41 protein-coding genes (2 of these 41 cut by a window edge) are annotated in these 57671 nt (G+C 41.6%); 21 read left to right on the top strand and 20 right to left on the bottom strand.

The features are described from left to right. From DMB45_RS11145 to DMB45_RS11115, 6 genes are all read left to right on the top strand, one after another. On the top strand, positions 1-319 hold the 3' portion of the coding sequence (locus DMB45_RS11145; protein ID WP_160289620.1) for an RNA polymerase sigma-70 factor. The gene continues 263 nt to the left of window position 1, outside the view; the window shows 319 of its 582 coding nt (coding positions 264-582); its start codon lies off the left edge, out of view; it ends in the stop codon at positions 317-319. 113 nt (positions 320-432) lie between these two features. Continuing rightward, the gene (locus DMB45_RS11140) at positions 433-1758 is read left to right on the top strand and encodes an MATE family efflux transporter (RefSeq protein ID WP_041505051.1); all 1326 of its coding nucleotides are present in this window, start codon (positions 433-435) and stop codon (positions 1756-1758) included. A gap of 231 nt (positions 1759-1989) precedes the next feature. Continuing rightward, complete coding sequence (locus DMB45_RS11135) at positions 1990-2301, top strand: RNA recognition motif domain-containing protein (protein WP_041502706.1); 312 nt, start codon at positions 1990-1992, stop codon at positions 2299-2301. Positions 2302-2941: 640 nt separating this feature from the next. Beyond that, positions 2942-3442, top strand: coding sequence for a hypothetical protein (locus tag DMB45_RS11125; RefSeq protein ID WP_041505053.1), 501 nt, complete (start codon positions 2942-2944; stop codon positions 3440-3442). Then, positions 3367-5940 (top strand): hypothetical protein, encoded by a 2574-nt coding sequence (locus DMB45_RS11120; protein WP_181416514.1) that lies wholly within the window; start codon positions 3367-3369, stop codon positions 5938-5940. The genes DMB45_RS11125 and DMB45_RS11120 overlap by 76 nt, the downstream gene beginning before the upstream one ends. A 105-nt stretch (positions 5941-6045) precedes the next feature. Continuing rightward, positions 6046-6411, top strand: a complete 366-nt coding sequence (locus DMB45_RS11115; protein ID WP_041505055.1) for a fibronectin type III domain-containing protein — start codon at positions 6046-6048, stop codon at positions 6409-6411. Between the two features lie 1215 nt (positions 6412-7626). Here the strand turns inward: DMB45_RS11115 and DMB45_RS11105 are convergent. From DMB45_RS11105 to DMB45_RS11080, 6 genes are all read right to left on the bottom strand, one after another. Continuing rightward, the gene (locus DMB45_RS11105; RefSeq protein ID WP_041504116.1) at positions 7627-9987 is read right to left on the bottom strand and encodes a S9 family peptidase; all 2361 of its coding nucleotides are present in this window, start codon (positions 9985-9987) and stop codon (positions 7627-7629) included. A 108-nt stretch (positions 9988-10095) separates the two neighbouring features. Continuing rightward, positions 10096-11211, bottom strand: a complete 1116-nt coding sequence (locus DMB45_RS11100) for a TlpA disulfide reductase family protein (RefSeq protein ID WP_052634766.1) — start codon at positions 11209-11211, stop codon at positions 10096-10098. Positions 11212-11272: 61 nt separating this feature from the next. Beyond that, on the bottom strand, positions 11273-12376 hold the full coding sequence (locus DMB45_RS11095) for a hypothetical protein (RefSeq protein ID WP_110688773.1): 1104 nt from the start codon (positions 12374-12376) through the stop codon (positions 11273-11275). Between the two features lie 26 nt (positions 12377-12402). After that, entirely contained in the window at positions 12403-13941 is a 1539-nt protein-coding gene (locus tag DMB45_RS11090; protein ID WP_041504119.1) for a RagB/SusD family nutrient uptake outer membrane protein, read from the bottom strand. A gap of 12 nt (positions 13942-13953) precedes the next feature. Beyond that, entirely contained in the window at positions 13954-17589 is a 3636-nt protein-coding gene (locus tag DMB45_RS11085; protein WP_110688772.1) for a SusC/RagA family TonB-linked outer membrane protein, read from the bottom strand. A gap of 36 nt (positions 17590-17625) precedes the next feature. Continuing rightward, on the bottom strand, positions 17626-18813 hold the full coding sequence (locus DMB45_RS11080; RefSeq protein ID WP_041505058.1) for a FecR family protein: 1188 nt from the start codon (positions 18811-18813) through the stop codon (positions 17626-17628). Positions 18814-19038: 225 nt separating this feature from the next. Here DMB45_RS11080 and DMB45_RS11075 point away from each other — a divergent pair, with 225 nt between their 5' ends. Next, positions 19039-19593, top strand: a complete 555-nt coding sequence (locus DMB45_RS11075) for an RNA polymerase sigma-70 factor (RefSeq protein ID WP_041504122.1) — start codon at positions 19039-19041, stop codon at positions 19591-19593. Between the two features lie 146 nt (positions 19594-19739). Here the strand turns inward: DMB45_RS11075 and DMB45_RS11070 are convergent, their stop codons facing one another. The 7 genes from DMB45_RS11070 to DMB45_RS11040 form a co-directional block, all read right to left on the bottom strand. Further along, complete coding sequence (locus tag DMB45_RS11070) at positions 19740-22397, bottom strand: zinc-dependent metalloprotease (protein WP_041505059.1); 2658 nt, start codon at positions 22395-22397, stop codon at positions 19740-19742. 86 nt (positions 22398-22483) lie between these two features. Beyond that, the gene (locus tag DMB45_RS11065) at positions 22484-23572 is read right to left on the bottom strand and encodes a thioredoxin family protein (protein WP_052649382.1); all 1089 of its coding nucleotides are present in this window, start codon (positions 23570-23572) and stop codon (positions 22484-22486) included. 23 nt (positions 23573-23595) lie between these two features. Then, positions 23596-24534, bottom strand: coding sequence for a hypothetical protein (locus DMB45_RS11060; RefSeq protein WP_041505060.1), 939 nt, complete (start codon positions 24532-24534; stop codon positions 23596-23598). Positions 24535-24563: 29 nt separating this feature from the next. Further along, complete coding sequence (locus tag DMB45_RS11055; RefSeq protein ID WP_041504125.1) at positions 24564-26153, bottom strand: RagB/SusD family nutrient uptake outer membrane protein; 1590 nt, start codon at positions 26151-26153, stop codon at positions 24564-24566. A gap of 15 nt (positions 26154-26168) precedes the next feature. Further along, on the bottom strand, positions 26169-29780 hold the full coding sequence (locus tag DMB45_RS11050) for a SusC/RagA family TonB-linked outer membrane protein (RefSeq protein ID WP_236684964.1): 3612 nt from the start codon (positions 29778-29780) through the stop codon (positions 26169-26171). A 144-nt stretch (positions 29781-29924) separates the two neighbouring features. Further along, positions 29925-31091 (bottom strand): FecR family protein, encoded by a 1167-nt coding sequence (locus tag DMB45_RS11045; RefSeq protein ID WP_181416513.1) that lies wholly within the window; start codon positions 31089-31091, stop codon positions 29925-29927. A 116-nt stretch (positions 31092-31207) separates the two neighbouring features. Next, complete coding sequence (locus tag DMB45_RS11040) at positions 31208-31819, bottom strand: RNA polymerase sigma factor (RefSeq protein WP_236684965.1); 612 nt, start codon at positions 31817-31819, stop codon at positions 31208-31210. Positions 31820-32034: 215 nt separating this feature from the next. On the opposite strand from DMB45_RS11040, the gene DMB45_RS11035 reads away from it, so the two are divergent. The 5 genes from DMB45_RS11035 (at position 32035) to DMB45_RS11015 (ending at position 40135) form a co-directional block, all read left to right on the top strand. Further along, positions 32035-33198, top strand: coding sequence for a FecR domain-containing protein (locus tag DMB45_RS11035; protein ID WP_181416512.1), 1164 nt, complete (start codon positions 32035-32037; stop codon positions 33196-33198). A 78-nt stretch (positions 33199-33276) separates the two neighbouring features. Further along, positions 33277-36570 carry a SusC/RagA family TonB-linked outer membrane protein gene (locus DMB45_RS11030; RefSeq protein ID WP_236684966.1) on the top strand — a complete coding sequence of 1098 codons (3294 nt, stop codon included), beginning with the start codon at positions 33277-33279 and terminating at the stop codon, positions 36568-36570. A 23-nt stretch (positions 36571-36593) separates the two neighbouring features. Further along, on the top strand, positions 36594-38048 hold the full coding sequence (locus DMB45_RS11025; protein WP_041504127.1) for a RagB/SusD family nutrient uptake outer membrane protein: 1455 nt from the start codon (positions 36594-36596) through the stop codon (positions 38046-38048). A 12-nt stretch (positions 38049-38060) separates the two neighbouring features. After that, positions 38061-38753: a DUF4843 domain-containing protein gene (locus tag DMB45_RS11020; RefSeq protein WP_041505063.1), complete on the top strand. Its 693-nt coding sequence runs from the start codon at positions 38061-38063 to the stop codon at positions 38751-38753. 26 nt (positions 38754-38779) lie between these two features. Next, positions 38780-40135: a hypothetical protein gene (locus tag DMB45_RS11015; protein WP_041505064.1), complete on the top strand. Its 1356-nt coding sequence runs from the start codon at positions 38780-38782 to the stop codon at positions 40133-40135. A gap of 91 nt (positions 40136-40226) precedes the next feature. Here DMB45_RS11015 and DMB45_RS11010 read toward each other — a convergent pair whose 3' ends face one another. The 5 genes from DMB45_RS11010 to DMB45_RS10990 all read right to left on the bottom strand — a co-directional run bounded on the left by DMB45_RS11010 (position 40227) and on the right by DMB45_RS10990 (position 44457). Then, a complete protein-coding gene (locus DMB45_RS11010) occupies positions 40227-40778 on the bottom strand; it encodes a 2-oxoacid:acceptor oxidoreductase family protein (protein ID WP_041504130.1) in 552 nt (183 codons plus the stop codon). An 82-nt stretch (positions 40779-40860) separates the two neighbouring features. Beyond that, complete coding sequence (locus DMB45_RS11005; RefSeq protein WP_041504131.1) at positions 40861-41628, bottom strand: thiamine pyrophosphate-dependent enzyme; 768 nt, start codon at positions 41626-41628, stop codon at positions 40861-40863. A gap of 3 nt (positions 41629-41631) precedes the next feature. Next, positions 41632-42717 carry a 3-methyl-2-oxobutanoate dehydrogenase subunit VorB gene (locus DMB45_RS11000; RefSeq protein ID WP_041504132.1) on the bottom strand — a complete coding sequence of 362 codons (1086 nt, stop codon included), beginning with the start codon at positions 42715-42717 and terminating at the stop codon, positions 41632-41634. A 19-nt stretch (positions 42718-42736) separates the two neighbouring features. Next, complete coding sequence (locus DMB45_RS10995; RefSeq protein WP_041504133.1) at positions 42737-42964, bottom strand: 4Fe-4S binding protein; 228 nt, start codon at positions 42962-42964, stop codon at positions 42737-42739. 173 nt (positions 42965-43137) lie between these two features. Next, positions 43138-44457 carry an aminotransferase class I/II-fold pyridoxal phosphate-dependent enzyme gene (locus DMB45_RS10990; RefSeq protein ID WP_041505065.1) on the bottom strand — a complete coding sequence of 440 codons (1320 nt, stop codon included), beginning with the start codon at positions 44455-44457 and terminating at the stop codon, positions 43138-43140. 253 nt (positions 44458-44710) lie between these two features. Between DMB45_RS10990 and DMB45_RS10985 the strand changes: the two genes are divergently transcribed. The 9 genes from DMB45_RS10985 (at position 44711) to DMB45_RS10945 (ending at position 56389) form a co-directional block, all read left to right on the top strand. Beyond that, the gene (locus DMB45_RS10985; RefSeq protein ID WP_041505066.1) at positions 44711-45928 is read left to right on the top strand and encodes an ABC transporter permease; all 1218 of its coding nucleotides are present in this window, start codon (positions 44711-44713) and stop codon (positions 45926-45928) included. Beyond that, on the top strand, positions 45925-46689 hold the full coding sequence (locus DMB45_RS10980; RefSeq protein ID WP_041505067.1) for an energy transducer TonB: 765 nt from the start codon (positions 45925-45927) through the stop codon (positions 46687-46689). Before DMB45_RS10985 ends, DMB45_RS10980 begins: the two co-directional genes overlap by 4 nt. 64 nt (positions 46690-46753) lie before the next feature. Next, positions 46754-47434 carry a ComF family protein gene (locus tag DMB45_RS10975; protein WP_041505068.1) on the top strand — a complete coding sequence of 227 codons (681 nt, stop codon included), beginning with the start codon at positions 46754-46756 and terminating at the stop codon, positions 47432-47434. 316 nt (positions 47435-47750) lie between these two features. Further along, entirely contained in the window at positions 47751-48155 is a 405-nt protein-coding gene (locus tag DMB45_RS10970; protein WP_160289621.1) for a SpaA isopeptide-forming pilin-related protein, read from the top strand. A 182-nt stretch (positions 48156-48337) separates the two neighbouring features. After that, complete coding sequence (locus DMB45_RS10965; RefSeq protein WP_041504140.1) at positions 48338-50263, top strand: Ig-like domain-containing protein; 1926 nt, start codon at positions 48338-48340, stop codon at positions 50261-50263. Continuing rightward, positions 50264-51025, top strand: a complete 762-nt coding sequence (locus DMB45_RS10960; protein ID WP_041504141.1) for a DUF3108 domain-containing protein — start codon at positions 50264-50266, stop codon at positions 51023-51025. 46 nt (positions 51026-51071) lie between these two features. Beyond that, positions 51072-52073: a DUF4837 family protein gene (locus DMB45_RS10955; RefSeq protein WP_110688768.1), complete on the top strand. Its 1002-nt coding sequence runs from the start codon at positions 51072-51074 to the stop codon at positions 52071-52073. Between the two features lie 19 nt (positions 52074-52092). Further along, the gene (locus DMB45_RS10950; protein WP_236684967.1) at positions 52093-53235 is read left to right on the top strand and encodes an exo-beta-N-acetylmuramidase NamZ family protein; all 1143 of its coding nucleotides are present in this window, start codon (positions 52093-52095) and stop codon (positions 53233-53235) included. 46 nt (positions 53236-53281) lie between these two features. Next, positions 53282-56389 carry an AsmA family protein gene (locus DMB45_RS10945; RefSeq protein WP_041505073.1) on the top strand — a complete coding sequence of 1036 codons (3108 nt, stop codon included), beginning with the start codon at positions 53282-53284 and terminating at the stop codon, positions 56387-56389. Between the two features lie 7 nt (positions 56390-56396). Here the strand turns inward: DMB45_RS10945 and DMB45_RS10940 are convergent, their stop codons facing one another. Together DMB45_RS10940 and DMB45_RS10935 are read right to left on the bottom strand one after the other, a co-directional pair. Then, complete coding sequence (locus DMB45_RS10940; protein WP_052634775.1) at positions 56397-57239, bottom strand: hypothetical protein; 843 nt, start codon at positions 57237-57239, stop codon at positions 56397-56399. Continuing rightward, positions 57229-57671 carry the 3' portion of a hypothetical protein gene (locus DMB45_RS10935; RefSeq protein WP_041504145.1) on the bottom strand. Its footprint extends 292 nt past the window's final position, so the window shows 443 of its 735 coding nt (coding positions 293-735); its start codon lies off the right edge, out of view; the stop codon is at positions 57229-57231. Before DMB45_RS10935 ends, DMB45_RS10940 begins: the two co-directional genes overlap by 11 nt.

Below are 57671 nucleotides of genomic sequence, written 5' to 3'. Positions count from 1 at the left end.
TCTCCGGGATCGGGAAATTCAGGAACGGAATTATAAAAAATTAGGTCGGCAAGAGTGCGATGAAGATTATATCCTTTGTCAACAGATCCGGGCCGATGTCGTGGCTGAAATTTTCGATGCCATTAACGAATTACCGGAAAAATGCAGGGAGATCTTTACCTTGTCTTATATTAAAGAGTTGCCGGATAAGGAGATTGCCGAGTTGTTGCAAATCAGCCCGAATACGATTAAGACCCAAAAACAACGGGCCAAAACTTTTCTGCGTACCCGACTGGGAGATGTTTTTGTATACGTTACGATGTTTTTTCCGGGTTTTTAACGTTATATTTTAGGTACGGTATCTAAAAGAAATGCTTTCTTCTCGGTAAACAAAACGGGAACATTTGATTTTTAGATTATCTTTGTCGCCCTGACTTCAAATTTAAACCGATTATGCGATTTACCAACCGACAGATTTTACATATAGCAGGCCCGATACTGATCAGTGTGTTAATGGAACACTTGATCGGAATGACGGATACGGCCTTTTTGGGGCGTGTCGGTGAAATCGAGTTAGGGGCTTCCGCGTTGGCAGGAGTCTATTACTTAGCGATCTTCATGCTCGGGTTCGGATTTAGTACGGGGGTTCAGATTCTGATCGGACGTCGAAACGGAGAGGGTAATTATGCTTCGATCGGGTCTATTTTTAATCAGGGTTTGGTATTTCAGTTATTTTGGGCGACGTTGATATTTTCTGTTTCCAGAATTTGTTCGGCTCCGGTGCTCGATGCCATCATCGATTCTCCAAAAGTATATGAAGCTACGCTTAGTTATTTGAATTGGAGGGTTTATGGCTTTTTTTTCTCGTTTGCGGCACTCATCTTTAGAGCTTTTTATATCGGGATAGCGGACACGCGTACGCTTACGGCTAACTCTTTGGTGATGGTCGGGACCAATATTATGCTGAATTATGTTCTGATCTTCGGTAAATTCGGTTTTCCGGCATTGGGTATTGCAGGGGCAGCGATCGCTTCCGTGATAGCCGAATTGGTCTCTTTACTTTTCTTTATTATTTATACAGGGTTTAGAGTTGATAGGAATAAATATAATCTGTTTCATTTCCGGCACGTTGAAAAGAAATTGCTGGGCCGAATTCTTAATATCTCGGTTTGGACTATGATACAGGCTTTTATCTCTCTCAGTACTTGGTTTTTATTTTTTATTGCCGTCGAGCATTTGGGGGAACGTCCTTTGGCTATTACGAATGTATTACGCAATATTTCCGCTTTGTTTTTTATTATTGTTAGTGCCTTTGCCACGACAGCTTCCTCGTTGGTCAGTAATTTATTAGGATCGGGGGAACAACACCGGGTGATGGAGACTTTTAAAAAGGTGAGCCGACTTTGTTATATGTTTATTCTTCCTCTGGTCTTGTTAATGGCTTTGTTTCCGACACCGATCATGAGGATATACACGGATAATTCCTCTCTGATCGAAGCGGCGGTTCCTTCTTTTTACGTGATGATATTCGTTTATCTGATCAGTGTTCCGGCCAATATCCTTTTCAATATGGTCTCTGGGACCGGCAATACCCGTCCGGCGTTGTACATGGAACTGATTTCTCTTCTCTTTTACGTATCGTCGGTCGTTTATATTGTTATCTATTGGAAAGCGGATATTGCCGTCTGTTGGACAACAGAATACATATACCTGCTGTCGATGGGAAGTTTAGCCTACTGGTATATGAAGAAAGGAAGTTGGAAGAATAAAGAGATTTGAATATTGTTCTTCCTAAAGCGGAACGTATTTTAAGATATTGAAAAATAAATAGAAATAAAACGATATTTATAGTGTCCGTTTCATTTATTGTGTTACCTTTGGCACGTATTTGAGAAGAAATAGTTTTTGTATTCGAATTCCTGCCCGGCAGTAAATGTTATTGTTAAGTAGACTTCCTTTCAATTTTTTTTCGTCCTCATTTATTTATTATTAATCTTAAGTTTATTTATAATGAACATTTACATTTCAAATTTGAGTTACGGTATAAATGATACCGATTTAAATCAGCTATTCGCAGAGTACGGAGGCATTTCGTCCGCAAAAGTAATTATGGACCGGGAAACCGGTCGTTCAAGAGGTTTCGGTTTCGTAGAAATGAATGACGATGCTGAAGGTCAAAAAGCTATTGATGCATTGAATCAGGCTGAATACGACGGCAAAGTAATCAACGTGGCTGTTGCAAAGCCTCGTGTTGAAAGAGGTAATAACGGTGGCGGATATAATTCCAATCGCGGCGGTTATAACTCGAACAGGAGATATTGATCCGTATTTCGGAAAGTAGAAAAACTTTCCGAGTCCGATTTTAAAATAATGTAAATGGACTGTCTAACAAGTTTTAGGCAGTCCTTTTTTTGATTAGAAAAAAAGACATTCTTGTTGAATTAGAGGCAATTATCCATAGACGAAAGAAATAAACGTTTATTCTCTTCGGATTTGCCAATCCATTCCCAATATCGTTATCTGCTCCGGAGTTACTTTTCCGGTAATAAACACCACGATGGTATCCGCTATTTTTAAACTCTTCTCCATGTTTCTCCTTGTTTTTGTATCTTATAAACACATGGGCGAATAAAAAGGGGTAAAGGAATTTCTGGGGAAATAAAAAAAAGTTGAGTTTTTTCTTCATTACTATGATTTGTTGTAAAAAAATAATTATATATATTTGTAAATGTAAACAAAACAAATGTCTTTGCAAAAGATACGTCTAATATTGATATTTGAATTAAGAAAACTATGAAAAAGATTAGAAAAAACGTTTTGAAATCATTCTTGTTCATCAGTTTAGGCTTCTGTCACGACAATCACATTTTAAAAAGTAATTCTAATTGAAATAAAATATCAAGAAATAAAAAAATCCCGAATAACTTAATATTTTGATTATTCAGGATTTAAATTTACAATTATGGAAATGACAACCCTAAAAACCGCTATCGCTTACGAGATCAAGTTAGTAAAAAGAAGCTGGTTATTTAACCTATTTGTCTTCGGGGCATTGGGATATATAGTAGGTGACAGTTTTCTGGATAACTTTGTGATGAAGTATATTTCATGGGATAAATTTATATTCGCGTCTTCCTTTCCTCTACACGGGTTTTACTTTTTAAACCTGTTTCAATCGGTAATTGTTGTCTTTATCGCCTGCGATATCCAAAGGAAGCGGAAAAAAGCCGAAACCCGGGAGGTTCTTTACGCCTGGCCTATCGGTAACGGGCAGGCTTTTGTCGGGGAATTTTTAGGTATTTTTATCCCGTTTGCGGTAATAGACATGCTGTTCCTGTGTGTCTCCATGTCGATCAATCTATTTATTCCAAATTCCCCTGTTAATTTGTGGGTAAATCTTTTTATCTACTTACTTACGTGCTGCCCACGTTTGTTTTTATCACCGGGCTATCCTTGCTTTTGAACAAGTTGATAAAACACCCTTTTATTAGTTGGCTTATCCTCGTGGCCTTTCTCTATTTCGCGTACGCTTATTTGGAAACACCTTTTCACGGGATACTGGATTTCCGGGGCAGTCAGCTTCCGAACGCTTTTTCCAGTATAGCCGGATTCATGAATCTTTCGGATTACTTGCTCCAGCGAATCGCTTTCTTGTTGGTGGGAGTAAGTTTTCTTTATTTTAGCGTTTTGTCTACGAAGAGGTATCCCGGCGTCCCCGGTCGAAAACGCTATTTACTCGTTCCGGCCTCCCTGTTTTCGGTACTTGCCATAGGGCTCGGGATCATCTACGTTGAAAAGTTCCAAACCCGCCTGAAAAACAGGATCGGGTATCGCGAAACTTTCGTGAAATGCCATGAATACCCCAAGGCACGCGTACTCGCTCACGATATCACGTACCGCCCCGGGGAAGATAAATTCTCGGCAACAAGCCGGATGAAGATCCAAAACCGGAAAAAAGCAACAATGGAGCAGCTTCTGCTCTTTTTAAACCCGGGATTAAAAATCAACAAGCTTGAATCTGACGGGCAGAGTCTTCCCTTTCACAGGGATCACCAGGTAATTGTCGTCGAACATCCCTTGGCTCCCGGGGAGAATACCGAACTGAAGATAGAATACGAGGGGATGATCGACGAGGATATTTACCAGGTAAATATCGATAACGATGCATTCTTTTCTCCCCGTACCGAATCAGGAGGAGAAAATTACGGTAAACGCACGGCTTTTGTCTCTAATCAATACACTTTACTCGTGCCGCAATTGATGTGGTACCCGATGGCGGTAGCCCCGGTCGAGTTACAGGCATCCCGAGAGACTGATTTCACGGACTATACCCTTCGTGTCAAAAAACCGGGTGAAATGACGGTTATATCTCAAGGTGTACCCACGAGAGAAGGGGATGAGGTCTCGTTCAGCAATTTACAATACCTGACGGGTTTAACCCTTTGTATCGGGAAATACGAGAAAAGGGCGATCACCGTAGATTCCCTTACCGTCGAGTTTTATACTTACCCGGGGAATGATTTTTACCTGAGCTATTTCGATGAATGGGAAGCCCTGAAAAAAGATAACCCGAACCGGGAAAAAAAGTTAATGGAAATAGTCAATCAATGTAAAAATAAAATTGAGGAGGGGAAGCCTAACCCTTATCCCTTTAACTATTTCAAGCTGATCGAGGTTCCATCATCTTTCTATTTTCTAAGTTCGACTTCGTTTAGTGATAACATTCAACCGGAAATAGCACTTTTTCAGGAACGATTATACTGGGTAGAGAATACACATCCCGGTACTTATTCCAAGTTTGCTAACCAAGACAGGAGTGTACAGGAATTTATGCTGAGCTACAAGATTCCTTTTTTATTGGACAGGATGAATATGGGGCACATTTTCTCGGATTACAACAGTAGTATCACGTCCGATAGGTATCAGGGTATAGACTTGATATTCGATAAAATGAAAAGCCTGAAAGAACTTAGGGATGAGGTGAGCCCGAAAATCTTGAATCGTATTGCGGAAAAAGGATTAAAAGGAGTCATGGCGGAAGGATACAGCAAAGAACAAAGCATTGCCATTCATTTAAAAGTTTCTCATTTATTGGGTTATCTCACTACGATTACCACCTGGGATTCTTTAAGCCGTTTTATGCTGGATTTTAACGCCCGTACTCGTTTCAGGGAGGTTGACTTCGACTTGTTTATCGAGGAGTTCGAGCAGCGTTTCGGGCAGGATATTAAGCCCTATATGGACGAGTGGTACGTGAGCCACCAGATTCCCCTGTTAACGATAAAAGATATCTCCTATAAAACAACAGAAGAGACGCAAATTATTGATTTCAAGGTAGGTAATTTCAGCGAAACGGATGGTATCGTTTCGATTGTTACGCCTGGTGAAGGTCGCATTGGGGGTAGTGCGATCAGGTATTGCCGGAGTTACGTGATCAAGCCCGGGGAGTGCAAACGAATCATCGTACATGAAGGCATAGAGTATTCCCTGCAATTGACCACTAACTTTTCGGGCAATTTGCCGAAAGATATTTCATTCGATAATGAAGATTCTTCCTTATCGGGTCCCGTACCTAAAGAAGGAGTCAATTTGATAGAGAAAAGTCAATTCTATCCCCCGGGGGAGATTATCGTTGACAACGAGGACGAGAACTTCCACTTGATTGATTCGTCAAACAATCGAAAGCGGTTGGTCGATCTGGTCAAAAAAGCAGAGGGCAAGCAGGAATACGTTCCTTTGTACCGTATTAAAGCTAACGCATGGAGTCTTTCTTTATCGCAGGGACTATTCGGCGAGCGTATTCGTAGCGCTTTTATAAAAAAATCCGGCACGGGAAAGTTTAAGGCCGAATGGACGGCAAACCTGCCGAAGGCAGGGATGTACGAGATATTTATCCATCGACCTCATCTTATTGTATATGGCGAGAGTAAAATAGTCATTAATTGCTTGTTTTATTTATAAATATTATTTATTCGTTTAAATAATAAAAAATACTTATAATTATAAATAAAATAATTCATTTTGTAAATGATGTATTAAATTATTTACTTTGAAAATAATAAGACTATGAAAAAGATTAGAAAAAACATCTTAAAGTTATTTTTATTTATCTGTTTAGGTTTAACCATTACGACAATTGCGATTGCTGCGGCTTTGGATCCTCCTGGTCGCCCTGGGCAGCCTCTAATTATTGATTATTGGAAAACTGGATGCACGATAGAATACACGGCACCCAATTATAATGGAGGGTCACCGATCACGGGTTATACTACTGAAAGTCGATATAAGGACGAAGATAAATGGGTAGACAGGGGAACGGTTAAGCAACTTAGGCGTAACATTGATGACATGCGGGAAGGAGCTGTTGCAGTATTTCGCGTTTTTGCTAGAAATAAAGCAGGAGTTAGTGCACCGTCAGAAGAAAGCCCGTAGATGACCTTTAAAAGTCGAATTCCTGGGCAATAGAATACCATGAAATAAAAAATCCCGAATGACCATAACATTGAGTTCTTCGGGATTTTTTTAAAAGTTAAAATTTATTTAAAGATGACATATTCTTTTACAATTGTCGTTTAACAGAACGAGTTTGCGTTTTAAACATTGTCAAATATTCATTCTAATCTTTTGGGGTCGTTATATGAATTGGAATATCCCATCCGACCAATTTTCCGATAAGTAATCACTTGTAAATTCGACAGCACAAAATTAAACAGATCAAAATTAATAGATAGCTTCTTTTCATAATTTTGATTATTAGGTTAATCGGAATCGTGTGGTGATGTGTTAATATGGTATGCCTGTGGTGATGTATTATTTATAATTTAATCTTAGGATTCCGATGAGGGTTGGACTATCGTTTTTGTAAACACGAATCTTATTGGAACGGCCTATGATTAATTTATAACGGAAGGGAATCATTCCTTCCGGGTATTTTGTGCGGTCGTAAATGGAAATATCTTGTCCTGAATAATCTATGTAGAACCAAAAATTGATTTCAGTATGCTTCCGTCTCTTTTTTGTTCGTTTATAGTCAAAAATTTTGTACTTTATGCTTTGCATGTTGTCTGCATAATTTTTTGGAGGAAAATCTTCTTTATAGGGGTTATCATAGTCCATACAAGAGATTAAAGTATCTCCCTGAATGTGAAATCACGAATATACGGTAGAAGAATGTTTCCATAATCTACATAGTTACTTAATCCTATGTCAATGATGTAGTCCCGGCTGTCTATTTTTGTTTGGACTGCTTTTTTAGTGGCCTCTTTCGAAGGAGAATGATTTAACGAGGCACACGATGATAAAAAGATAAGTATGCTTATTGAAAAGAGTACCGGTGAATTTATTTTCATAGTCATACTATTTGTATTATTATTGGAATGAATATGTCTTGTGACATGTAAATATATGGATATGTTAACGAATATGCAATATATAATCAACTATTATGTCAATACCGTACTATGGTGGCATCGATTAACATGAAAAATTATTTGTGGAGAGCCTATTTATATAGAGAAAATAAATAAAACCAGTTGAAAATGATATGAACCCTAAAAGTTAGACAAAATACTTTTAGGATTCATATCAAATCTTTCCTTCTCCATTTTTCTGTGTCGGAACGATTGAAAAAACAATAAATGGTAAGAACTATTTTAATCTATAATTTTGATCGATCTCGACATCGTAAAAACAGGGAGTGGTAAAATCTCCCAATAAGTATTTGGCGAAATGAGATCGTAATTTGTGTTGGAAGTACCAATCGGATATACCGTCGTAAGTGTGTCCTGCCGTGGGTAAAAAGACCAGTTCAAAGTCTTTTCCGTGATTGATAAAGGCATTGACCATGCGTATGGTATTGGCTGGATGTACATTTCCGTCTTGTCCTCCTACAACCAGCATCAAATGGCCTTTCAAGTTTTTAGCCAGTTCCATGTTGGTTGGTAGATTCGTGGTATAGAGAATTTTTTTGCGGCTGACGATCGTGTCTCGCCCGTCGGCTGTTTTGATTTTTTCCTGCACGTTTCGCATTTCTTCATGAATCTCGTAATGTCCTTCCACGAAAGACTGAGAATAGATGTTGTTGTCGTGATTCCCTGCCGAGGAGACACAGGCCTTGTAGAAATCCGGGTAAGTACAAATTGCCGCTGTCGACATCATACCCCCGCCGGAGTGTCCGTATATTCCAATCCGTTCCCCGTCAATAAAAGAATAGCGTTCGACTAACTGTTCCAACCCTCGTTTATCGTCTGCCAAAGCATGGTCGCGAATGTTTTTGTAACCGTGGGAATGGTAATCTCTTCCTCGATACGGGAGTCCGCCCCGGTGATTGAAAGCCACCACAATAAATCCTACTTGTGCTAATTTCTCATTCATGGAGTTAATGGCAAAAGTCAAAGGTACGTTATCGGTTTGAGGACCGGGATAGACGCAGGAGATAACGGGGTATTTTTTATTCGGATCAAAGTCAAAAGGTTTCCACATCACCCCGTAAAGATCGGTTTTTTCATCCGCTGCTTTTACCGAAAAGGTTTCCGGTAGTTTCCAGCCTGCATGATAGAGCGTATTTAGATTCGTTTCCGCCAATTTCATGACGAGGCGACCTTGTAAGTCTCTTAAGGTAAATTGGTACGGAAGATCCGGTCGAGAGTAGGTGTCGATAATATATCGGCCGCTGGGAGAAAATTGAATGGAATGGGTCGCCTCTTCCGGCGTGAGAATTACAATTTTTCCTTTCCCGTCGATATTGGCTTTGCAAATTTTGGCGTAACTGGGATTTTCACCGGGGGTAATACCGTAGGCCTGGAAGTAGATATCTCGTTTTTTCTCGTCTATTTTCACGATATGTCCTGCACTCCACGGACCTGAGGTGATCTTGTTTTTTAAATTGCCTTTTCCGTCATATAGATAAAAATGTCCATGTCCGTCACGTTCTGACCACCATATGATATCGTTACAATTGTTCAAAAAATGAATGGAGGCCAGTTCTGTACCAATGTAAGGGTCACCCTCTTCACGGATAATAACTTTTATCTCTCCGGATTTCAGATTAACTTCACATACTTCCAGTATATTCGATCTTCGTGTCTTGCGCTCTATGTAAAGTTTATTTAATTTTGTGTCGGAATGAAGAATTCTGGACATTTGATCTTGCCATTTTCCGATTTTGACCTTCTTTTGCTGTTTGGTTTCCGTGTCGAACAACGAAATTTCCGTGTGCAATAGGGTGGAATCTCCGGCTAAAACGATTTTCGATCCATAGGCGGACGGACGGTCGTACAGGTAATTCAGCTGAAAAACTTCACCGATTTTTCGGGTATCGTGTCGATAGTGGTAAAAATGCTTGGAATCGTCGAACCACACGGGTACTATATTGACTACTTCGTTATTGTCTTTTTCTCCAGCATAAGAGAACCCGGGTTCTCCGTCGAAAGTCAACTGTACTTCAGTCGAATCTTCCATATTCCGAAGATAAGCGTTACAACCTTTTCCGAACACTTGCCATTTTTCATCCGGAGAAAACCCTTGTTGCTGTAAAATCATTTTTTGCATTTCGGCAGGCATTTCTCTCGTGTCGTTTTTAGCTTTCGTTTTGTCCGGTAGGGTATGCGTGAGTTTTTGGGTTACCCGGTTGTATTCGAACCGGAATTTTCCGTCATCCCAGCTTAGGGTTGTGCCCGTTTTATCAAAAGGTAGTCCCCAGAATCCTAATTTTTTAGGATTATATGTTTTTCCCGTGACTTTTGTCATTTCGTCGGCAATATATTCCGAGTCGAACAGTTTTTCTATCTTTTTTGCTTTCACGTTTACGAAATAGTATTGCTCTTCTTCCCCGTTTTCCTGTTTGAACCAAAAATTGTCACTTCCCGTTACAAAAAAAGGGATTAAACGTTCATATCCCCACGGCAAAGTATAAGAATCGCATTTTTCGGCTAATTTATAATTGGCCTGTTGTGCCATGACTCCCTGGAACAGGCTGATGAAGAATAGACCCGTCAGTAATTTTTTCATAGATTTATTTTCTGATTAATATGGAGCAGTTGATTCGCTTATTTATGAATCTTTTGAGAGAACCGTTCTTGTGGGCTGTTTTGAACCCACAAGAATCGTCCTCGTGGGTTATTTCCCGAGTAGGATCGTTATTAGGGCTTCTTTGATTTTGTGCAGTTCATTTGCTCCGGTCGCATGTGCGACGATGTTGTTGTCCTCATCAACTAGTACCAAATAGGGAACACCCCAAAAAGCGTAGGCTTTCATCAATGGAACTTTCATATCGTCATTGCCCTTGAAGTCGCATCCGTGAATCCACGGCATCTCTTCTTCTTCGATAGCTTTGACCCAAGCCTCTTTCTTTTTATCCATGGAGATACTCACGATTTCAAATCCTTTATCGTGAAATTCGTTGTATAGTTTTTTTAGTTCCGGTACCATGGCACGACAAGGTGAACACCAAGAGGCCCAAAAATCAATCAATTTGACCTTGGCTTTTATCGAATAGAAATGAAACGAACGGCCTTCCGGATCTTCTACGGTAAAGTCCGGGGCCGGTTTTCCTATTCCTGCTTTTTCCAGTTTATCGATCCATGCAGCTATGCTCCTGCCGGAGAAACTATTTTGTAGTTCCGGGCTAAATTGGTTTAGTCCTTCTTGTAGTTCTGTCAGGGTGCTTTTTTGTATGGTACTGGCCAAGTATTCAAGTGCAAGATAGCTATTCGCGTGTTGTTTCATAAAAGCTTCCTGATTGTCTCGGGTCTTTTGAGCGATGGAGTCAAAAAGTTCCAGTAGTTCGTTGAAACGCTTGTCTTCAGGGGTTAGTGTAAGAAATTCTTTTTGGTATTTTGCCGTCTCTTTCCTGCTTTTTACTTCAAAATTCCGATAAATATCGGCAATTCGCTGTGCTTCGCCTCCTCCTTTCACCTTACTAAGGTAGATAAAAGCGGTGTCTATTTCGATTTTATAATTTTTATTTTCCAGGTAAATAGGAAGTCCACCTAAAGAGTGACCGGATAGTACTAATAGGGTTGGGATAACTTCCGGGGTACTTCCTCTGAATTCAAATTTTCCATCGGTGATTTCAGCTTGGTCAATGGTGTCGGCCACGTTATTTGCATGTGTTATTAAATAAGCCATGGCTTTTTTAACTCCTTGTACATGACCTTTTATTCTGTATTCGTTTGAAGTACATTCCGTAAGAATGATTCCTATAAAGGCAATAAATAGTAACTGTTTTTTCATAAAATTGATTTTGTTATGTTTGCGTGATTTCGGGGGAGATATTTAATTCTCCCCTGAAAGATTATCGAGTTAAGATTTCGGCATATTTTTGTAAATTGATCCCGTAGGTCGTTTGCATGTATTTAACCACCAAATCGTATTTGTCGTTGATAAGTTGATTCCCGTATTGTTCCATGGGATCTTCGACATCCGTGGGATACGTTCCGCGAATCTGAGTTTCCGGGTATCTCATGGCTGTCCTGATCAGGTTCAGAAAATCCAATAAAGGTCGTTCCTCCGGGGAGGGTAAAATAAGGGGGCTATATTCGTAATCGTATTCGATTAACGGCATCCAAAGCGGAGCCCCGTATGTAGGTCCAAAAAAATCATTGAAATCATCTATCCGGAAATCGTCTCTCAATTGGGGAACAAATCCTCTCTTCTGGTAGACATTGTAAGCATCTCGTTCCCAAGGGGCAACCATATACTCGTAGTCATCTTTCTGAAACCATGGATTATCCTGTAACCAGTCTTCCAGAGAATAATAGCGTATCCCGATGGGAGAATCATAGTCCGACATATAAGCAAAATCGTCTGCTATCTTGTATTCTCCGGAGAGGAAACGGGCTTTTAACCCGGGATAACTAAAGCTGCAAGCGATGTTATGGATCATTTCCGGGGTTAATCCGGCTGCCAGTTCTTCGCTCATAAAACTTAGACACCAAAAATCCATTCCGTCTTTTTTTAATGAGATGTGTCCCCTCTTGTAAGTCGGAGAATGCGGATTTCCGTCAAGCAGATTATTCACGAGGTAGAGATAGACTGGTAGTTGGCTTCTGTCGGAAGCCTTGTTTTTGTCTAAATTTCCCAATAACCACTCTTTAACCAAATTTAGGTATACCTGAATATCTTCGGAGCTGGGGGTGGAACATACGTATATGGGCTCATTGTATTGCGGGATGGTCCATCTCCGGTTTAAATGGGTACTGTCAACTCCTTTGTAGATGATATACATTCCCCAATCTTTAGCAATCTGTTCGATTTCTCTGTCCCAAGGATCGTTGCCTTGTGGAAAATCAAAGCGAAGCAGATCGACTTTTTCCACGGTGACTATTTTGTCGTCGTCTCCGCATGATGCCAGACCTAATAAGGTTAGCAATACTATCGAATATATGAATTTTAACATCGTGTTTCGGATTAATATTAGACCATTTATTTCCTTGTTTCATTTTGAACTAAAGCGGGGTTTAGTTCAAAGGCTTCGTTCGGTATCTGTAAGGTGTATCCCGGATCGTTCTTTTCCAAGTAGAATTCGGTTGGCCGTTGTTCTTTATCATACCATACGTGTCTTAGTTTTTCCATCCCGTAACGACGCAGGTCAAACCATCGATGGTGTTCGAAACATAGCTCCCGGCGCCGTTCGCTTCGGACGAGCGTAATCAAATCATCGGCTATAGTCGTGGTAGTGTTTTGGAAATCACCATCACGAATGCGTTTTATCCTTAATTTGTCAATCATATCTTTAGCCTGAGTCAAGTATTCCCCTTTTCCTGTCTCTTTGTAGAGCAAGGCAGCTGCTTCTGCCGCGTTCAAATAGGCTTCGGTCACTTTAAAAGCCACTCCCCATTTGCCGTTTGACGTCCCCCAGTTTATGTTATAGTTAAACCCGACTTCGTACTTGCTGACAGGGACCCGGTAAACCGGAATTTCTCCGGAGAAGATAGACTCCCAGGTCAGATAATGGCTTTTTCTTAGATCAGAAGGGGCATAACTGTTAATCAGGTCGGTCGATGCGACACAGACAACTCTTCTTCTTCCCCATCCTGTGGCTTCTTTCACGTTAATATGTTTCATAGGCAAGGAGAGTACGTCCCCCTGATTACCGAATAAGAAGATAACTTCCGGATTCTCGTGGGTATAACATTCGGGATAGCCGCTGTAACGGTTTGGTAGTGGTAAGGAGTTTAAATCTCGAATCTCGTAAGGATGATCTTTAATAACTTTTTTACCGTAAGCCAAAGCCTGTTGCCAGTTTTCCATGTACAGGTAAGCACGAGATAAGATCAATTGGATACAGGGTAAATTGATTCTGTTATTCTGTAAATCCCTCTCTTCTTCCGGTAGGGTCGAGAACAGGTGTTCTGCTTCCAATAAATCTTTTATGATCTGTTCATAAACTTCTCCGACCGTATTTCTTGCCATTCCGGTTGCGGATAGCCCCGAATTTAATTTTAATGGTACGCCAGGAGCGTTCCGGTCAAAAGAATAGGGTTTCCCGTAAAGATTCACCAGATGGAAATAGAAATATCCCCGAAAAGCAAGGGCTTGTGCCTTTACCTTGTTTTTGTCATTCTCGCTACCCTGTACATCGTCGACATAATCTAAAACGGCATTACATCCGACAATTTTTTTGTATACTTCCCCATAGGTGTTGTATCCGCTAAACTCGTTTTTCATGTTTTTTGACCACGTGAATGCAAGTTTAATATGTGCCATATCTGCTTCGTAAAGATCGTCATAATCTCCCAAGTCGGGACGTGTGGCTACATCATCGTCAAATATACCCAGTACGCTGTAAAATGAACCGTCACTATGTCCGGGACCCATGTAAACCTCACCCAAGAGTAATTCATCCAAAGATTTCACCAGTTTAGGCACGTATTCGCTTTGTGATTTCGGTTCCAGAAAATCCTGACAGGAGATCAGGAAAAGTAGAGCAACCCACAAACTGTATTTTATTATTTTATTCATAAGGCATCATTTTTATAAACCAATACTCACGCTTAAAGAATAGGTTTTAGGTTGGACGCTATTACCTAATTCGGGGTCGAATCCGTTAAACTTTTTATCGGCAATCACGAACACGTTGTTTACGATCGCGTTCAGAGATAAATGTTTTATTCCTAATCTCTTACACCAACTTTCATTGATGTTCCAGGTCAGGGACATCTGCTGGCATCGTAAAAACGAAGCATTCACGACCCTGATATCCGATAAACCCCACATGTTGTAAGGATTATAGGTGTTTCCGTCCTGAAGAAGTATATATCTGTCTACTCTGCCCGAATATACTCCGGGGATATTGGTAAAATCTTCATCACCCGTTTTTTTCCAGCGTTTGGTTAACTCCTTGCTTAGATTGGTATTTGAGAGAGGAATATTTCCGTCTGCCGGGTAAGGATTTGGTAATCGTTTTTTGGCTCCTAACAGTAAAGAAAAGTTAGCCCCGAAGGTAAGCCCTTTCCATCTTAAACGAGTGGTCAACCCTCCCGTAAAATCCGGTTCTGTTTTGCCGCAATAGACAAGCATATCCGTATATTCCTGAATCTCTTTTAATTCGTATGAACCGTTCTTGTCTTTTATGAAATTTCCGTTTTCATCTTCTTTGAAAAGCAGGTTGAATTCGGGTATACCATCTTGCGAGTTTAATTTCCGGTACTTGAATGCCCAAAAACTGGAGATTGCATAACCTTTTTTCAATACTCTGTCTGAAGCCCCGTTGAGGTAGTCCGGTAATTTGATTTCACTGATCGATTGTGTTTGAGCTTTGTTCCAGTTTTTGGCAGAATTCAATCCGATAGTCCATCCCCAATCTTTGGTATGAATAGGAGTGATATTGAGGGTGTATTCAATACCCGAATTCGTAATTTTACCCCCGTTGATTTCCATCCCTTCCCGGCCGTATTCCAGGGCAATTTTTTGATTGACGATATTGTTGGAGGATTTTCGGTAGTATTCCAGGTTCATGGTAATCCAGTCTAACATCTGAATATCCACCCCAAAGTTCCAGGTCTTTGTTCGTTCCCAGCTTAAATGGGGGTTGGGGAGTCTGGATATTTTGGACATATATTCGCCATAGTACTGTTTTATTTGCCCCATAGTTAAGATCAATTCCGGACTGATACTGTTTACCGTGTTCCCTTGTATACCGAAAGAGGCCCGCAAATTGAATTGATTTAAAACGGGCGAGATCGATTGTAACCAAGGCTCTTGAGCAATATTCCAAGATAATCCGAAAGAATAAGTCGGATCGAATCGTTTATTTTGGTCTTGTCCGAATCGATTGGAGGCATCATTCCGAATACTGGCATTTAAAACGTAACGGTTTTTTAAAGCATAAGCTAAAGTGGCGAATAACGAAAATTGATGGGCTGTCATCGTACTACGGGTCCAACCTTCCCCGTTATACAGTTTATCCAATATACCCCAGTTTGTTACCTCGTTACCGATGGGTACGATCTCTTTTATCGGGGTCGGGGGAATGACTTGCTCTCCTCTTTCGGCGACGTACCCGAATATGGTTTGGGAACGATTTAAAGTGCTGGTAGAGGCCGCTTCCGTTCCAATCAGAATATTGATGCGGTGTATTTCGTTAACTGTTTTCGAAAAGGTGATTTTATTCTGAACGTTCCAGGCAAGTACCTCCGAAGCTCCGTTGTATAATTCTCCCCCGAAAGGTAGCAGGGCGGCTTTGTACCTGTCCGAACCGTATTTTTCCGAGCCGAAATCGTATCCTCGATAGAGATTGGCGATGTAATAGGTCTGTTCTCCGGCGTAAGATTCCGAATTGATGTTGTTGGTATTGATACCGCCCACGAATTCGTAACTCAGGTAAGGAAATATGTCCCATTTGAAATTTAGCGTGCTGTTTATCCTGGCAGCTTTCGATTTGGAGTAACTATGATCGACTTCATTCAGGATATGGTAATTTAAAAATATTTCATTCTTATTATATGTATAAAAACTTCTTTTTTGTTGAAATATGCGGTTTCCGTGTTCATCATATGCCAATACGGAACGACTGGTCTCCGTGGCGTATTTCATCGGGTCGACATTGGCCGCGTATCCCCAGGTGCGATCGATGGCTCCGACTATGTTAATGTCCAGGTGAATTTTCGGGTGAATATTTATACCTAAATTAATTCTTCCGCTTAAATTTTTTGCCTTGTTGTTTAGTTCGATTCCTGCTTGATCGCTATACCCAAGAGAAGCATTATAGACTATTTTATTATTTCCTCCCGATATACTTAAGTTGTGATTGTGACTAAATGAATTTCGGGTTAATAGTTTAAACCAATCCGTATTGGTGGATTCTAATTTCTGGATGGCTGTTTCTGCCTCTGTTTTGGTAATTTGTTTGTCATTGTATAGCCGCATGATTCCCTCGTATGTACTCATTGTTTTTGCCGGGACATCGGTGTAAACCGCTCCCGCGTCAAAAGCTTCCCGGCTAAACTGAATTCGCTCTTGTGAATTCATCAGATTAAACTGGTTGTAATTGGGTCTTCTCCTGAAGGAGAATGTGCCACTGTAATTAACGGTCATCTGGTCTTGTTGTCCCCGTTTGGTAGTAATTACGATAACTCCGTTGGCTGCTTTCGAACCGTAAATTGCCGTGGCGGAAGCATCTTTAAGGACGGTAATGGTTTCTATGTCCGCGGGGTTTAACCAGGAAATCTGATTCCCCAATATGTTTTTCAGATCGTCTACCATGATATCGTTTTGATTGATCGGTAGAGGATCGGGTTGAATTACTCCGTCGACCACCCATAAAGGATCTTGATTCCCCAGAATGGTAGAGGTCCCCCGTATTCGTATTTTGGGTGTCGTTCCTACCCGGGAACTGGTATTCATCACCAACATACCCGCAACACGTCCCTGTAACATCTGATCAATAGAAGTATAGGCCGGCATCATGATGTCGGAGGCTTTGACCGTTGTTACCGAACCGACTACATCACTTTTTCGTAAGGTTTGATATCCGGTAACGACTACTTCGTCCACGGTGGTAGCTTCTTCTTCCATCGTGATATTGATGATATTTTTGTCTTTGACAGGTATTTCTTTTGTTTTCATCCCGACAAAGGAAAACACGAGTACGACATCCTTCTGTTTCGGAATACGAATCGTATAATATCCTTTTCTATCGGTTGTGACTCCTATCGTGGTCCCTTTCAATATGATTGTTACTCCTGGTAACACGATACTATCCTTACCGATCACCTGGCCTCTGATACTTTGGATTTCATCCGATCCCGCAACTTTATGAATTCTGCTGATGATGATGTGTTTGTCCTGAATTTCATATTTCAAATCGGTTCCTTGCAGACAATAATCCAATATTTCCTGGATGGTTGCATTTTCGAATTTATAATCTTTTAAACCGATTCGCTGAATCTCCCGCGTGTTGTACACGAACGAATAGTCGCTGTTTTTTTCAATATGCAGGTATACCGTACTTACCGGAACATGTTTCAATTCAAACGTAAATCTTTTTTCTTGGGAAACCCCTTTTATGGGTATACTTACCAGAAAAACTACAAATGAAATTTCCAGAAACTTTCTCAGTAGTCTCAATTTTTCACGGGGGAAATGCCCGTCTGCGTCATTTTTTTTCATAAGTTTGCATGTTTATTAGCGTTAATTGATAAATATTTACGGGGAATTTGGGTGGAGCCGATTCCCCGTTGTTTTTTGTTCTTTTTTGTTTTCTATCGTGATAAAACGTTCTCTTTGAGAAAAACCGATAGCTCCCGTTCGGGACAAAATGTCCAAAATAAGGTTGATGTCGTCGTATTTTTTCAGTCTGGCCGTTAGTCTTATTTCTGTAGTACCTGTATCTGCAAAACCGTAATCGAAGTCGTACCATTTGGATAATTCTTTCATGATTTCACCTAAGGTTGCCTCGTTGAATATAAAATAACCGTCTTTCCAGGAAGTGAAATAGATCGTTTCTACGTCCGCTACCTTTCCTTCGTCTTTATCGATGCAGACTTGTTGTCCCGGTCTGATCAGGTAGGTTTCGCCGCTTCGGTTTTTTACCGCTACTTTTCCTCTTACCAGAGTGGTACGATTTGTTTCTCCTGTATAATCTCTTATGCAAACCTCCGTTCCCATGACGATTACATCAGAACGGGAAGTTTTCACGATAAAAGGAGTTTCGTTGTGTTGTACATCAAAGTAAGCCTCTCCGGTTAATTCCACTCGTCTCTCTGCTTGAGAGAAATGGACGGGGTAGCGTAATTTTGTCTCGGCGTTTAGCCATACCTTTGTGCCGTCGGCTAATACCAGTTGAAATTCAGCTCCCCGGGGAGTTTCCATCGTGTTGTATTCTATTTCTTGTGAGGTCGTATTGTCGATCGTTTCATAAGATACTTCCCCTTTTTCCAACACCCGAATGTTCGCGTGATCTCCTTGTAGTAGCGTATCTTGTTTTTCGAGTAAAAGTTTTTTCCCGGAAGCTAACGTCAGGAAGGCTTTACTCTTCCCGGTGGAGATATATTCCTGCCGTGCGATCATTTCTTTTTCTTCTGTTGTACCCAATAACCAAAGCCCGGTAAAGCTCAGAATCATAGCGATGGAGGCTACCATGGCCATGATTCGCTGCTGTTTCCGTTTGTGAAGCATGTGTCTTCTTGTTACAACCCGTTGAAAAGCTATATCGGTGTTGACGATTTCATGAATGTGTTTTTCGAAAGCCGATTCGTCCATAAGCGAAAGAAATAAACGTTTATTCTCTTCGGATTCGTTCATCCATTCATCCAGTATTGTTATCTGTTCCCATGTCGCTTTTCCGGTAATAAACGTTACGATGATATCTGCTATATTTAAACTTTTCTCCATTCTTATTCTAATTTTTATATATTATAAACACATGACCGAATAAAAAGGGGTAAAAGATTTTATAAAAAAATGTGCTTTAATACAATAAAGTAACTCTAATGGATATTATAAATGGAATATTGGTGTAAAATATATTTGATAAAATGCAATAAGAATGTAAAAAGCATTAAATTTGGAGATCGTTTAATGATGTTTCGGATGTAAAGAAAAAGAGGTGTTTTCATAATGGATCGTAGTTATAATATGTATGAAGAAGATCGGTATAAAATTTTGTTCAAAGAATTTTATCACCCTCTTGTGTGCTTTGTATTGCAATATCTTAATGATCATGAGGTAGCTGAAGATCTTGTTCAGGATTTATTTGTTCACTTGTGGACAAAAGAATTAAAATTCAAAGATGAAAATATGCTTCGTGCTTATTTGTATCGTTCGGCCCGGCATAAGTGTTTTAATTATCTGAGGAATTTGAAAATTCAACAACATCATGAAAGAAAGATTATAAAAGAACAGGAGTTACATGAATCTTTTTCTGTATTGCATAATATGATTCGGGAAGAGGTATATCGTCAATTGTTTGATTCCATAGATCGGCTTCCTCCCCAGTGTAAAAAGATTTGTTTGATGACCTTGGACGGAAAGAAACCATCGGAAATTGCTGCAGAACTCCATCTTGCCGTGGAGACCGTGAAAAAACAGAAAAAGATAGCCCAAAAACGAATTCAGGACGAATGGGGAATTTCATCTTCTGTTTCTTTATTATTTTCTTTTTGGATTTTATAGAGATAGGATGAGATACTGTTCTTTTTACCGTTTAAATCGGTTGTTTTGTAGAATGAAATAAGTAAAACCGCCCGAAAACTTTAGTTTCCGGACGGTTTTTTAACACACACAAAAAAATTGAAACATTAAATATAAGACTTGTCTTATCAGTTTTTGGCTTCTTTGGTCAAACGTGTCAATTCGAATAACATGGCTTGATAATGTTCTCTGGAATCCCGATTCGGGGCCGTGTTTATGGCTTGTTTCAATAGCTTTTCGATCTTTATCGCCGTTGCCCACAAAGTGGTATTTGTCTCTTCGATGGTTTTCAGTTCGACTTTTCTTTGCCATCTGTAGCCTCCTGTTCCGAATTCGTCGGTAATCAATTTTTTGGCTACAGTACCGGCTCCCTGTTCTGCCTCTATCGAGCGGAATTCGTCGATATAGCGTTCGGTCAATCCCGTTTTGTCCAGTCCATAGAGATAAATTTCTTCGAGTGAAGGTAAAAATGCCTCGTCGGAGGTGAGACCCATGGTAAGTTTTTGTTTGTTTTTATCTGCCAGAGTGCTTGCCATGGAAGTAATCATCATTTTTTGCATGATTCTATCCCCGGAAGTAACTTTTCGACCTTTAATAGCGCTCTCCCAAATACCACTATATAAGTCATCGAAATACTCTTTTATCGTGTAAGGGTCTTTGGAAACGTGAGCGGACAATAACACGTTATTCCGGGATTTCCATAAAAGTTCGGCGGTTAAATCCTGAATTTTAGTGGAGATGGCCACTCCTAAGCCGATTTTATTGGTAATCTCTTTATTATCTAACCAATCGCAGTTTTTAGTCTGGTTCAATACCCATTTCAACGCGGCGCGTTGTGTATTTTTGGGGACCGACTGGAAGCGTTTACCCGGTGTTCCGTCTTTTACTTCGTTGAGGTAGATACCACCCACGTTATACATAACGTTATTTATATAGCGGAAATATTGATTGCTAATTGAATTATATAGTTTTGTCCGTTGTTCGACATCCGGATCATCCGTGATCCATTGGTTCAGGTGAGACAGTACGTATTTCAGGTTTTTGATCCCGTAATCTCCCGCTTTCATGGCATTATCTCCCAAATCTTCTTCTATGGATGTCGGGTCGAATCTGGAATAAATTTGTTGTTTGCCGTAGCGATAAATCGGATCATTGGCCTTTTCGTCGACCCAACTTTCCACTATTTTTGCCTCGTCTTCGGCATTTTTAGCTTTCGGGAAGTAGGAATACAACCATTTTACCGCGTATTCGTCATATATACCTAAATCGGGAGGAGAGAGGGAGACTCCCTTATCTGTAGGTTGTGCCACGTAATTGTACCGGGCGTAATCCATGATCGAAGGGGTTGTCCCGTATTTTTGGGTAAAAGAAGCAGAACGTAATGAATCCACGGGGTAAGCGGCAGAAGAAGCCATGTTGTGCATAAAACCGAGCGTGTGTCCGATCTCGTGAGCTACTGCATAAGCAAGGGATTCATTTATCACGTCATCGGGCATTTTCTTGGAACGTACCCTCGGGTCGACTTGTGCCGTCTGGGTGAAACGCCATTCGTTGATCAATCGGATCAAATCGTTGTAAATGATTACAGACGCGTTGATGATTTCTCCGGTTGTCGGATCTACCCAAGAGGGACCCATTGCATTAGGTATATTGGTCGGGATATAGCGGATACAAGAATATTTTAAGTTGTCCGGGTCAAACTCGGGATCATCCTTCGGGAAATCCCGAACTTGCATCACGTTTTTAAAACCTATTTTTTCGAAGGCCTTGTTCCAGCGTAAAACGCCATCTTTGATAGGTTGTCTCCATGTTTCCGGGAAAGCATCATCCACGTACCACACGATCGGTTTTACCGGTTCGACCAATTCTCCGCGTTCGAAAGCCGCTACATCCGAGGGTTCTAAACGCCAGCGATTGGCAAATGAAATGGCTCGCATGCCATCCTCTTTGTCCGAGAGGGATTTTTTTCCTGTCAAGAAGATGCCTACTCGGGCATCTGAATACCTGGGACGCATTTTATGTTCGGGTAATAACAATAAAGAGCGGGTGGTGTTCACGGTAAAAGGTTCGTTGGAAAGCAGGGTGATGAGTCCCAGCATATTGATTGAAACACTATAAGAGTATGATGTTTTGATTACCGCGTTATCATCAAAAGCTTTGATTTCTCCTAATCTGGTTCCTCCTGTTTTAGGAGTTGCTACTACGGAAACAACGATACTACCTTTGGTGACTGGAGACATCTCCGCGCCGGTAAATAAGGTGGTCATGTTTAATACCACGGCAGTACTGTCGTTATTATATGCTTCGATCTTGTAGGTATTGATGATCGGGTCCAAAAAGTTCCGATTCCTCATTACCTCTTCACGGGATTCACTCGTGTTCAGTTCGGTGGAAACGTTCACTCTCTTCATAAATACTGTGCTGTCCTCCATGGTGAATTTTATGTGCATGGGAGCTTTTTCTTTGAAACCGATTTGACAAAACATATCGTCACTCGTTTCCGAGGCTACGGAGGCCAGTAACATATCGCGTCCCATATACTTCACCGGGATTTCCACGTACAATTTACCCTCGATCTTGTGTAAATTGATAAACTTGCTTTCAGACGTTTGTCGTCCCGGCTTTTTCATTAAATTCTCGTAGGGGGTCTCTTTCTTTTTGGGAGCTACCTGCTCGGTCTTGTCCTTCTCTTTTTTCTTTTTCCTTTTTCTGGAAGCGCCATCGGCCTCGTTAACACAGGGAAAAATCAGTAGTGTCACTACAAATAATACTAACCATTTTTTCATACATCATTATTTAAAATTATACAATACGGAGGAATTCTTCTTGTTTTTATCTTTCATGCTAAAATCAGATTTTTCCTATAATTTATTTACTTGTCCAGATCGTCAATCATTTTTCCGAACTTCTCTTTGTCAGATGCGGTTGAGAAAGCAGTCAAAATCTTGTTCTTTAATTTTTTTATACCCGATAGAAGGGTCTCGTTCTTATTTTGGTGCGCAATTTGTAAAACCTGGGGTAATATATAGAGATTACCCTGTCCCGAGGTCATCATGGTTTCGATCGCACGAAGCATTTTGTCGGTGTCATTTAGCAGGGTCGCTTCCAGAAAGTCGAGCTGTTCCAAAAGTCCGGTTTTGTTTTTCATGTCGATCGTCGAGAGTTGACGACGCAGATCGCGTATGCTGTCTGTTGTTTTTTTCTTGTCGATAGATTCCCCTTTTGCAAGAGCATTCGTGTAGGAGTTAATGATTCCTGAGAAACATTGATACAGAAATAAATCGATGTTTAATTCTCCTACGTTTCTTTTGAATGTATCTAAGTTTTCCAACACGAATGAAAATCCGTCGTCCCCGTATTTTTGGTTTTCAAGTAAAAACCAGTAATCGGCCTGCATTCTTTCCTCTTTGCTTAAACGGGCTGTTAACTCCTTCAGTACTTCCATGCTTCGTTTTCGTTCGGCGGTTTCTTTTAAGAGAAAATAGTAGTTTTTCAGCTGTTCGTTGTTCATTCGACCGGAGGCATGTAAATTTTCCTGATAACCGAAAGAGTTTTCTGTTACCATTCCCCGTTTTACTTTCGTGACGAAATCTTCTGCGTTAAGGCTGCTGCCTACTAATTTATGATATAATGTTCCGTCCGGATTCAAGATCAAATAGGTCGGGTATGCTTTGATGTCGAATTTTTTTCTCAGTTCGGCACCTTCTTTTTCCATATCGTACTCCACGCTGATAAACAACGGGTTGAAATAACTGCCGGCGGCGGGTTGTGTCAATATCTGTTCTCTCATTTGCTTGCAGGGACCGCACCACGAGGTGTAACAGTCGATAAAGAGATACTTTTTTTCGGTTTTAGCTTTGGTGAGGGCTTCTTTGAAACTCAGTTTTTCAAAGTTCACGCCCTGACCGAAAGCTAAAACAACAGATAATATAAATGCCGGAAGAAGAATAATTCTTTTCATAACACCTTTTATTCAGTAGTTTATTAAAATTGTTTGTTCTTTTTCAGGAACTCTTCGAACGCTTCTACCCATGTTTTTACCAGATCGAACTTGCGGAGTATTTTAGGGTAGTCTTTGTACTTTTCTTTTAATTCATCTTCTCGTCCGCGATAGGCGTAAAAGTAGGTAATGTACTCGATAAGGTCTTCTTCGATCGATGGCGATCTGTAACCTTTTCCGTCTTTTAGAAGAGAAACCCACCTGAAAAAACTTTGTTGTTCGGGGCTTTCCATGGGATATAGGCCGACGTTTTTATTGTAATTCGATCCAAACCATAAACCTTCGTCCGTTATTTCTGAAAATGTTTCCACACCTTTGTCATAATTTGCCTGAATCCAACTTTTACTTTTGGCAGCTAAGATGCGACAGGCCCATATATTCAATTCCTCGTCTGTCATATCCGGAAGCTTGTGTAACTCTCCTATCGTGACACCTTTCAGACTTTCGGGATAGATAGCGACTTCTCCCCAGATGCGCGTATTGAGATCGCTGAAACCTTTGTACAAGGTATCGACCAATAGTATGGAAGAGGGTCTGTATATTCCGCTTTTAGGTAAACGGGGAAGCACTTTTTCCTGGATAGCATGTAGTGCTTTAAGCATGGCTGCGGAGTCGGAGGATATTTTTATGGATACGAATATGTCCGTGCTGAAAATATGATATCCGGGTTCAAACAGTACCAGATCTTTTATCGGATTTCCGAAATGATCCACGCGATCGCTCCCCTGATGAATAGTATCATTGACAAATATGGGCATATTGTCATTTGTATAAATGCTGTAAATTAACTGGTTGACTTCTCCTGATTTCTTTTCGATAACGAACCAGTCTAACATGTTTTCCGTGGCAAACACCTTCTCTTCCTTGTCACAAGCGGAGAATAGGAGGAGGGATAAAGTTAGATAGAATAAATATTTTAACATGTCTTTGCGTTTAAATGTTTAATAATAGATTAGTTGCGATCTTCTCTCGGCGGATTGTCGATCAATACTCCGTTGTTGAAAACAAGTTCTTCCGGAGGTATGGGTAATACCCAGGCATTGTCTTCTCCGTAAGGTTTCAGCTTGTAGATTCTGTCCAACGGAGCTTTCTCGCCATAACTGGTTGCTGATCTGTATACCGCGTGGGATATGGACCTTTTCTCCGGATATTTGTGGGAGACCGCGTAACGGCGTAAATCGAACCAGCGATGTCCCTCGAAAGATAACTCTTTACGCCGTTCTTCCCGGATGAAATCGATCATGCTTTTACCGTTCAGTCCGTCGACAGACGGATATTTGTGGTCGGCATAACGTTTATCCATCAATGCTTTTAAGGTATTTGCGGCTTCCGGTTGATCCAGCATAGCTTCGGCTTCGGCTTTATTCAAGTAGACTTCGGCAGCCCGGAGAATAAACGAGTCGAAAACGGTCGGTTTCGGAAGTGTAATATTCCAGTTCGCGTATTGATTGTCCGGACTTTTTCTCATGTAGTAGTTGGAACTCTCTCCCGATGTCCTGGACTGTTCCAGAAAACATGTTTTCCGTAAATCTTCCAATCCTTGGCTTTCGTACTTGGAGTATAAAGCGTACAATTCGTCGGAAACTCGATAGCGTACATTACCAAAGTTGTTATCCATTAACAAACCGACGGTTGGCGAACCTTGCGTGAAGAAAACCTCCGGAGAGTCCGACGTGTTGAAGTAATCGCGCTCGGTTTCTCCCGGGACGCCGTTTCCCGGATTAAAATCATTTAAATCTCTTAGCTTGCATCCCAATTCCATGATTTTATTACACTCGTTGATCGCTAATTGCCATTCACCCATGTATAGATAGACGCGACTTAACAGGGTACGGGCGGAAACTTCATTTGCACGGTAGATCGTGGGTTGTTGTATCCCCTCCAAATTGTTTATGGCATCTTGCAGATCCGTCACGATTTGTTTATAAATAGTGGCTACGGATTCTCTTGCGAAATATTTTGCCTCGATGTATTCTGTTAAATTCAAAGGAACACCCGGGTCCCGATCTGCTGTTTCCCGTGAATACGGGTTCGCGTAAAGGTTTACAAGCATGAAATAGTATCCGGCCCGTAGGAATAATGCTTCGCCTTTGATGCGCCGCCTCATTTCTATGGGATCGGAAGGAAATTCTTTCACGTAAGAAATAATTACGTTCAAATAGCCGATGTGTTCGTACATTCTTTTCCAATCGACATCTTTAAAAATAGATCCGTTATACCCTATGAAAGGATTTTTCGCCCATGCATAAAAATTTCGCATGTAGTATACGGGATTACCAGCGAAATCAAGAAATACTTGTCCTGTCAGGCTCTCTTCTGAATCATCGTCCATGATATGCAGATAGGGATAATAACCGTAATCCGAACCATAATAAAATAGGGTCAGATTGTCCGATTGCTTCATATACCCGTTTCCGATCAAAATCTCGTCCAGATCGGCACAGGAGTTGGCATAGGTCAGGTCTTGCGAGTACTCGTGCAGGAAGTCGCCGCAAGAGACACATAAAAAGGCTCCTATAATTAAATTGAATATCTTTTTCATAATACCTTGTCTTACTTAAAATGTAACATTTAATTGTAATGAATAAGTGGGTCTTACGGACATGTTAATCAAGTCCGACGTTCCGGATTGCGAGGGATCCTGTCCTTTTAATTTGCGGCTGCATATCGTGAATAAATCAGTCCCGCTTATGCTGACATAGGCTGATTTGAGATATAGTTTTTTACAGAATTGATCCGGTATGACATAACGCAATGAAGCACTTTGCAGTCTTACATAATTTCCGGATACGACCCGTGTATTTGAATTGTCGTACATATCCCAAATGTTTCGGGCGAATTTGTAGGGTTCGTTACTCCACCACGGATCGAGTGTTTTGGACCATTCGGAATGAGGTAATATCCCCGGAATATTCGTGTGTGATTCATCTCCGGAACGTTGCCAACGTTTCGTGAGCTCTTTACGAAGATTTCTTTCCGGTCCTACGATACTGCCGTCTGAAGGATACATTCTGAATAGCCGGATTTTGGAACCGAAGCTGTAAGCTAAATTGAAGGAGAGACCTAAATTTCTCCAGCCGAGATAGTTGGAAACTCCCCCCTGTAAAAAAGGTTCGCGACAGCCGGAACGTTCCATCACGGTCATGTAAACCTCTTCTTTATCCATACCCGCGTAAACCTCTTTCATGTCGATTTTTTCGCCTTCACGGGTTACGAATCGATCCGCACCGTAAAAAAGGGGAGCACCGTTACGGGGATCCAATCCCTTGAATTTGTAGGAATAAAACGTGTTTAGTGGCTGTCCGGAAACTTGTACACTTCCGTCTAAATAATTCGAGTAGGTTATTTCATCCTCTATTAGCTTATCTTTGGGGGTAACCTTATCTATTAATTGATTGATCACCGAACCTAAATTGGGGTTGAAACGCCATATGAATCCTTTGCGACTGCCGTTTGTTCCCATCGTGTTGACCGGGGTTAAATTTAAAGTGACTTCGACTCCTTGATTGGTCAAATGCCCTGCGTTGACCGTGTAATTCTCAATTCCGTTTACGGTCGATACTTTTTTATTTAAGAAGGCATCCGACGTGTTACGGTAATAGTAACCGATAGAGCCTTGTACCTTATTTTGAAACAAGGAAAACTCCAAGTCGATATTGTATGTAGATGTTTTTTCCCATTTTAAATTCGGGTTGGGGTATCTGTTGATCGTAGAAAAATACTCGTTAAACAATATATTTGTTCCTTGTCTCTGAATGATTAATCGGGGAGAATCCTGAGCCGACATGTTTCCCTGGTAACCGAACGACATTTTAAGGGCAAGCATATTCAGCCAACTCACGTCGCTTAAAATGTTTTCATGCATGTTCCAGCGACCGGATACGGACCAGATCGGTAGCAGCCGGTCGTTACTGGCATCTCCGAATTTGTTGGAAGCGTCGATTCGCATGTTGGTATTCAAAATATATGAGTTTTCGTAAGAGTAACTTACGCTTCCCACGAGTCCCACTAAGTTGGTCAGGTTGTGGCTCAAGCGTCCCAGTGCCTTGGGGGTCATCAACCATTTTTTATAGTCAGGATATTTGTTGCCTTCAATATCGATGGCATCGAATATCATCCCGCGTCCTGGGAGGTATCCCCGTCTGGTGATACTGAAGCCGGTGTATTTGGAAGAGCTTAATTCTCCGATGACATTTGCCGTTAGCTGATGGCGTTGGTTTTCGTCCAACATTTTGTTGAAATTCAGAGAGGCTCGCAGGCTATAACTGTTGTTTTTCGTGTTGCTGATTTGTAATTCTCCCCCCACCGGACAAGTCGAGAAATTGGAGATTACTCCGGTTTCTCTGTCTTTTCGCCGTAGATTGGAAATATACCAGGTATCTTCGCCGAAATAAATTTGTTCATTCGTGTGCGATACGTTATAGGCAAACACAACTTCCGCTTTCAAAAAAGGAAGGACTTTGTACCCTAAATTAAGATTCAGGCCGATTTGATCCGTATCGATGTCGTCCGAGGAGTTTTTGTATTCGTTGATAATATTGAACGCATGCTCCTCGTTGTTGTTGGTCCCGCTTGTCAGCCGTTGATAATACAGTAAGCTTCCGTCTTTGTTGTAAGGGGAAACGCTTCGCGAAGTGTTGTAAGCGTAGTCGGTCATCCCGACATCTTTCGGGGTATACTCTTTTTTCTGTAAATTGGCATTTAGACCAAAATGCAAGGAGAAACGCTTGTAATCTACATTTAAGTTGACCAAACCCGAATAACGTTTATTCTGTTCTCCCCGGAGGTTACCTAATTCATCCATGTATCCCAAAGAGGCGTAATAACGTATGTTGTTCGTACCTCCGGACAGACTCAACGTGTGGTTCTGGGAGTATGTGTCTCGCATCAATGTGCCCAACCAGTCCGTGTTTGCTGTTTCCATGGCACGGACCGAATTGATGAATTCATCGTGGGTGATCACCTTGTTACAATAATCATAATAAGCGGATTCATATCCGACCCAACTTTTCAAATCCGGGATGGCTAACTGGGCGTTGATCAACTCCCGGGAATAAGCGATGCGTTCTTGAGAGTTCATCACGTTTACCGAGCGGTCGGTGTAACGGGGACGAAGCCGGTAGGTCCCAGACACGGAATAAGATATGGACGGTTCGCCGACCTTACCTTTTTTCGTGGTAATGACGATGACGCCGTTGGAAGCCTTGGGGCCGTAAATGGCAGTTGCCGATGCGTCTTTCAGGACGTCGATCTGGTCTACGTCGTCCGGGTTTAATCCGGAAATGGCATTTCCCAGCAGATTCACGAAATCCAAATCATTGACGGAAGCCGGATCGACATTCACCGGATCGGTTAGGATGATTCCGTCCAATACCCACAATGGAGCCGTGGATCCTAAAATCGTGGTCGTTCCCCTGATCTTAACCTTGGGTGTTGCTCCCACTTGTCCCGAATTACGTATAAAAATCATCCCCGGCACATGACCTTCCAGCATTTGGTCTACGGTGTTGATGCCTGCCACGGCAATGTCTACTGCTTTCAAAGAAGTTACGGAGCTGGTTAAATGACGTTTGTCTACTTTGTAATAACCGTAAGACACCACTTCATCCAATGTAGCGGTTTCTTCCTTCAGGATCACGTGAAGCGGTTTTCCCTCTTTCGCCACTTTTTCCACGGACTTCATCCCGATAAATGTAAACAATAATACTATTTTTGACGTGTCATTGGGAATCAGTAGTTTGAATTCTCCTTTCGTGTCTGTAGCCGTTCCTATGGTTGTCCCTTTCAATCTTACCGTTACCCCGGGTAAGGGAATCGAATCTCTATCCGTGACTTTGCCTTGTATCGAAACGTTCTTTTTCTCCTCCTGCTGACGTTTGCGAATAACCACCGTATTGTCCATCAATTCGTAATATAGACCCGTACCTTTCAAACAAATATCCAATACTTGTGTGATCTCCATATCTTTGATATCAACCGTAATCCGTTTATTGTTTTCTACTTGTTCGTGATTATAGACAAACAGATAATCGGACTGCTGCTCGATTAGTTTAAATACTTTTTCCAGTGAACTCTCTTTTACCTGAAGCGAGATTTTGGTATTTTGAGAATACAAAGCGGCGGATAATGGCATCGAACTAACAAATAATAGAATAAATGTTAATTTCATTATGTCCATCGCTTTTTTTAAAATACGATTCCTTAAAAATCGCATTTGTCGATTTTTCTTCATAGATTTGTTTTGCTAAAAAATTAAACACATTGTTGTTTTTTAAGCTGTTGAAAGGCCTAATTTTCAACAGCTTTTTTGTCATTATTTCGAGATTACCACGGTTCTTCCCTGCATGGTAAATTTTATCGCACCCGTTTTTTCCAAAAAATTCAACATTTCGTTGATATCACTATGGCGACGTATAGTCCCGGTAAAATGTAAATCTTTTACTTCAGGAGTTTTATAATTAATTTCGACATCGTACCATCGGGACAAGATGTTCAATACTTCTTCCAGGCGTTGTTTATTGAATACAAACCATCCATCCTTCCAGGCTACGAATTCTTTTGTATCTACTTTGGATAACGTAACCTTTCCGTTTTCTTCCCGGAGCTGCATGGAAGGATGAAGCAAGTATCCCTGTTTTTTAATAACTATTTCAACCTTACCCGTCACTAACGTGGTCACGAAGCTTCCGTCGTAATTGTTGATATTGAAGCTTGTTCCTAATACCTTGATCTCGTTGTCGCCCATTTCCACGATAAAAGGTTTTTCCTTGTCTTTCACGACCTCGAAATAGGCCTCCCCGTTCAATTTGATCCGGCGTTCTTTTCCGGTGAATCGTGAAGGGAACTCCAATTCTGAAAGTGAATTCATCCATACCCGGGTACCGTCTGCGAGGATCAGTTTATATTCGCCTCCTTTCGGTACGATGATTTGGTTGTTTTGCGCTTCTCTTTCCGTGCTGCCGGAGTCCTTTGTAACGGTTACGATTCCTTGATCTTCCGATTGAATGATCGCACCGTCTAATCGGGTGTTTATTTCGGTTTGACCGTCTAATACATAGTGTTCGCCATTGGCTAATTTCAGAAATGCTTTATATCCGCCTTTTGGGGGAATAACCGTTTCCCGGGTAATCGTTGTATCTTTGGTTTGCGGTTCCATGATGAACTTATAGCCGATCCCTAAACAGACGCCAATAAGCAGAATGGCGGCATATCGCGTTAAAACTATTTTGCGTTTTGGTTTTTGGTAAATCCTTTTCCGGATAGTATTCCAACTCTTCTCTTTGTTCTCTTTTTTCCGAAAATGAAACCTTTTTTGCAATGATGATTTGTCTTGTATCCGGTAGAGTAACTCGCTATGGGTAGGAGACTCCTCAATCCAGCAACGGAGTGCTTTTTCTTCTTCCGGAGTTAATGTCCCGTCCAAGTAGTGTTTTATCAACCGGATTCTTTCCTCTATGGTCTCGTTTAAATCTTTTTTCATCTCTTCGTATGGTAACGACCCTATTGGGGGCATCATATTAAATACAAAGAAGTCGTCCGGGTGGACGACAGAGAAAATGATTTTTTTTGAATTTTTTTCTATAGGCGTACGGATAACTAAAATCCTAAAATGATGGAAATAATGAAGAGATTATTCAGTTTAGTTTTTAAAGCTTGCCGTGCACGCGCTTTGTGGGTTCTCACTGTATTCACGGAAATGTGCATAATTTCTGCAATTTCTATGTTATTTTTTCCTTCGAGATGCATCAGTATTACTTTTCGCTGTTCGCTCGGTAATTCGTCGATCTCTTTCATCACCAGGCGATATACCTCCTCTTCCACTACCATATCGGCAAACCCTTCTTCGGAGGCCAGCAGTTTACATTCGTTCTGGTATTTTTCTTCTAACTTTTTAATGCGGATATAATTGAGGCAACGGTGACGCATGGATTGATAGATAAACATTTTTAAATGCAAGCCGGATTCGATGGTTTCTTTGGCTTTCCACAGATTGACAAAAACATCCTGAACAATATCGATAGCGACCTCTTCTTCTTTTAACATACGCGTACCGAATATGCACAGGGAGTCGTAGTACATCTCGTAGTAATAGCGAAATGTCTCTTCGTGTCCCTCTCTGAAGGAAGTCAATCTGTTTTCAGGAATAATAGTCATGTATTCTTGTTTACTATCTATAAACGAATGTCGCAAAAATACATATTTTTCCATTGGTACCAAATTGAAATAGAATAGAAGGTATTTATTTTCGTATTGAAATATAATGAAATATTGTTGCGTTAATATAGTTTGTTCTGTTTTTACGCTCCCGGGAAACTTTTTTTTCGGATTACCTCGATTTTTAAGAACCGTTCTCATTTTTTTTAATGGGGTTGTCACCCATTTGCGGAAGAAGTGTGTTTGTGGTGTATAAAAGATGCAAAGAAATGAAAAAAGAAAAAGAGATATACGAGTTGATTGTTGCTTACCTGCTGGAGGTTATTTCAGAAGAAGAGAGGATGGAGTTGCAGGAATGGATGGATAAGCATGAAAGTCATAAACGTTTATTTGCTGAATTATGCGATAAAGAGCGAATGAAAGAGGAGATCGGACAATACGCTTCGTTTGATACGGAAGGCCGATGGAAACAGTTTGAAAAGAATTTGGAGCAAGAGAGGAAAAGGAGCAGAAGGGGCGTCATTTGGAAGATCAGTGCCGCGTCTGTTGCGGTTTTGTTGGCGGTAGGCATAGGTTTACTTTACTATCCTTCGAAAAAGGAGAGTGTTAAACGGAATGCAGAGGTCATGGCTATCGTTCCCGGGGAGACTCAGGCTGTTTTGATATTGGGCGATGGACGGGAGGTCGTTTTAAAAGGAATGAGAGACACTACTTTGTTGACGGGAAGCGGTGAACAAATCCGGGTGGATGAAAAGGGTGAGCTGCAATATGCTTTGTCTGAAAAATCGAATATACCGGAGATGCATACTTTGCGGATTCCGCGGGGAGGGGAGTACAAAATAACCTTGGACGATAGTACGCGGATATGGTTGAATAGTGAAACCCAATTTACCTATCCTGTTCATTTCACGGGTAAGGAACGGAAAGTAAAGGTAACGGGAGAGGCTTACTTTAAGGTGACGGAAAATAAGGAAAGGCCTTTTATCGTGGAAACGGATAAAATGAATATACGCGTATTGGGAACCTCTTTCAATGTTACGACTTATTCGGACGAGGAGGAAAGCAATACCACATTGGTGGAGGGGAGGGTCGAAGTCTCTTTACCGGGAAGTACTGAAAAGATCGTACTGAAACCGGGAGAGCAGGTTTTGATACGGAAAGAAAAGGCAGAGGTACGGAAGGTAAACACGAAATTATATACCTCCTGGATGCGGGAGCGTTTCTCGTTCGAGAGCGAAGATATGGAAGCGGTTATCCGCAAGTTATCGCGCTGGTATGACGTCAGTTTCTTTTTTACCAATCCGGAGATGAAGCAAAAGCGGTTCACGGGTAGTATCCCGAAATACGAAGAGATCCACCGGGTGTTGAAAATGATGGAGATGACGACAAGTATTCGTTTCTCCGTAAAAGATAAGACCATTATTGTACGATAAAATACAGGAAGTGCAGCGAACACCTCCTGTATGGATTGAAAAATTGATGTAGTATAAACAATTTAACCTTACAAAGGTATGAAAAAAAAGTCAAACGTAAGGGGTAGTGATGGGACTGCCCTGAGAAAAATCTGTACGATCATGAAACTTTGTATGTTTCTGTTGCTGTTTACGATGCTTTCTGCTTCTGCACGCAGTTTGGCCCAAGAAACACGGGTTTCTATGGAAAAGAAATCGATTAGTTTGCTTACCGTATTAAAAGAGCTGGGTGAAAAAACCGATTACGAATTCTTTTATAACGATGACGAGGTGATGCGCTGGAAAGTTTCCGTCTCGGCGAAGGAGGCGACAGTGACGGAGATTTTGGACCGGGTATTAAGGAACACCTCGCTTACTTATAGTATAGTGGATAACATCATCGTTATTTCACCGAAACCTGAAGAAAAAGCAAAGCGTTGGCGAGTATCCGGTACGGTAAAAGACGACAAGGGAGAACCGATGGTTGGAGTTACCGTATTCTTGAAAGGAACGACGATCGGAACGGCCACGGATCCGGCTGGTAAATTCGACTTGAACTTTTTGAAAAAAGACAGTGTAACGGTCGTATTCTCTTTTATCGGCATGAAAACTCAGGAACGTCTTATAAAAGATACACTCGTTACCGATATGGTGGTTACCATGGTGCCGGAGGTCGATGAGTTGCATGAAGTGGTTGTTACCGGTTTCGGTAATAAGTCGAAGAATAGTTATACGGGTTCCGCTACCAGTATCAGCAGGGAACAGTTGATGAGTGCCGGTTCCAAAAATTTGTTGACCAGTTTGGCGGCTTTTGTTCCGGGAATGCAGGTCGTGGCGAACAATGAACGGGGATCGGATCCCAATACCCGTCCGGAGATTTTGATTCGCGGAAGGAGTAGTTTCGAAGGCTCATCCAATGTTCCGACCTTTATCGTGGACGGGGCGGAGGTAAATTTGGATTACGTGTTCGATATGGATATCAATGATGTGGAGAATGTTACCGTGTTGAAAGATGCTTCTGCTTCTGCCCTGTATGGTGCGAAGGCATCGAAAGGAGTAGTCGTGATTACCACGAAACCGTTGAAGGAAGGAAAGATGAGAGTTTCTTATAGCGGGACATTTCGCACTTCTATCCCGGATTTAAGTGATTATCATTTGTTGAATGCCGCGGAAAAATTGGAATACGAACGGCGGGCTCGTTTATATATCGATACGGAAAAGGAACAATATAAATTGGACGAATTGTACAACGAGAAATTCCAGCGGGTGAAAGAGGGTGTAAATACGGATTGGAAATCCAAGCCTTTACGTAATGCCTTTACGCAGAATCATAATATTAGTATTGCCGGGGGAAACGAATATGTAAGATATAGTATGACCGCCCGTTACGGTAGTGATCAGGGCGTTATGAAAGAGTCCAAGAGGGATCGCTATTCTTTCGGTTTTAAATTATCTTATAACAAGCAGGATAAGGTATACGTGTCTAATATCATGACGATTACTTCGGTTAATAACGTGGAGTCCCCTTACGGTTCATTTAGTCAGTGGACGGCTTTGAATCCTTATGACCGGGCCTATTTGCCGGATGGTTCGATAAATCTGGATTTATCCTATATTGATCCTAATGCACCGATTCCTCTTCACGAGGTTTCTTTGGGAAGCTATAATAAAGGTGAACAGTTTTATCTGAATAATGTGTTGGATATAAAGATAGAATTACTGAAGGATTTTCGAATAGAAGGTCAGTTATCGTTGAATAAGAGTAAAAACGATACGGAGGTATTTGTCTCCCCGTTGTCAAATCGGTTTAAAGGCAAATCGGCTTCGGAGTCTGGCTCGATTGAGATTTCCAATACCAAATCTATGGATTATTCCGGAAGGTTGATGTTATCATACAATAAGATGTTTGGTCCTGGTACTTTACTAAGTTTATTGGCAGGGGGAACCATTCAATCCACCGAAAGTAATTCGAACGGGTACAGGGGCATAGGAATTTTTTCAGACAAATTGGCACATCCTGCTTTTGCAACCAAATACCCGGAGGGGGAAGCGCCGTCGGGATCTCAGGATATTTCCCGTACGATGGGTGTTTTTATGAATGCCAATATGATTTATGACGACCGTTATTTTTTAGATGCTTCCATTCGTTACGAGGGAAATTCGAAATTCGGCTCGGAACAACGTTACGCTCCTTTCTGGAGCGTGGGAGCGGGATGGAACATTCATAAGGAAAAGTTTATGCAGTCTTTGCGGGCGGAACGCTTGAAATTGCGGGGAAGTATCGGATATACCGGTAATGCTTCGTTCTCTCCTTACCAGGCGATGACGACTTATAAGTACGATTCGCAATTGGATTATGGCGAAGGTATTGGAGCGGTACCGATGGCGATCGGTAATCCCGATTTGAAATGGGAACGGACGTTAACCTACAATGCTGGATTAGATGTTGTGTTTTTTTCACGTCGATTGGATATGAGCGTGGATTACTATTATAAACTGACGGACGATCTGTTGTTGGATGTGGCGAAAGCGCCTTCCGTAGGAACCATCACGGCGAAGGAGAATTTGGGAAAAATAGCCAATACCGGTATCGAAGTACAAGCCAGGGTTGAAGTATTGAGAAATAAAAATTGGAATTGGGCACTTTCTGTGACGATGCAACATAACCGGAATAAGATTAAAAAGATCAGTAATGCCTTGAATGTAATGAACGACTCCCTGAATGCAAAAAAAACGGTGATGCCGCCTCCGGTTTACGAAGAGGGACAATCCACGTCGGCCGTAAAGGCCGTAAAATCGGGAGGGATCGATCCGGCGACGGGAATGGAGATCTATATCGATAAGCAAGGAAATCCGACTTTCGTGTATGATTATTGGGACAAGCGGGTCTATGGAGATTCGGATCCGGATGTGTCCGGAACGTTCAATTCCTATCTTAATTGGAAGGGAGTTTCATTGAATATGCTGTTTCAGTACTCTTTGGGTGCGACGATATATAATCGGACACTTGTGACGCGGGTAGAGGGGGCTAATCCTAAAAAGAATGCTGATCGCCGGGTATTGGAGAGTAGATGGAGTAAAGTGGGGGATAGAGTGAAATACAAGGATATAGCCGATGCTTCTATTCCTGAGATTACCAGTCGTTTCATTCGGGATGAATATTATCTGAATATGTCGAGTTTAAGTGTTGCTTATGATTTTACATCCCCGTTTTGTTCTAAATTGTATTTGAGTCGGTTAAGGGTGGAATTTTTGATGAATGATCTGTTCCGGATTTCGACTATAAAACAAGAACGGGGATTGGACTATCCTTTTGCCAGGAGCTTTGAATTCTCGATTAGTGCAGCATTTTAGTATTAACGGTAAAAATAAGAGTTATGAAAGAAGGAATATGCAATATCATATGGGTAATATGCTGTGCCGTAATGTTGTTAAGCGGATGCGACAGCTTTTTAGATGTACAACCCAAAGGTATAGTGGAACAGAAAAAACAGTTTGAAGATATTCAGGGATATCGGGATGCCATGTATGGTATTTATGCTTCTATGGCTAAACCGGAATTGTACGGGAAGGCGATGAGTTACGGTTTTATGGATCAGATCGGGCAGCTTTTTTACGCCAAATATCTCGGTTCTTATCAGGATGTCGAGGCTGCTTCGAAGTTTGATTATAAAAGTCAGTTTATAGAGGGAATCATCCGGAATATCTGGGAAAAGGCTTACGAGGTAATTTCCTATGTAAATAATGTTATTGAAAACGTGGAGAAAGAAGATGTCACTAAAGACGGAGATTATGTTCTGATAAAGGGAGAAGCCTATGCTTTGCGCGCTTTTCTGCATTTCGATATCATGCGACTATTCAGCGATAATATTTTGCGTCATCCCGATGCGGGAGGTATTCCCTATGCTGCAATTTTCGGATTGGAAAATAAACCTGTTTATTCGTTGAAGGAGTGTTATGACCTTGTTCTGAGTGATTTGCAAAAAGCCCAGGAGGCATTGGTCGGCGATAATACCATCCGGAATAGCAAGGCGAATTCTGTTTATCAACAGAATCGTCGTTCCCATTGTAATCAATATGCGGTTTGGGGATTGAAAGCCCGGGTTTTTCATTACAAAGGCGATTTGGACAGTGCGGCGTTTTATGCCGAAAAGGTAATCGGGGCTCGGACAGAATTGGCTTTAACGGATGCAGCTCAATACGAGGGTGTAAAACGGTATGATAAAGATAATAAAGAACTGATGTGGGGGTTATATACTTCCCGATTGTATCAGATCTACTATGATCTTTTTTTGCAGAGCGATCTGGGGCAAGGAAGTGTTTTGTGGGTAAAAGCAGGTGTTTATGATTTTTATGAGATCGGATCCGTTTCCGCGGATAATAAGGATAAACGTTTTAACGCTTTTTTCACTTCGGATAAAGGATTTTCGAACGAGTATGTTTTTACGAGGTTATTAAGTAAAGAAGAGAAAGCTTATTACTTTACGGGTATATCTTTATTACGTTTACCCGAGATGTATTATATTTTGGCTGAAGCGACTTATGCTAAAGATAAAGATAAGGCATTGGAATATTTGAATGCGGTTCGAAGGACCCGAGGATTGAAAGATATGATTTTGTCTCAGGTACCTTCGTTCAAAGAGTTCCGGACTGCCCTCGTAAAGGAGAGATGTAAGGAATTTTGGGGAGAAGGTCAGGTATTTTTCTCTTATAAACGAGAGCATATGCCTTTTATGAACGCGACCAACGCGTTTGAGATAGAACCTTCTTCTGCTATTTTTAATTTGCCTTGGCCGAAGAACGAACTGGAATACGGGACTAAAAATCAATAATACGGATAAGCGATGAAAACAATATTATGTATTTTGGGGATTGCATTGGGCCTGATCGTCGTCGGATGCAATGAAAACGGAGATAGCGGTTTTTACGATAACGTGTACCGTGTTTATTTTCCGAAAGACAGTATACGCTATAATTTTGGAGATAAGCCCGTGGAGTTGACCTCCTATACGGTAAACGTGCCCGTGGAGGTATTGGGATTACCCGCGGATAAAGAGATGAGTATAAAGGTTTCGGTTGACGAAAAGGCGACGACCGCTCCCGAAGGGGCGTATGTTGCTATTCCCACGGAGATCCTGATAAAAAAAGATTCTGTATTGGCTTATGTACCGGTGGAGTTGATACGGGCTGATATTCCTTCGGAGAAAGATACTACTTTTCATATTGTGTTAAGATTGGAGCCTAACGATAATTTCGAATTAGGAGTAAAAGAAAGTTTACAAAGTGTGGTCGTGTTCAGCAATTTTCTGGCAAAACCGGATTGGTGGATCGGATTGCAGGACTATTGTCTGGGTATTTTCCAAAAAGAAAAATACCAGAAGATGATTGAATTGTGGGGAGGTCCGATTACGTTGGATGACTTTTTTTTCCGAAGTGCAAAAATCATAAGTGTAGCCAAAGAGATGTATTATTATTTCCAGGAGCATCCCGAATACGGTATGGTATTTCCTCCTGAAATAGTTTGGCCTTACGAATAGTAATTACCTGTTAAAATAGATGACTTATGAAGAAATTTATATATATCATATTGGGTGTGTTTGCAATGGTTTCTTGTATTCATGACGAATCGAATTTGGGAGAAGAGCCCATTTCCCGCTTGTCTTTTGTGAAAACATTGCCGAAAGAGTATCCTGTTGAAAAAATGAGCCGGTTTGTGCTGGAAGCCCCTGAAGTAAAGCAGGAGAATCAGGAGAAGTCTTTGTCCTATGAGTGGCAGATTGATTACGAAATCGTCTCCACGGAAAAGACGTTGTCGTATGATTGTAATGTTGCCGGAGAGTTTCCGTGTCGTTTGAAAATTTATAACGAAGACGGAGCTGTTTTTTACGAATTCGTGTTAAAAGTTCCTTATCCTTACGAGGAGGGAATCGCTCTTTTAAGTGCATATGGGGGAGAATCGATGGTTTCTTTCCGTAACGTAATGCAAGAGGGTGAGGTTTTTCAAAAGCATGTCTATCGTTTGAACAGTCCGAATGTCTCTTTGGGGAAAGAACCGAAGTCTATCCTCTATAATGCCAATTATGCGTCCGTTTATATCGCTGCCGAGAATCCGGTGAAAGTGGTAAGAGTGGATGCCAGAACGATGGAGGTTCAGAATGTTTTAAAATATCCGGAACCCCGGTTGGATCGGATGATTGAACGCGGTAAATACGGAATCTTTTTTGTAGGAGGAGGCCGTTTTCTGAATATGGATTGTAAAACGGAAAATTATATCAATACTTTTCAACAGGCGTTGACGGGTAAGTGGGGATCGATGCCTGATGCCTATGTGGATGACCATATTATATATTACGAGGGAACTTGGTCCTCCAAAACGGTTATTTTCGATAGGACCAGTAAATTGTTTCTCGTCGAGGGATATATGGGACCTGAGCGGGTTTATGAGGATATCTTATGTGATGTTTTATTGGCTGCATTACCGGCACAAAATTCTAAAAACTACGTTCTTGTTTTTAAAGATAATGCGGGGCAGATAAAGGTTGCTCACGTCGGAGTGGATAATGTTCGGGTTTTGTCCCAGTATTCCGATACGAAAGGGAGTATAACGGAGAGTAGTTGTTTCCTAACCAGTAAAAAGGAGACTCTGCTTTATTATTCCAAAGGAAATGAAATATATCGTTATGACTATCAATCGGCAGGGAATTTTCCGGTAAGTTCGGACTATACCGTGGGAGAAACCGGGGATGTGATTAAAGAGATGGTATTCGATCCCGAGGAAGAGAAACTTTATGTGGCATTGGATGCCGCTTCGGGAGATTACAAAGGATGTGTTTATTGTTACGACTTGAATACCAAGGCGCTTCTCTGGCATGAAAGAGGGATTGCGGGAGAGGTTGTCCGGATGATTTACAAAAAGTAAGTTGAAAACGGTAAGGAAGGTTTGCCGATAAAGCATTTCTTCGATGGTTTCAAATGATTAAAAAACCTCGCCGGTCGGCGAGGTTTTTTATTTACAGTTGATTTACGACTTCAACGTGTTGCATTCCCGTTTGGATAGCCTCGATATTCATCGGGATCATCTTGTGATGACGGGGAGGAAGCGATTTTTGTAACCCTTTTTCAACATTGTCTAACTTCACGATGGGTTTTACTTTTAAGAAACCGCCTAAGACGATCATGTTGAAGATTTTCGGATTACCGGCTTCAACGGCAAGAGCAGTACCTTCGATTTTGTAGATGTTGATGTCTTTTCTTGTCGGTTCGTGAGTAATTCCGTTCGGGTCATAAATCAGGGTTCCGCCGGGTTTTACCATCGCCTCGAACTTATCCATGGATTGTTGGTTAAGAACGATGGCGGTATCGTATTTGGTCAAGATCGGAGAACTGATGCGCTCGTCGCTCAGGATCACGGTCACGTTGGCGGTACCTCCGCGCATTTCCGGACCATAAGAAGGCATCCAGGCAACTTCCTGATCTTGCATAATTCCGGAGTAAGCTAAAATCTTTCCCATGGAAAGAACTCCCTGACCTCCGAATCCTGCTATAATAATTTCTTCTGTCATAGTTTTAAAATTTACGATTTGCGATTTATGATTTGCGATTCAGACAAGTAATCTACAACCGTCAATCTAAAATCTACAATTATTAAATGTCTTTCATGTCTCCTAACGGATATTTGGGGAACATGTTCTCCACCATCCATTTGTTAGCCTGAATCGGATCCATCTTCCAACCGGAGTTACAAGTACTTACTACTTCCACGAAAGAAGTTCCTTTGTCCTTCTTCGTGTTTTCGAAGGCTTTTCGGATGGCAGCTTTTGCTTTTCTAACAGCAGCAGGAGTATGAACAGCCTGACGAGTTACATAGCAGGTTCCGTCTAATTGAGCGATCAATTCGGTAATTTTCAAGGGGAAACCGTTCAATTTGGCATCGCGTCCGTAAGGAGTGGTAGCGGTTACCTGACCCAATAGCGTCGTGGGAGCCATTTGTCCTCCGGTCATACCGTAAATGGCATTGTTGATAAAGATAACGACGATATTTTCTCCCCGGTTACAAGCGTGCATGATTTCACCGCAACCGATGGAAGCCAAATCTCCGTCTCCCTGATAGGTGAACACGTATTTTTCAGGGTGAACGCGGCTGATCCCGGTAGCAACGGCCGGAGCGCGTCCGTGAGCAGCTTCAGCCCAATCGATATCCAAATAGTTGTACGCAAGTACCGAACAGCCTACCGGGGACACACCGATGGTTTTGTCCTGAATACCCATTTCCTCGATTACCTCCGCAACAAGCTTATGAACTACCCCGTGTAAACAACCCGGGCAGTAGTGCATAATGTTATCGGTAAGTACAGGAGTCTTCTTGTAAACAAGATTCTCTTCCTTAATTATATCTTTTAATTCTATTGACATGGCTTATGCTCCTATAATTTGTTTTTCAAGTGCTTCAACGATCTCTTCAGGTGTCGGGATCACTCCACCGAAACGGCCGAAGTGTTCAACCGGGATTAATCCGTTCACGGCCAAACGAACGTCTTCTACCATTTGTCCGGCGCTCATCTCGACCGTAAGAATTCCTTTCACTTGTTTTGCCAGTCTGGCAATCTCTTTCGTCGGGAAAGGATACAGGGTGATAGGGCGAAGAATACCTACTTTAATACCTTTGGCTCTGGCCAATTGAACGGCCTTCTGACAGATACGGGAACTGGAGCCGTAGGCCACGAACAGATATTCTGCATCTTCGGTGCTGATCTCTTCGAAACGTACCTCGTTTTCTTCCATCTCTCTGTATTTAGCCTGGAGTTTGTGGTTGAATACCTCTTGTTTGTAAGAATCCAGCTCCAAAGAAGTGATGATGTTATGCTTGCGATTCGGTTTTTTACCGGTCAAAGCCCATCCTTCAGACATTTTGGAAATTTCTTCTTCGGTCCAACGGGGTTTATATTCGCTTAATTCGACTTTTTCCATCATCTGACCGATAACACCGTCAGCAAGGATCATGGCCGGGTTGCGATATTTGAATGCCAAGTCAAAGCCAAGTCCTACGAAATCGTTCATCTCCTGTACGGATGCCGGAGCCAATACGATGAGACGATAGTCTCCGTGTCCACCGCCCTTGGTTGCTTGGAAATAGTCACTTTGTGCTGGTTGGATGGTTCCCAATCCTGGGCCTCCGCGTACAACATCCACAAGAAGGCAAGGAATTTCGGCTCCTGCCAGATAGGTTACACCTTCTTGCATTAACGATACTCCGGGGCTGGATGATGAAGTCATCGCTTTTTTACCGCACGCTGCGGCTCCGTATACCATGTTGATAGAGGCCAATTCACTTTCGGCCTGCAATACGACCATTCCTGTCTCCTCCCATGGTTTTCTTAACATGAGAGTCTCCATGACTTCGGATTGCGGGGTAATAGGGTATCCATAATAAGCGTCACATCCGCAACGAATGGCTGCTTCGGCTATTACCTCATTACCTTTCATTAATTTTACTTCTGCCATTTTCGGTAGTTTTTATTCTTTATTGTACATTCATTTTGTAAACGGTGATTACTGCATCAGGACATACCATACCACAACTGGCACAACCGATACATGCTTCCGGGTTTACCATCTCAGAGTAATGGTATCCTTTACCATTCACTTCTTTGGCAAGTCCAAGTGTCTTCGTGGGGCACGCCTCCACGCATAGGCCACATCCCTTGCATTTTTCTGTATCTACGACTACAGCGCCTCTAAATTTTGCCATAACTGAATAGATTATGATTTATAAATTATTTCGGTGTTTATCTTTGATTTTGTAACAAATTTTCGGGTATAAAATTAAAAACTAAAATCGAATAGTAAAAATAGTTTGCCATAAATTTAACTTTGTTTTGAGTTTATTTAATGAATGTCTTTTATACCTGATTCTCTGGGGGCCTATTTTATCGCGTGATCGGCTTGAAAAGCCTTTAAACGTTTTTCCAATGCCGGCATTCTGTCCAAAGCTGTTTGAGAAACACATGCTCTTAGTCCTTGTTTTTTTGAACCCGTGTCTCTTAAAGGAATAGCCGATATCCCGTAGTACAGAATCTCTTTGGTTAATTCGGCTCCGGTCATCCCCGGATAGATGATGGTGAAATAGAAGCCGTCGGCGATAGGTTGATCGATATCTTTGTCATAAACGATTTCGAATCCGTATTGGGTGAAGAGGGTTTTCATGGCATGCGCCCGCTCCGCGTATTCGCGAACCCCGTCCAAGATATTTATTCGGCCTTCATTGGCGGCTTTTAGGATGGCACTCATGGCGTATTGACAGGAGTGCGTCGTCCCGGAAGAGAGGGTATAGATAATCCGGTTGACAAGAGTATAACCTAACGTTCCCAGACCTCCGAAACGCTGTTGTAAGTTTTCGAATTTACGATTGTAAAGTGCATCGGATATACACATGATTCCCAAACGTTGTCCGGCGTAACTGAATAACTTCGAGCCAGAGATCATGACGATATAGTTCGAGGTATATTTCGCAACGGTAGCCTGGAACGGCGGAACGCCCGGTTTGGAAAGATCCTTGCGGAAGTCCATGGCAAAATAGGCTAAATCTTCCAAAACGATTACATTGTATTTATCGGCTAATTGTCCGATGATCTGCAACTCTTTTTCCGTAAAACAGATCCAGGCGGGATTGTTCGGGTTGCTGTATAGGATGGCTGCGATATTGCCTTTTGAAAGATGTTCCTCTAATTTATCCCGTAATTTATCCCCTCTGTAATTATAGACATCAAACGATTCGAACGGTTTACCGATTACTTGCATCTGCGTTTTCTGAACAGGAAATCCCGGATCGATAAATAATACGGTATCTTTGCCTTTTTGGCATTCGGTCACCGCCATGAATGACGCGTAGCACGCTTGCATGGATCCTACGGTGGGAACAATACCTTCCGGTTTGATCTCTATATCCATGAAATTTTTCACGAATTTGGAACCCTCTTCTTTGAATTCTTTATGCCCTTCGAGCATGGGATAGAATTGGGCTACACCTTGCCGGAGAGCGTCGATTTCGGCTTGAATGCCGATTGACGAGGGAGGAAGACCCGGTACTCCCATCTCCATGCGAATGAATTTTTCCCCGCTTTCGGCTTCGATCATATTTACTACTTTTACGATATCCCGGATCGTTGCGTCTTCCATGTCCCGGATTCCGCAGAGCTCCAGTTTCTGGTCGACAATTTTCGTGTCTATTAGATTGTTCTGCATACGATATTTGATATTTATCTGGATTTTATTTTCATCTTTTCGCGTAGGTGCAAGTTTAATAAAAATTTATCAGGATAACTCTCGAAATCGTTTTAAATTTGAAGTGAGAATGACTAAAATAATTTGATTTTAAATTATAGATTCTGTTAAGGTGTCGACGCGACAAATAGGAGGATGTTCGGGGAAAGCTTCTCTTTCTTTTGTAGGCCGTGGAAATTTGTTTACTTTTGTCTGAACGTTAAAACGATATTTCGTGAATATAGAGTGGTTTATTGCACGCAGGTTATTAAAAGGAGACGCGGAGAAATCCGTGTCCGTTCCCATCGTTAAGATCGCGATCGGCGGGATTGCCTTGGGGTTGTGCGTGATGTTGCTTTCTGTATTTATCATCATCGGCTTCAAGCATGAAATAACGTGGAAGTTATCCGGTTTTACGTCGCATTTGAATATCGTGCCTTATGAAACGTCGGACGGGGCGATCTTGCGGGTTGATTCCCTGATGGCAAGATTGAAGCGGATGGACGGGGTAAAAGAGGTGTACGGTTATATCGAGAAACCCGCGATATTGAAAAGCAAATCGGAAATTCACGGAGTGGTCTTGAAAGGTGTGGATTCTACCTACGACCAAAGTTTTTTTCAACGGAATTTGAAAGAGGGTAAAATGCCTGATTTATCAACGCCTAAGGCTTCTGAGGAAATATTGATCTCGGCTTTCGTCGCGGATTATTTGAACGTGAGTGCCGGGGATAAGATTATCGCTCATTTTGTGCAGGAACCTCCTCGCGCCAGGGCTTTTAGGGTGTCGGGAATTTATGATACCGGGTTTAAGGAATACGACGACGTATCGGTATTGGCGGATCGGAGGCATCTTGCTAAATTGAATGGCTGGGAGCCGGGGCAGTTGGGGGGAGTTGCGGTGGAGTTATTCGATGTGGAGAGGGTAAACGAGTATGGGGACCGGGTGGACGATTTGCTTTATGATATGAACGAGAGTTGTGAGGTGAAAACATTAGGAGATATTGCACCGCAGATATTCGATTGGCTGAGCCTGTTGAATGTGAATGTTTGGGTTATTTTGATTCTGCTCGTGACCGTGGCGGGGTTTAATATGGTATCCGGCTTGTTGATTTTGATTTTGGATAAGACAACCTTAATCGGCATATTGAAAGCTCTCGGTTGTAAAAATATATCCTTGAGGCGTTTATTTTTATACATTTCTGCCGGATTGATCGTGAAAGGTATGATTTGGGGAAATTTGCTGGCTTTTTTATTGGCGGGCATACAATATTATTTTGAAGTGGTGAAATTGGATCCGGTCACGTACTACATGAGTACCGTGCCGATCTATTTTAACGGATGGTATATCCTGTTTTTGAATATAGGTGTAATTGTGGTAACATTGCTTATGTTGGTTGTTCCGACGATGCTGATATCTAAGATTAATCCGATAAAATCAATCCGGTTCGAATGAAAATAGAAAGTTGGGATACATATTTAGGAAAATGGAAAGAGTTTATTTATATCCATAAACACGGTTTAATGGGGACTCTTATTTTCCATTTGTTGCTGGCGATCGGGCTGTTGAGCATGGGAATATCTAAAATGAACGTGCATAAGGAGGTCGAGATTGTACTGGAGATGCCGGAACCGGAAGTCGTTCAACAGATGATAGAAGAGAAAAAAGAGCTCGTTCGTCAACGGGCTAATGATGAAGTGGAGGAGATGTTGCGTTCGATTGCCGTAAACGAGGACGTGAAAAATGAAAAGCGATCCGGTAGCGATCCGGTAGAAAACGTGCAGGAGTATATCAAAGAGATACAGGAGGAGTTGAAAGGAAGCTACGGTAATCGTTATCAGGCTAAAAAAGATAAACATTATAAGACGGATAGCTTGCAACATGCGAAAGACGAACAACAACGAAAATTGGATTCCTTGCAGTCGATCGTCTATGTGGGAAAGAGCAGTGTTTCGTATAAGTTGGAAAAACGATATAAAGTTTTCTTACCCATACCCATTTTTAAATGCGAATACGGGGGAAAGGTGGTTGTGGCTATTGTCGTTAACCGAAAGGGTCGCGTGGTGAAGGCGGAAATCATAGACAAGGAGTCTAAACAAGATGATTGCCTGAGGGAAGTTGCCGCGGATGCTGCTTTGCGCTCCCGGTTTAATCAAGATGACAAAGCTCCTGAACATCAGTCGGGAACAATCACGTATAATTTTGTAAAACAATAGTACGGATAAAACCAAAAGGAAACCGGAGGGGAAGATTAAAAATGTGATTTAGTAGAATTAAAGTATGACTCTCGTTTCCTATTTTTCAGCTTTCGTGGATCTGTTTTATCCCCGGATGTGCGAAGTTTGTAAAGAGGTGTTGGTTTCAGGGGAAAAACATATTTGCTCCGCGTGTCTGTATGATTTCCCGTACAGTTACGGTTTGCATGACGACCTGTTTCTGCAATTCGATCAGGTATGCCGGATGAAATCGGTCTACTCTTTGTTTTATTATAGCCGATACAGCGACTACCGGAATTTGATTTTTGCCGTAAAATATCGTTCCAAGCGAGAGATCGGGTGTTTTCTGGGAGCCATGTTGGGAGAACGTATCGTCGGAGGGGAGGAGTTCGACGGGATTATTCCTTTACCTCTTCATCCGAAACGGGAAAAGAGGCGAGGTTTTAATCAGGCCAGGGAGATTGCGGTCGGAATCGCGGAGGTGATACGAGTACCCGTGATGGATCATGTCGTTTCCCGGGTTGTCAATAACCCGTCCCAAACGGGTTTGACGGTTGAGCAACGGGCTGAAAACGTGAAACGGATTTTCCGGTTGAACGAAGTAGCCCTGTTGCGCGGGAAGCATATTTTAGTAGTCGATGATGTGATCACGACAGGATCAACCTTAATCTCGTTTCTTAAAGTGTTAAATGAAATCCCCGGTTTGACGGTAAGTGTAGCCTGTCTCGCCGTGGCAAAGGAGTAACTGTGTTAATTTTTTATATTTATTGTTTTAATTTCAGGAATTAATTTTTTATTTTTGAATAGTTGATAAATCGAAGGGGGATAAAAATGGCTTTCCGGTCATCTCATCTATTTTTATTGTCTGTGGAGTCAAGTTTTTTATCTCTTCTGATAAATGGGAAGCATGCGGGCGGTGTCCTGATTCGAGAAGGTATACGCGTGTGATGGGAAGGGCGAGACCCGTGCGGATCGTGTTCATTGACGTTTATTTTTTTGGGGATGTGATAAAATAGAAATATAATATGGAATCTTATTTTATTAATCTAAATTTTACAGCCATGAGAACGATGATTTTGAAAGCAACTTGTATCTTATTTTTTCTTTCCGTTTTCGGACTTTATACTTTAGCGAATAATACAGTAGAGAAAAAAGGTGTAATCGTGGTGGAGGTGATGGATAGTAATTTGAAATTTCCAATATTTGGAGCGGAAGTGAAGCTCTATGAACATACGGATAAGGGTTGGGTTGAAGTCGGTAAAATGACGACCGGGCGGGGCGGCGATGTTGTGTTCGCTAATTTGAAGGTTGGAGGTAAATACAAGGTGGAAGTCTCTAATGCCGGTTATAATTCGCAGGCTCATGAATTCTCGCGATTAAGTGAAAAGGAGAATGTTTATTTCTTTTTGACAGAAAAAAGTAACGAGTTCTGTTTGGGAAATTTGATTGTTTTATCTATTTTTTAAAGAGACTCGGTGGGGGCATATCGTAAGTAGTACTGGAGGGGGGAAAGGAGCGGGATATCTTCTGTTTTCTTAAATAGAAATACCATGTCGTAAAAAAAGCGATTAATTTTAAGGTTTATAGGAATGGAGGAAAAGTAGTCCGAACTTTTTTATAAATTTGTAGAATTAATTTTAGGAGGATTATGAGTAAGTTTTTTTGGAATGCTTTTTGTATTGCGGCTATTGTCGTATCGTTAATCATATATGCTTGTGCCAACAGGGGTTATCCGGAAGGTGGAATAAAGGATGAAATTCCTCCCAAGGTGATTAAAGAAGAACCTGCCTCTTTTACTGTCGATTTTAAAGCGAAGCGGGTAAGTATTTACTTCGATGAATTTGTACAACTGAAGGAGATCAATAACAAGTTTGTAATGTCTCCCCCTGCCAAAAAGAATCCAAAGGTTAGTTTACGCGGAAAGTATATTGTTGTGGATCTGAGTGCCGACACGCTGAAGCCGAATACTACTTATACATTGGACTTTGCAGATGCCATCGTGGATAATAATGAAGGAAACCCGTTAGGGTATTATCGTTATGTTTTTTCCACGGGTAGTACCATTGATTCTATGGAATTAAGCGGAAAGGTGATCGATGCTCAGACTCAGCTGCCTTTGCTCAATGCCATGGTGTTGTTTTATGAAAACCATGCCGATTCTGCGGCTATATTGGAATTACCCAGTTATTTGGCGCGTACGGATAGTGCCGGAATGTTCCGGGTAACGAATATAAAGGATACCGTGTACCGGGTGTTGGCTATCGAGGATGCCAATCGGGATAATAAATTTACGCCGGAGAATGACCGGGTCGCTTTTGTGGATACATTGGTAAGACCCGTGATGAGCCGGGTGATGAGGTGGGATACGATACGGCCCGATACGACCAAAATAGAAGTAAGGCATTCGAGAAAAGGCGAGCTGAGTGTTAAACCGTTGACCAGGGATACGGTCGTGCAACGGGAATACATATTGTATGGCCCTTCTAATTTGTTTATGAGCATGTTCGAGGAGGAACCTACCCAATTGTATTTGGATAACGAACTTCGGGAGGAACGGGAGCGATTGGAGTTTTTATTTAGTATTCCGGGGGATAATCGGTTAAAAGCTAAATTATTGGGCTTGCATTTGCTGGATGGAGTGGATGAGGATTGGTATATTACGGAACGTTCGGCAGGTAACGATACCTTAAAGTTATGGATAAAGGATTCCTCTGTTTATAAAATCGATTCATTGGTGGTGGAGTTGACCTACATGAGGACGGATTCTTTGCGTCGTATGGCCTGGACAAAAGATACGGTCAAATTGAACTATAAGGATAAGGTATTACCCAAGAAAAAGAAGAAAAAAGACGATGAGGAGGAAGATAAACCGGAGTTGAAATTTATAGAATTTACTTCGAATATAGCTCCGGTCTTCGATTTGAACCGAAATATCGTGTTGGATTTTGATAAGCCGATTCGGCCTTCCGAAATGGATAAAATAAAACTTTTTGAAAAAGTGGATTCGAATTGGGTGGCTATTCCTTTTGAGGTAAGACAGGATAGTTTGAAAATCCGTCGGTTTTATTTGGATCATAAGTGGAAGCCGGAGACGGAATATCAGCTGGCAATCGATTCCATGGCCATGTATAACATGTACGGTTTGTATAACAAAAAATTTGAAAAGACGTTTAAGACAAAAGCAGAAGAGGATTATGGAAAGATCTTTTTGAATGTTACGGGAGTTGAGATGCCTGTCGTTGTACAACTTTATCAAGGAAGCGATAAAGATTTGAAGATATTGCAGGAGAGGCAGGTCTTTAGAGACGGTAGAGTGACGTTCGATTATTTAAACGAGGGAACCTATATGATTCGGGCGATCATGGATAGAAATGGAAATGGAAAATGGGATACCGGAAATTATTTAAAGCGAATTCAGCCTGAGGAGATAAAATATTTCCCCTTGGACTTTAAGATAAAACGGAATTTTGACGTGGAGCAGGAGTTCGATGTAAAGAAGACCTACGTGAGGGAGGACCCGAGCAAGAAGAACAATGAAGATGAAAAAAATAACAAGAGAGGTAGGAACAGATAAATGAAGACAACATTATTGATCGGTGTATTATTCTTTAGTTTGTCTCTTTTTTCACAGGAGAAGGATAAGCCATTGGAAAAACTGACTTATACCGGGTATTATAATTGGGGGTTCGTATGGATTAAGGCCGGTTCTGTCGAGTTTACTCTGACTCCTTCCGATAAGTATCCCAATGCCCAACGACTGTTTGCCGTGGGAAGTTCCAATCCTTCTTGGGATTGGGTTTTCAGATTACGGGATACGTTGGTCTCTTATCACGATAGTCTTACTTTTATGCCCTATGAATTTTCGAGGAAGGCGCATGAAGGAAATTACCATAAAACATTCGATTATGTTTGGAATTATGACAATGATGTTATCTATTCGGAGATAGAACGGATCGGAAAATATGTCCGGAAGGATACGATCCCCTTACAGGAAGGAACCTATGATATGCTTTCCGTGGCTTGGTTAGCCCGTAACTTGGATTTTGCGAAGTATAAAAAAAACGACATGATCCCGATACGTATTTTGATCGATGAAAAAATTTATGAACTTTATGTGCGTTATTTGGGACGGGATAAGGTAAAGACAGGAAAGGGAAAGCGGTCGTGTCATGTTTTTTCTCCTTTGTTGGTGGAAGGAGAAGTATTTAAAGGGGGAGAAAATATGAAAATTTGGGTGAGTGACGATGAGTATCGGGTACCGGTAATGGTAGAGGCGAAGATTTTGGTCGGTTCGGTGAAAGGAATTTTAGATGAAGCGAATAGTGTTTATTGGTAACTGGCGTTTTTAGTTTTGGAAGAATCGGAAATTAACAATTTGACATATGAAGAAATTTATAATTATTCTGGTATCTGTCGTACTTTTTGCAAGTTGTAAAAACGCGATGAAGAACATGTCTCCTGCGGTCTCCGGAAAGGTAAACGAGATCTTGGTGATAGCTGATAAAAACGTTTGGGATGGACAGGTAGGGGATTCCATTCGCGCATGGTTTCAACAGGATCAGGAAGGATTACCGCAAGTAGAACCGCTTTTTGATATGCTGAATTTACCGGAATTGCATTTTGATAAAAATATAAAAGGACATCGTAATATCCTGAAAGTCGAGATTTCTCCTTCTGTTGATTCTGCTTCTATTCAGTATATGAATAGTCCGTGGGCCAAAAGTCAGGTGTATTTTAAGATAAAAGCACCTAATAATAAGGAGTTCATGGAGATATTTGAAGCGAATAAGAGTAGAATGTTAGGCGTATATACGAAGGCGGAAAAGGATCGGCTGGTGTCTATTTACAAGCGGACGGCCGATTCCCGTATATTCAATCTTTTTAAAAAGAAGTACGATATTTTATTGTATTGCCCTACCGGATACTATGTCAATAAGGATACTACCGGATTTGTCTGGATATCCAGTGAGACGACCCGGGATAGTAAGGGAATTTGTTTCTTTACCGAGGAGTATAGAGATCAGAATCAGTTTAACGACCGTGTGATTATCGAAACGGTAAATGAAAAATTGAAGCAATTTATACCCGGCCCCCTGAAAGGTTCTTATATGGCAATTGATACGGATATACGTTATACCGCGGTACAGTACGATTATCAGGGGAATTACGCGATAATGATTCGGGGGTTGTGGACTGTGATAAATGATTTTATGGCAGGGCCTTTCGTGTTAAATGTTGTTTTGGACCAGGAGCATAACCGCATTATCTATCTGATGGGGTACGTATATTATCCTAATGAGAATAAGCGGAATATGGTTAAACAGGTTGAAGCTATTCTGAATACGATGGAGATTAACTACGAAGAACCGAAAAAAGAGAAATAAGCACATGAAATTCTTGATTATGTTGTTAGTGATAGCATCCGTACCGACGGATGCTATTTGCGTAAATATTCGAAACGGGATAGAGCGGTATGAACTCTATCGTGAAACCTTAGAAGGAAAGCGGGTAGGGATCGTGGCCAATCACACTTCCATGGTAAAAGGACAACATAGTGTTGACTTTTTGCGGGATAAAGGGGTTGAATTGGTACGGATCTTTTCGCCGGAACACGGTTTTCGGGGGGAGGCGGAAGCGGGTCGACTGACGGGGGATTATACGGATGCTAAAAGTCATCTGAAGGTTATATCGTTATATGGTAAAAAGAGAAAACCTACCGCAAAAGATCTGCAAGGAGTAGATTTGATGGTATTTGACATTCAGGACGTGGGTGTCCGTTTTTATACTTATATCTCTACGCTTCATTACGTTATGGAGGCTTGTGCCGAGAATGGAATACCTTTGCTAGTAATGGATCGACCGAACCCGAATGCTTTTTACGTGGATGGCCCGGTATTGCAAGAGTCGTATGCTTCTTTCGTGGGTATGCATCCGGTTCCTGTCGTGTACGGGATGACGATAGGGGAGTATGCGCTTATGATTAATGGGGAGGGGTGGTTGAACGGAAAACGAAATTGTCGGTTGACGGTTGTGCCTTGTGAAAATTGGAACCGGGAAGAGGCGGTGGCTCTATCGCAAAAACCTTCTCCGAATTTGCCGGATTCTGTTTCTGTTATCTTGTATCCTTCGATCTGTTTTTTTGAAGGTACGGTTGTGAATGAGGGCAGGGGAACTCTGACCCCTTTTCAGGTTTTCGGGCATCCGGATTTGAAAAACATGTCATATTCTTATATTCCTCGCTCCATAAAAGGAATGAGTGAATCTCCTAAGTGTGAAGGACAATTGTGTTATGGTATGGATTTGAGAAATGAGTATCGTACTATTTGGAAACAAAAAAAGATAAATTTGGCTTGGTTGTTGTTAGCCTACCGGAATTACGAAGGAGAAGAGTCTTTTTTTACGTCGTTTTTTGATAAATTGGCAGGAAACGATTCGCTCCGAAAAGCGATATTATCGGGAGAGAGCGAAGAGGAGATTCGGGATTCTTGGCAGACGGATTTGCAAGCATTCCGTGAGATACGGGTAAAATATTTACTTTATAGATGATTGAAATAGTTGTAAAGGTCATTGTATATTAAGTTAGTGGAAGGTCATGAAAGAGAAAAAGAGAAAGAGTATCGTATGGCGTTTGGTAAAATGGACGGTTATTACCTTGTTTTCTTTGTTGATATTAGTAGGTATCGGAGTAGGAATACTTATTCATTTTATTTTCACTCCGCAAAAATTGACTCCTGTTGTCGAGAGGATTGCTAATGACATGTTAAACGCGAAGGTACATTTCGATTCGATCGAACTTACTTTTTTCTCTACGTTTCCCAATTTTGGTTTGGATGTTCGGCATGGAGAGGTGGTAACGAAGGTTTTTCAAGATAGTGTATCGATTTATGTCTCTACTGATTCGTTGATGAGCTTTCAACGTTGTTTGATGACGGTAGATCCTATGGCTTATCTGTCTCGTAAGGATGTTGTTATAAAAGAGCTATTGATCGAGAAACCCCGGATATACGCTTACGTGAATGAAGAGGGTGTACCCGGTTGGGATGTAATGAAAATAGCGAATACTGATTCTTTACCGGAAGTGACTCCCGATACCTCTTCCGTGAAGACGATAAATTCCATTGATATAAAGAACGTACGTATTAAGGAAGGGGTATTGATATTCGACGATCGGGCGAATCAGCTATACGCGAGGATGGAGAATCTCGGGGTCGGAATAGACGGCGCCTTTGCCCGCCGTAAGTCTCGTCTGGATGTCGAGATACAAATGGAGAACCTTTTGTTCTGGCAACAGGGAGAACTGTTGGTCAAAAACGTTACTTTGGGTCTCAAGAGCGGAATGAGTATTGACAGGGATTCATTGTTGTACACGTTGGATCGGGCTGTTATGGATATCAACGGATTGAAGTTCGGTTTGGGAGGTGAATGCCGGGGAGATTCCGTTACCCGCACGTTAGATGTGGATATGAAATTCGGTATGCAGGTCCCTTCTCTGAAAACGGTACTGGATCTGGTCCCTCCCGCGATCTTAAAGCGGGATAAAAAAGCGGAGGTCGAAGGAAGCGTGTTGTGCAACGGAACGATAAAGGGAATATACGGGAAGGATCGGATTCCTATTATTACGAGCCGTATAAGAATTAATAATGGAGCGGTTCGCTACGAGGGAATGCCTTATGCCTTAGAGAAGTTGGAGTTAGATGTGGAGGGGCAGGTGGATTTGCAACGTCAGCAACCTTCGTATGTCAAATTGAGCCGGCTCTATTTGAAAGGTGCTTCCACTGAAGTGGATTTGAGTGCGGAGATACGGGACTTGATTACGGCGCCCCGGTTGCTGTCGAACATGAATGCCGTGGTTGATTTTACTTCTTTGACTCAGATATTTCCGTTAGAGGAAGGAGTCTCTATGAAAGGAGAATTGAATTCGGTATTGAAGGTGAATATACTGTTATCGGATATAAAATCCGCAAATTACGGAAGAATGGATATTCGGGGAGGATGTCGCTTGAAGGATGTGGTGTTGAAAAGTGAGAGGGATAGTTTTCTGTTCCGTTCGAAATCCATCGGGTTGGGTTTCGGTACGAACATGAAAGACGATACGATATGGCAGGGAAAAAATCTGCTTAACGGTATCTTCGGCTTTGATAGTGTGGACATCAATATGAAAGAGCGGTTGGTGTTTCATATGGATACTTCTTACGTGCACGTGAAAACCTCTCCCTTGCGAGATACGACGGCGGTAGCTTCCATGTCTGCGAACATACGTTTCGGCCGGATCAGACTTACGGTGGATGATACGCTTTCCCTGATGATGGGTAACAGCAAGGCGAAGCTCTCTTTAGGTCCTTCTCCGTCGGATAAAAAGGTGCCTCAGGCAAAGGCGAGTGTGGAGATGGATAGTTTGCGAATTCGGGCGTTAGGCAATCGCTTGAGGATGGAGAAGGCCGGTTTCGATTTGACGAGCGTTATGAATAAAGATGATAAGCGGATTTGGAAGACTTCCGGTATAATCGGTTTTCGAAATTTAGGCGTGTATACGCCCGTGTTTCCGTTACGGATGAGGATGCCCGCTACGAAAATCACTCTGGCTCCCGGTCGTATCGAATTGAATGGAGCCAAATTGAGAATAGGACATTCGGATGTTTTGCTGACAGGAGCCGTCTATAATCTTGCCGATGCTTTTTTGCATAAAGGTGAATTAAAGGCTGAGCTGGCCGTAAGATCAAAAATGATAGACTGCAATCAATTGATGAAAGCGATGGAGGTCGGAGAGGCGAATCGATCTAAAATCTGGGGGATAAACGAGGAAGAGATGAGTGAGGAAGAGTTGGAGGAGTTGGATCTCTCGGCCGACTCTACTTACGTGGCTGATAGTACGATGGCTGTTTTTGTCGTTCCTCCCGGTATCGATTTTAAGTTCGAAACGCGGATCAATAAGGTTTTGTATGGTAAATTGGAGTTGGACAGTATCCATGGAGAGATGATTATGCGCAATCAGTGTATTGAATTGTCCGACCTGAGTTTGCGTTCTATGGCGGCTGATATGAAGACGACGATGTTGTATAAAGCTTCCACTCCGGAACGGGCTTATGCCGGTTTTGATTTGCGGATGGATGATATTCATGTCGCTTCGTTGATTAACTTCATGCCTTCTCTGGATACCTTATTCCCGATGTTGCGATCTTTCGAGGGAATGGTAGATTTTCATATCGCGGCGGAAGCGGATTTGGACTCCACGATGATGATCGATCTGCCTACTTTGCGGGCAGCGGCTTATTTGGATGGAAAAGATTTGGTGTTGTTGGATGGTGAAACTTTTGCCGAAATATCCAAAATGTTGATGTTTAAGAATAAAAATCGGAATATGATCGATAGTGTTTCGGTCGATTTTTTGATTAAGAACGGGGTCATAGAGATATTCCCTTTTATGATAGAGATGGACCGATATAAGGTGGCTGTCGGAGGGGAGCATCATATTGACATGAATTTTAAATATCATGTTTCACTATTGAAATCTCCCATACCTTTCAGGGCGGGGGTCGATATTTCCGGTTCTTTGGAAAAGATGAAGTTCCGGATTACGAAAGCGAAATACAAAGATATTTTTATTCCTTCACGAAGGGCGAAAGTGGACAGTACGCAACTTAACCTGCGTAAACAGATCCGGCAATTGCTACAATCCGTCAAACGGGCGGCTGACGAATAAACAGTTGCTAAGGGAGTCTTTCAATCTTAACAAAGGCTCTGTCGTCGAAGGAATTATTCCCTTTTTTCAGTCCTTTGGTGGACTTGAAGAGATGGTAGCATAGCGGATCGTTTTTCAGGATGTATTCCAGGTATGCTTCCGATTCGGATAAGGAGGGAAAGAGTTTGGGGTAGCCGTCTGTGGCCAAAACCAAGTATGGGGAGTTCGAACCGGTCAAAGAGATGTTTTCCACTTGCGTGGGAGCAATAGGAGAACCGTCCAGAACACCATAAGAATACATGCTGTCGGGGAAATGGTTTTGAAACAGGGTTTGCTCTTTTAAGTATTCGAGAATCTTTTCGCGTCCTATATCTTTAATCAGGAGCTCTTCCGTACTCATGCCTTGTCTGATACAACTTTCTGTTATGAAAGCTCTTAAGTCGGAAAGGATCGTATCGATGATTTTAGTTTTTCTGAAAAAGGCATTATCAATGATGGCCTGACAATCGCCGACAGACCATACTTCGTTATGGTGATCCGAATAGATGATGAGGGAGGCGTTGAGTTTATCTACCGGATGTTTTTCCATGTGGTCCGTCATGCCGACTCCGGCGTAGAAAGAGTGAAATTGCTTATTAATTTCAGAAATAAAAGAAGGGAGTGTGATATCGTTCGGCATGGAGCGAACGACTTTTTCGATCAATTCTCCGGCAATTACGCCTTGGGTTTTAGAGTCGAAATCGATATCGGATTTACTGGTTGCGCCGTCGATCAAGCATGCGAAATGATCGGTGACGACTATTCTGTCTTCACATTTTGAGATATCCCGTGATTTCCCAAGTATAAATTTTTCGATTACTTTAAAACTCATATTCCTTAATCTTTTTAATACAAACGGGGAATCCGTCCAATACGTCGCATTCGACTAAAAGTACAATGTTTTTTTTGCCTTTCGATATTATTTTTTGTGAGTTGACGTGTATCTCGGTAAAATAATTGGCAGCGGCAATTGTGCCGTAGGTATGACATCCCGTGAACAGGCAGAAGGTACTTTTTGAGGCCGGGGAAGAGAACGGATTGATACCCCGGATAACTACCCCGTAGTCTTTGATAACTTTTTGATCTTCTTCTATACCGTTGTATTCCTCTACTCCCTGATCGGTTTTCCAAGAGATCGTATTTTCTGTTTGATAAACGATATCTTTTGCCTCCCGGAACTTATCCAAAAACAGTTTGGAGATCATGTTGTTTTTGGGACCGCCTAAGATAATGATGTCTTTTTCTATTTTCTTTTGAACCTGAT

The sequence above is a fragment of the Sanguibacteroides justesenii genome, from assembly GCF_003204205.1.
Lineage (GTDB): Bacteria > Bacteroidota > Bacteroidia > Bacteroidales > Marinifilaceae > Gabonibacter > Gabonibacter massiliensis.
This window is presented reverse-complemented; position numbering and strand designations above follow the sequence as displayed.

Excerpts from the sequence above, each read along its gene's own strand:
- DMB45_RS11140 (WP_041505051.1), top strand. The coding sequence starts at position 433 with ATGCGATTTACCAACCGACAGATTTTACATATAGCAGGCCCGATACTG.
- DMB45_RS11135 (WP_041502706.1), top strand. The coding sequence starts at position 1,990 with ATGAACATTTACATTTCAAATTTGAGTTACGGTATAAATGATACCGAT.
- DMB45_RS11125 (WP_041505053.1), top strand. The coding sequence starts at position 2,942 with ATGGAAATGACAACCCTAAAAACCGCTATCGCTTACGAGATCAAGTTA.
- DMB45_RS11115 (WP_041505055.1), top strand. The coding sequence starts at position 6,046 with ATGAAAAAGATTAGAAAAAACATCTTAAAGTTATTTTTATTTATCTGT.
- DMB45_RS11105 (WP_041504116.1), bottom strand. The coding sequence starts at position 9,987 with ATGAAAAAATTACTGACGGGTCTATTCTTCATCAGCCTGTTCCAGGGA.
- DMB45_RS11100 (WP_052634766.1), bottom strand. The coding sequence starts at position 11,211 with ATGAAAAAACAGTTACTATTTATTGCCTTTATAGGAATCATTCTTACG.
- DMB45_RS11095 (WP_110688773.1), bottom strand. The coding sequence starts at position 12,376 with ATGTTAAAATTCATATATTCGATAGTATTGCTAACCTTATTAGGTCTG.
- DMB45_RS11090 (WP_041504119.1), bottom strand. The coding sequence starts at position 13,941 with ATGAATAAAATAATAAAATACAGTTTGTGGGTTGCTCTACTTTTCCTG.
- DMB45_RS11085 (WP_110688772.1), bottom strand. The coding sequence starts at position 17,589 with ATGAAAAAAAATGACGCAGACGGGCATTTCCCCCGTGAAAAATTGAGA.
- DMB45_RS11080 (WP_041505058.1), bottom strand. The coding sequence starts at position 18,813 with ATGGAGAAAAGTTTAAATATAGCAGATATCATCGTAACGTTTATTACC.
- DMB45_RS11075 (WP_041504122.1), top strand. The coding sequence starts at position 19,039 with ATGGATCGTAGTTATAATATGTATGAAGAAGATCGGTATAAAATTTTG.
- DMB45_RS11070 (WP_041505059.1), bottom strand. The coding sequence starts at position 22,397 with ATGAAAAAATGGTTAGTATTATTTGTAGTGACACTACTGATTTTTCCC.
- DMB45_RS11065 (WP_052649382.1), bottom strand. The coding sequence starts at position 23,572 with ATGAAAAGAATTATTCTTCTTCCGGCATTTATATTATCTGTTGTTTTA.
- DMB45_RS11060 (WP_041505060.1), bottom strand. The coding sequence starts at position 24,534 with ATGTTAAAATATTTATTCTATCTAACTTTATCCCTCCTCCTATTCTCC.
- DMB45_RS11055 (WP_041504125.1), bottom strand. The coding sequence starts at position 26,153 with ATGAAAAAGATATTCAATTTAATTATAGGAGCCTTTTTATGTGTCTCT.
- DMB45_RS11050 (WP_236684964.1), bottom strand. The coding sequence starts at position 29,780 with ATGAAATTAACATTTATTCTATTATTTGTTAGTTCGATGCCATTATCC.
- DMB45_RS11045 (WP_181416513.1), bottom strand. The coding sequence starts at position 31,091 with ATGAAAAAAGATTTAAACGAGACCATAGAGGAAAGAATCCGGTTGATA.
- DMB45_RS11040 (WP_236684965.1), bottom strand. The coding sequence starts at position 31,819 with ATGGAAAAATATGTATTTTTGCGACATTCGTTTATAGATAGTAAACAA.
- DMB45_RS11035 (WP_181416512.1), top strand. The coding sequence starts at position 32,035 with ATGAAAAAAGAAAAAGAGATATACGAGTTGATTGTTGCTTACCTGCTG.
- DMB45_RS11030 (WP_236684966.1), top strand. The coding sequence starts at position 33,277 with ATGAAAAAAAAGTCAAACGTAAGGGGTAGTGATGGGACTGCCCTGAGA.
- DMB45_RS11025 (WP_041504127.1), top strand. The coding sequence starts at position 36,594 with ATGAAAGAAGGAATATGCAATATCATATGGGTAATATGCTGTGCCGTA.
- DMB45_RS11020 (WP_041505063.1), top strand. The coding sequence starts at position 38,061 with ATGAAAACAATATTATGTATTTTGGGGATTGCATTGGGCCTGATCGTC.
- DMB45_RS11015 (WP_041505064.1), top strand. The coding sequence starts at position 38,780 with ATGAAGAAATTTATATATATCATATTGGGTGTGTTTGCAATGGTTTCT.
- DMB45_RS11010 (WP_041504130.1), bottom strand. The coding sequence starts at position 40,778 with ATGACAGAAGAAATTATTATAGCAGGATTCGGAGGTCAGGGAGTTCTT.
- DMB45_RS11005 (WP_041504131.1), bottom strand. The coding sequence starts at position 41,628 with ATGTCAATAGAATTAAAAGATATAATTAAGGAAGAGAATCTTGTTTAC.
- DMB45_RS11000 (WP_041504132.1), bottom strand. The coding sequence starts at position 42,717 with ATGGCAGAAGTAAAATTAATGAAAGGTAATGAGGTAATAGCCGAAGCA.
- DMB45_RS10995 (WP_041504133.1), bottom strand. The coding sequence starts at position 42,964 with ATGGCAAAATTTAGAGGCGCTGTAGTCGTAGATACAGAAAAATGCAAG.
- DMB45_RS10990 (WP_041505065.1), bottom strand. The coding sequence starts at position 44,457 with ATGCAGAACAATCTAATAGACACGAAAATTGTCGACCAGAAACTGGAG.
- DMB45_RS10980 (WP_041505067.1), top strand. The coding sequence starts at position 45,925 with ATGAAAATAGAAAGTTGGGATACATATTTAGGAAAATGGAAAGAGTTT.
- DMB45_RS10975 (WP_041505068.1), top strand. The coding sequence starts at position 46,754 with ATGACTCTCGTTTCCTATTTTTCAGCTTTCGTGGATCTGTTTTATCCC.
- DMB45_RS10970 (WP_160289621.1), top strand. The coding sequence starts at position 47,751 with ATGAGAACGATGATTTTGAAAGCAACTTGTATCTTATTTTTTCTTTCC.
- DMB45_RS10965 (WP_041504140.1), top strand. The coding sequence starts at position 48,338 with ATGAGTAAGTTTTTTTGGAATGCTTTTTGTATTGCGGCTATTGTCGTA.
- DMB45_RS10960 (WP_041504141.1), top strand. The coding sequence starts at position 50,264 with ATGAAGACAACATTATTGATCGGTGTATTATTCTTTAGTTTGTCTCTT.
- DMB45_RS10955 (WP_110688768.1), top strand. The coding sequence starts at position 51,072 with ATGAAGAAATTTATAATTATTCTGGTATCTGTCGTACTTTTTGCAAGT.
- DMB45_RS10950 (WP_236684967.1), top strand. The coding sequence starts at position 52,093 with ATGTTGTTAGTGATAGCATCCGTACCGACGGATGCTATTTGCGTAAAT.
- DMB45_RS10945 (WP_041505073.1), top strand. The coding sequence starts at position 53,282 with ATGAAAGAGAAAAAGAGAAAGAGTATCGTATGGCGTTTGGTAAAATGG.
- DMB45_RS10940 (WP_052634775.1), bottom strand. The coding sequence starts at position 57,239 with ATGAGTTTTAAAGTAATCGAAAAATTTATACTTGGGAAATCACGGGAT.